We start from the raw sequence: 57451 nt of genomic DNA, 5'->3' as shown, positions 1-57451 counted from the left end.
GGGTTGGCTCATGGCTAAAAACTCCCGTCAGAGTTGACGCCCTGGGTGTAATCGCGCTCAGCAAAACCGACGTGCGGAGACGGTGTTGTGGTACCGCTCGGTTTTGGTTTTGGCTTCCCAGCGTTGAACGCCCGGAACCTTTGCCAGCTTTCGAGGAAAGCTTTTTCCCATCCGGCCTGGGTGCGAGCTTCCCCTGGGCGATCCAGCCAAAACCCCAGAAAATCCGCCAACGCTGGGCCAAAATCCGGGCTGCTTTCGCCGAGTCCGACGTGCTTGGCTATGCCCCAGAACGTGGCCGAAGGCTGCCATTGGGCCCCCAGCGGAAAGGCTCCATCGCGCACGCGCGCGCCAGGGTAAGGTAGGGTAGGGTTATTATTTCTGACTCCTGACTCCTGACTAAGGTTTTTTCTGGATTTTGTTTTTGGAACCTGCTGGGTTTCATTTCCAGTACCTACGGGGTTGGCCCTAGGTTCCGTTTTTGGTACCTGTTCGGTTTCCTTTTCAAAACCTGTTAGGTTTTTTCTGGGTTCCGTTTCTTGGCCGACATCCGAACCGCCCGGGTTCTTCCTGGGGCGACCGCCTTTTGCCCCATTCGCCCGGCTGGCGGCCCCGGCTTGGTGTTGGGCCTCAATCTCGCGAGATACCCGCCCATGAAGGTATCCTTCTTCGGTTTGGGTGAAGAAAGATCGAAGGATGGACCGGATCGCAGCCTGCTCCGCTTTTGTCATGGCGCGAGCCAGACGGTAGATGGCCTCAAGATCCGACGGCAGCACTCCCCCCGACAGATAGGTCTGATCTATAAGGAGCCGATATGCGCCATGCTCCAGGAGCGACAGATGGGACGTGTCCCTTTGGTAGTCCTGAATGAAAAACTTATACCAGAACATTTTGACGGCTGTCATTGTAGTGCCTCCGGGGCCGGATGGTGGGGAATTACGGTTCCTCCGAAGACGTACATAAAATACTCAATCTTCTGTTTAACCTCCGACGGCACGGGACACCGATCGGAAGACGCAGCGAGCGAGCGAATGGCAGCGCGCGCATCAGCGGCACTACGCCCAATAAGCGAGTGTTCCCATATTTCCAAAGCGAATTTTGAAAAGGGGGGCAGGCCAAATACCTCTCGCATGGCTTGCAATTCGGGAACAATGGCAGTCCAGAATTCGCTATCCTTCATGCGCTCGACTCTCCCTGGCTCAGCGAATAGGCGCCAGCGGTGACCAAGCGAGCCAAAGACTTGATCCGGGTGACCCCGTTGCTGGTATAGAAACTCATGGTTCTTGACCCCTGTGCCGAAGTCTCTGACACTGGCGATTTGGTCGGTCACTGACGCTTGAGGCCATACTCCTGCGCACGATGGCCGTTGACGTTCTTCCCTGCTCGCGTTCGCTCGGAAGATCCGTCAACGGAAGCGCGTTGAGCGCGGCCTGGCGAACAGAAGGTTTTGGGCTCTTCATGGGGACGATCTCCTGGGGTGTTCGGCGGACCACATGAGCAGGGAGATCTGATAACTTGGTATCAGGCGATCCGCAGGAGATGGAAAAAACGCAACCGAAGAGTCGATGGCCAGAAACCAAATGGGCATGGGTAAGGAGGGAGATGATCATGCTGCTCCCCCATCAAGATCACTATGGTCTGCGCGATCTGCGGAACTCGTGTTTGGTCCAAAGACCAACTGAGCGACGGAAAGTCTTGGATCAATCGCAGCCAGCCTCAGTGCAAAAGAAGGTGAGCATCTTCGCCCCTGAAAGCCGGTGGCCAGCTGATACAGATACTTGGACGACACGCTGGCCCGTTGGGCGAGCTTGCGTAGCCCCTGCATGCCTTCGGTCCGATAGATATCTGAGAGGTCCATGCCTTTATGGTAGCGAATCGCTACGTTTAGCGCAAGCAATAGAAGCGATCCGCTGGTTTTCGGGGGTGGTAGCACCCTGCTACCATTGAGATATGGACTATCGAGACTGCAGAAAGGCCAACCTCAGAATGCTCGTTGAAGAGCGTGGATCTATTCCTGCTTTACTCAAGGAGATGGAAACACGCCTTGCTCCCGACCGGCTGCCCAGCGGGAAGTACCTGCAACAACTGCTGGCCGGATACCAGGGAGGGCGGGACAAAAAACCGCGGGATGTGGGTGATAAACTGGCACGAGCAATAGAGGAGGGGCTTGGGCTCCCACCGTTTTGGATGGATAACAGTCACGCCCATTCTCTGACCCCCGCTGTAGAGCAGGTCGTTGAATATGCAATAGACGAGCCCCTGGCGGATGGAGAAGTGCCTGTCCCGGCAATGAATTTTAGGGTCGGGGCCGGTTCTAGGATTGTGGCTGAGCCAGTAAAACAAAAGCGAATATTCCGCTACAGCAAGGAGTGGCTTGACAAGTATGGGCTAAACGCCAAGCACCTTGTGAGATTTAAGGTGGCTGGCGAGAGCATGGAGCCGATCATAAAAGACGGGTCTTGGATTACGGTGGACCTTAGCAATACGCGAGTATGCGAAGGCAGTATGTACCTCATTCGAAGTGGGGAAGATATACAGGTAAAATTTCTGTTTCGACGACCTGATGGCGGATTCATCATTAGGTCTGGCAACCCCGCCTGGGCCGACGTGCAAGTACCAAGCAGCGAGCTTCAACACATAAGTATTGTTGGTAAAGTTGTAGAGAGCAGCACAACCTGGATCAAGCCTGTTCGCGGTTTGGGGTAGCCTACCGCTACCAAAGGAGTAGCGGTTTGCTGTTGACATCAATGGTAGCGACTCGCTACCATACATCCATGGAAGCCGCCCACCCGGCGCGGCACATGGAGATCTACCGCCATGCAACGGGCCAAAATCAATGGTGAGTCAGCCAGCATCTGGCCTGACCTCCGTAATGACAGGGTTGTCCGGGGGCTGACGCCTCACACATCCCCTCGCCACAATCCGTCAGCGGTCGTCGTTTCCTATCGGGACGGCGCCGTGCTGACCTTCCTCTTCGATCGCTCTACCACCATCACCGACCTGAACGCCATGATAGGCCGGGCCGGGCAGGTCCGTAAGGTCATCCTCTGGGAGGAGATGTCTGCCGATGGGTGGACCCAGTACAAGGCGGTGATGTGATGGCCATCATGTTACCTCGGCTGGCAGGCATTATCCGCCGCTCCGACGGCAAATCCCTTCCCGTGCTCGGCTGTTCGGATATCGCAGGGAAGACCATGTTGCACATTCAGGGAACCGGCGATTTTTGGGCGACGCCCCGAGAGCTCCACAGGAAGGGCTTTCGGCTGATGACTGCAAAGCCCTATGTCTGGGATGCGTGGGGTGTTGGGGGGGGCCTTTGCACACAACCGCTCATCAGAGTGGCGAACGCATGCCTGTCTATGACTTCGCCAGGCCCGAAGACCGTGCGCGATTCCTCTTATCGCTTCCCCGCGATTGGACAGACGTGCGCCGGGCTTGGCTGGAGCGCTGGGAGCAGCAGTACGGAGATCAGTCGGAGACCAAAAGGATGTTCCTGGATTGGTGGGATAGTTCGGGGCGGAAGCCGGTCGGAGCAGATCCCACTCCATAGTTGGGTTTGTTCGGTTAATGGGAAAGGAGAGTGTCATGTCGGGAGTCAACAAAGTCATTTTGATGGGCCATTTGGGCCGAGACCCGGAAATGCGGTATATGCCAGACGGAACAACCGTCGGAACCTTGAATCTCGCTACATCCGAGACCTTCAAGGACCGCGATGGCAACAAGCAGGAGCGCACGGAGTGGCATCGGGTGGTTTTCTGGGGCCGCGCCGCTGAGATCGCCGGAGAATACCTGCGCAAAGGCAGCATGGCCTACGTCGAGGGCCGGTTGCAGACGCGCAAGTGGGCCGACAAAGAGGGGCAGGAACGATACTCCACCGAGATTCGTGGGGATCGGCTCCAATTGATAGGGGGGCGCCGCGATGATGCACAGGGATCGCAAACCAGGCGCCAGGGCAGTGGCGGCGGCGGAGATATGCCATCCGATCCCACCGCGCCGGATTTTGACGACGAAATCCCCTTCATTACGATGGCAGAGCCAATGTGTCAGTCATCTCGCCAGCTCGCCCGCGTGCGCTTCTGAAGGTCGGGATTGCTACGCGCGGACGTTGCGATTCTGCTGATATTACAGCTATCTATAAAGAGCGGTAGCGGGGTTTGGTTTTGGCACTGCTGGGCTCGTAGCAGAGCCCATCAGTATTCTTTATGGATACTATCTGGTGAAAGTCACCAGTCTGAGCTAGACTTACATAATGAGCACTGTTACTTCAAAGTCAAAGCGCCCTCGAAGGGCGACCGTCCATTTCTCAGGGCATGAAACATTCCCCCTGCGTCAGATGTGGCTCAAGAAGGCATTCGACGAAGCGATTGATGGAGATCTGATTCTAAAGTCTACTTTCGCTGATGAGACTTCTATCGCCACTTTCGGCGTAGGTAGGAATATGGTCGCGTCGATTCGGCATTGGGCCTTGGCCTGCGGCGTGATGCGCGAGGTTGACCAGGAATTTCGAATCAGCGGACTCGCAAGAGAAATTCTGCAGGACGGGGGCTTAGATCCCTATGCTGAGCATCCCACGACCGCGTGGCTCGCCCATTGGCAACTCGCAGGTCGCTGCTACCGCTCAACCACATGGTATTGGCTATTTAATCATGTGACCGCCCCAACATTCACTCGCCAAGAACTCGAAGAGCCCTTGGCACTGTACGCCAGAGAACTCGACCCCAAGCACAGGCTATCCTCGTCGACGATCTCGCGCGACTTGGAGACTTGCCTACGTAGCTACGCGCCGCGGACAGGGGGTGGATCGCCAGAGGACTTCGCTGAGCCGCTGCTTGGCGAGTTAGGCATGCTCCAGGAAGTTCACAAAGGTCAGTACGCGTTCCGCCGCGGACCCAAGGCGTCGCTGCACGATGGTGTCTTTGCCTACGCGTTGATCGACTTTTGGAATCGGATGGCAGAAGGCCACAGTTCGCTAGCCTTTGAAACAGTCGCGTATGCTGAGGGCTCGCCGGGACGTGTCTTCAAGCTCGACGAAGAGTCGATTGCGCAGCGTCTGATCTTGCTTGCCGACTTCACAAGCGGAAAGCTCGCGTGGACCGAATCCGCGGGCTTGCGCCAAGTCCACAGGAAACTTCTCTCAAAAGAGGACCATAAAGAAATGGTCAGGCGCGCTTATGACTGAGAAAAACGATCCGATGCTCTCGGATATTGTCCGGATTTCACACCAATATCAGCGATCGATCCGGATCGATACCGACATCGGCCGGACCGACGCATTGGACGGCTACATCTTCCATGCAACCGCCTCCTCAGTGATCAATGGGGTCTGCAGGCAGATTGCGGAAACTAATCAGCGCAGCTTCACTTGGACCGGGCCCTTCGGTGGCGGAAAATCATCCTTGGCCGTGGCCTTGGCAAGCGCACTGCATCCGGACAAGGTGCTCCGCGAAAAGGCACGCGCCGCCATACAGGTCGACTCCAACCCATTATTCGACAAGGCTTTTCCTGTTTGCAAGGGCTGGCTTGTTGTCCCCGTGGTTGGACGGCGAGGCAGTGTTGTCTCCGACTTGGGCGCAGCCATCCGCAAAGCTCAAGGAAAGAATTTTAATGGCCGTAACAAACCCAATGCGCAAAGTATCATCACGGAACTGCTCGCCGAGGCAAAGGACCGTCCCAACGACGGTGTCCTTGTGTTTATCGATGAAATGGGCAAGTTCCTCGAAGCCTCTGCACTCGGTTCAGGGGACGATGTCTACTTCTTCCAAGAGTTGGCGGAAGCGTCGGCCCGCTCTGGCGGCCGTTTAGTCGTTATCGGAGTCCTACACCAATCTTTCGCACAGTATTCCGCTCGATTAGGCATCGACACCCGTGACGACTGGGCCAAAGTCCAAGGTCGTTATTTGGACCTCCCCTTCGTGGCCGCGAGCGATGAAATAGTCGAACTCATCGGACGCGCTATCGAAGCACAACAGTGCCCAGATTGGATGCTCAATGCGTCGAACATAGTCGCAGACGCTATCCGCTCGCGGCGGCCCGCCGTCGGAAAGACTTTCGCCACGGCTTTAGCGCGCTGCTGGCCGCTACACCCTGCGATGGCCGCTCTGCTCGGACCGATCTCAAAGAGGCAGTTCGGCCAAAATGAGCGCAGCACCTTCGGCTTCCTATCATCGGTCGAAGCACATGGTTTCCGCTCCTATCTCCAATCGACTCCGCTGAGCCAAGCGACTTGGTATCGACCGAGCGACTATTGGGACTACCTGCGGGCGAATCTGGAGCCAGCGATCTTGGCATCCCCTGACGGTCACCGGTGGTCGCAAGCGGTCGATGCCGTTGATCGTGCCGAGGCCAAGTCAGATGATCCGCTGCTTGTGACAATGATCAAGAACATCGCAATCATCGACTTGTTCCGAAATGGGTCCGGACTAGCAGCAGATCTGCAAGTGCTTTGCACGCTGTTCTTCAACGTTCCGCAAGATCAAATTAAAGAAGCTCTGCGCGAACTTACTTCGCTGAAGGTTGCTCTTTTTAAGAGTTATACTGGGGCTTGGTCGGTCTTTGAGGGCAGCGACTTCGACATTGATGCGGCTATCGTTCAAGCTTTAGCGGCATCACCTGGAATTGATTACTCGAAACTTTCGCAGCTCATGGGTATGCATCCGGTGGTAGCCAAACGGCATTACTACGAGACCGGTTCGATGCGGTGGATGGAACTCTCACTACGCAGCGTGGAGCAGGCCGAAAAGATCGCCCAAAACTACAAGCCCCAAAAAGGTGAATTTGGACAGCTTATTCTCGCCCTTCCAGGCCGAGATATGTCTTCTAGCGAGGCTCGGAGGCGTGCGCAAACATGCGCACGCCTAGAGCCGTGGCCAGTACTGATCGGCATCCCATCCAACCATGCCAGGATCGCAGATCTCTCTTCTGAACTGGTAGCGCTCGAACAAGTCAAAGAGCGTCATGAGCTGGGCGGCGATCCCGTTGCCCGACGAGAGGTCTTCGCCCGCCTCGCAGTCACCCGATCCGATCTGGAAGACCAGCTACAGACCGCTGTCTCCCTATCAAAGTGGTATGACGGCAGTGAGCAGATCGTTGAGCCAGGAGCCAAACTTTCACCAATCGCATCTGACTTGGCTGATCAGATCTATTGGTCCTGCCCGCGGGTTTGGAGCGAGCTAGTTAATCGCGATAGCTTGTCTAGCAGCAGTGTCAAAGCCCGGCGTGATTTGCTGCATGCGATGATCAATGCTGAAGGCCAAGAGCGGCTGGGGATTGAAGGTTTTCCAGCGGAGCGAGGCCTCTTTGACACGTTACTTGCTGCAACAGGCCTTTACCGGAAGGAAAGCGAGCTTTGGCAGTTTTCCCATCCTTCCGAGGCCTCGGGGGAAGACTTTGCAGAGCTTTGGAAAGCCACGAAAGAGCTATTCTCCGATGCCGGCGCCCGTGTGGGCGTGGATACGATTTACCATCTGTGGAGTTTGCCGCCATTCGGGATGAAGCAAGGCATCCTCCCTGTGTTTCTGACCGCGTTTCTGTTGGCTCATAAAGCCAACGTGGCCGTTTACAAAGAAGGCATGTTCATTCCGCGCTTGAGTGACGCTGACATCGACGAGTGTCTGCAAGATCCATCGCGATTCACACTGCGCTGGATCGCCATCGACGAAGACAAAAGCAAGATCCTCGAAGGAATTTCCAATCTGCTCGCAGAAGTCGGTGAGAAGTCTGGAGCTTCGGATCCCCTCGACGCAGCAAGAGGCCTTGTCGCCATGGTCTTCAACCTGCCTGAATGGTCACGTCGCACCCAACGAATGGGGGATACGGCAAAATCCATACGCGATATGTTACTCAAGGCCAGTGATCCACACAAAGTGCTGTTTGTCGATCTAGCTTCACTGTTGGGCGCCGCCGATGGCAAATCCTATGTGGAGGAGCTTCGCGCTCCATTGCAGGAGATCGCGACTGCCTATTCGAAGATGCTCGCGGAAGTCGAAGCCAAGATGCTTGAAGCCCTTGATGCAACCCTTGACGACCTTGAGTCGCTGCAAAACAGAGCCAAATCTGTGGCGGGGGTTGCAGGGAATTTCCGTCTGGATGCGTTCGCGACACGTCTTAGCTCCTATGATGGCTCCCGCGAGTCTTTGGAAGGCCTTCTGAGTCTGGCTGGTGACAAGCCTCCCCGTGATTGGGTCGATCGGCACATCGATGCAGCCGTGCTAGAGCTCTCCCTATTAGCGCGCCGGTTCCGTGAGGCGGAGGCCTTTGTATCAGTGCAAGGCCGCGAGGCTCATAGCGAAGCAATCGCCGTGGTCATCGGAGCTGGCGCAGACACAAAGACGATCTCCCACACCTTCGCCATTTCAGAGCGTCACTGGGCCACTGTCGACGGCAAGGCGGCAGAGCTAGTCTCGATGCTGCGAAGCCAAGGCTTGGGTACCGATGTATTGCTGGCCATCCTGGCCAAAACCGGCATGAAACTGGTGACGGGTAAGGAGAAACAAAATGGCTGAACGGCACGTCTTGGGTATCTCTGGAGGCAAAGACAGCGCTGCTTTGGCCGTGTGGATGCGCGACAAACATCCCGAGCTGGACATTGACTACTTCTTCACGGATACGGGTGAAGAGTTACCCGAGGTTTACGAGTTCTTGGGGCGCCTTGAAGGCTACCTTGGCAAGCCCATAGTGCGGCTAAACCCACGCCGAGACTTTCGCTTCTGGCTCCGAGAATACAACCATTTCCTACCCAGCCCACAGACCCGTTGGTGTACTCGCATGTTGAAGTTGAGGCCATTTGAAGATTGGATCAAGCCTTGGCTGGCGGCAGGAGATAAAGTCGTCTCGTATGTAGCCATCCGAGCCGATGAAGACTACCGCGAGGGCTATTCCGCAAAGGCTCCCAACCTAATAGTCAGGCTCCCTTTCCGCGAAGCCGGTGTGGATAAACCAGGCGTGGTTGACATTTTGGAATCATCAGGTGTCGGCTATCCAAAGTATTATGAGTGGCGCTCGCGTAGCGGCTGCACCTTCTGCTTTTTCCAGCAAAAGATCGAATGGGTGAGACTTAAAGAGCACCATCCCGAAGCCTACGAGAGGGCCAAGGAGCTAGAGAAAGACGCTTTGGAGCACGGATCGCCGTTCACTTGGTCTAAGGGCGAGTCCCTCTGGGACATGGAGAAGCCCAAGCGCATCGCTGAGATAAAAGCAGAATACGAAATCCGGCGAGCCCGTCTTCGTAGAAGCATTCCGATCAACCCGCTCCGCCCGGTCAAAGAGTGCCCAGAGGACCTCGATGATGTCTACGGCGAAGATGAGGGTGGTGGGGCTTGCGCAGTATGCCACAAGTAGATCACTGGTGGACAGGGAAAATGAGCTCAGATCAATCGAATCTCAGCACCCCTCCGCCCTGCTCCAGTTGCGCGGAGATATGGTGGATCCATTGGTCAAGACAAAAAGAGGGTCAGTTTAAGCTAGTACTGGCATCCTCATCATCCGATAGTGGGCTGTGCCCTTCTGGTCGATCTCTTTGAATAAGAGGAGGTGTCAGCGACGCCTCGGGATTTTGAGCGCCACTGCGGCAACTTCATCGGGTTCTTCGATCGATACATAGCTCAGCATTTCCTCAGTGCGAGCTATCGCAGCCAAGGGTCGAGCTTGTCGAAAACGCGCTGGCACAAGTGCTCGGAGCGCTTCGCGATGAAGGCCGAATCCCAGTGGAGGCCGCTCTGCCCTCTGAACGCCAGCGGTGCCAAGTGCGAGAGATAGCTCGAAGCCGCAACCAGTGTCGATAGAGCCGGCGGCACGCTGCCAATGCCAAGAGAGGCTGCCAAGGTGGCTCCTGTTGGCCCTGCTGCCGTCGCCTCTGGCGTGGTGAGGTTCCAGTAGTAGAAAACCTTGTCGGGCCACTCCGAATAGATCGACGAATTCACAGGGCCCGAGAGCAGCGTCAAGTTGCCGATCTTGTCAACGATTGAATAATTGCCCGGGTAAATCGTGGCGTCGAAATGGGAGGCGAACTTAATCGACGAAGGTTGGTCACGGGTGGCGACATGCTCGATGACCTCATAAGAACTCGAGTGCCAGACCCGGCAGTTGAGCAGGTCGGCCGAGTTGGCCATCCCGTCGGTGAAGAGGCCTTCGTTGCCCGCGGCGATGTCAGGCGCCGCGTCGTGGGCGGAGGCGAACAATGCGAAACGGCAAACCGCCTTGCGCGAGTACCAGGCATTTTCCTTTGCCATGCCCACCCAAATCTGGCGCGCTGCCGCTGCGTCTCCGGCATCGTAGATATTCTGATTTTCCAGTGCCTGCCGAAATGCAGATTTGACAAAGGCGGACGTCTGATTTGCTGCTCCGTTGGCAACCGAGATGTTTCCTGCCGCCGCTTGGAACAAGGCTCGATAGTCAGAGTCAGGGAAGCGGCCATGCTGCGCTCCCATGTAGAGTGTAAAGAATGCGGCGGTGGCCTCGCACACCGCCACAAATTCAGCCGCGGCTGCGGTCCTGCCAGCCGCGTTGGACTGGGAGCGAAGCAGTTTCGCGTAGAAAACGCTCAACACCGAATGCGCGAACTGATGCCCCGCATCCCTGAGATAGAACACGCACAGCCCAGCCCGGTCTGCCTGCTGTGGAGTGAGCCCCATGGTCGTCAAATGGTTGCATAAGCCAAAGGTTGCAGAATTTTTCGGCGATCTGCGCGGCTTGACGAAGGTCAGAAAGTATTCGGCCTGATCCGCGATCGTGGTTACGAAATCGATCGACTTTTGGGTGGGGGCCCCAGCCGACATCGAGCCTTCAAGTGTATCGGTCAGCCAATCTCGTTCTTCGCTGAATCGCCGGCTTCGCTCCAGTCCATTGAAGACCAAGGCCGATGACACGATGACCTTGTCCGTGAGTTCCTCCTTGTCCGACGAGTTGCTCTCGGTCTCAAAAACCCTCTCGATCCGATCGACCTGAGGCTTGATGACCGTCGAATAACCAGTGCTCCAAGCTTTTACAATCTGCGGCTTGAACACCTCAAACGCTGTCAAAGGCGTGCCGGTCGCATTCAGCGACTGAAACATGTCGAAGGCCAAGCCCAAGTCAAGGCATTCAATCACCACGAGGTGGCACGAGTTCTTTAAGAACGAACAAACTGCCAAGAGGAGCATGCCACCAAAGTAGACCAACTGCTCATCCGGCGCGAGCGCGGCGATGGTCGTCCATGTTGGCGGATAGGCCATGAAGTTTTGCAGGCTCCCGTCGGCGATGCCATTCGCCGACAGCAGCCCGCTGGCCAGATCAGCGTCGGCCGCTTGGATTTCCTCGCTGATCTTTTCCTGGAAGACCCTCAGTACAGAGCCTATGCGCTCATCGGTCGGTACCGCATTGATCGCGATGCCCGCGATGAACTTTGAGAGGAAGCTTGAAGTGTTGGAGCGATAGAAGCTATTGATGTCGCCACTGAGTGTCCACTGATCCGATACAGGGTTCGCCGACACGTCGCCCGCCCTGATGATCTTAGGCTTCAATGCCGGTTGAGCGCCGGTCTTGGTGATCTCAACCGAAAAGAACTTGCGGATGTTCGGCAGCTCATCGGTCAGCTCCCTCGCCAACGCATCGAACTCTGCCGCCGATCCGGCCAACGCCTTGAGCCTGGGCACCGTCTGGGAGATCTGCGCAGCAATCACGCAGGCCAAGATCGCGATGGAGGTGATGCGCTGCTGGCCATCGACGACGTTCGACACCTTGGTCAAAAGGTTTGGCGTGTCTGAGTGGACGTTTGTTTGGACGTTCTTCTCGTCGTGGAGGATGACCGTGCCTAGGAAGATGCTGTTCTCGGGCTTTGTCAGCGTGCGCTTGATGCTTGAGAAAATGTCCTCGATCAGCTTCGTGGCGTTCTCTTCATCCCACGAGTAGTTGCGCTGGTAGTATGGCACATAAAAGCCGCGCCCGCTCTGAGAAAAGAAGTCGAGCAGGCTGGCTGCATCGTGTTTGAATGGTTGCGCCACAAAGATCTCCCTGGATTACTGGATTGAGTTATCGGCCCGGATGGCGGCCACGGCCGCTTCGATGTCCTGGTCGGACAGGAATGGCGCCTGAGCGAAGACCAGTCCCTGCTCACCATTGAGCTTTGCGGCCAGATGCCCTCGGCCCAGAAGTAGCTCAGCCCCCGGTCGGTCGAGTGCGATCTTGGAGGTGGCCTCGCTGGACACTTTCAAGATCAAGCGGTTACCAAGGTTCTCGCGAAGTTGCATTGGCATGACATCCTTGTCGGGACGCTGCGCAGCGAAAATCAGGTGGATGCCGGCCGCGCGGGCTTTCACCCCAAGGTGCTGCACTGCAGCACCAACGGCCGCCTTATAGACGTCGTCAAGCATCCAATCGGCAAACTCGTCGTGGACCACGAAGAGCATGGGCAGTCGCTCTTCGGTAACGACCTTTGAGTTATAAGTTGGCAAATCGCGAGCCCTAGCCTTGGCAAAGGCACGATAGCGATCTTCCATCTCTTGGACCAGCGCTTCGAGAACCTCGGTAGCCTTGTCCTTGGTAGTGACGATCTCCTCCCGCATGTGTGGCAAGTCAGCCAATGGGGCGTAGTCGACTCCCATCTTCGGATCGATCAAGATGATCTGCGCTAGCTCCTTGCGATTAGTCGCCGCGATGTCCAACAACAATGCTTGGATCAGCACCGATTTGCCGCTTCCGGTTGCCCCGGCAACCAGTGAATGCGGATCGTGCGATGAGAGTCCGCCGAACTCGGATCCCAAGTTCAGATACAGCAAGGCCCCATTGATTTCTTGAAGTCCAAGCAGGAAGGACGTGTTGATACCTGCGGCATTCCTATTGAGCTCGCGGCGCGACCACAGTTCCCAAAGCGACACAACCTGTCTCTTCGCGCCTGCTACCGTCACCACGATCTCACCTGGCTTTGGCTGAACCGTTACCAAGTTGATTGCATGCGTGGTCAGCAGTTGCATCCTCTTGTTCTCGATATCTTCTACGCGCAGACGATCAGAGCCGGCAAGCTTGATCAGGCAGCCGTTCGGGGTCAGGCGCGTGCCCAAAATTGAAGCCTGGAGGCCGTAGCTGTTGAGTGCCGCCTTGAGCTTCTTGGTGACTTCCTGAGCCCATGCATCTCGCTCGACATCAGCCTGCGCTCCACCAGCGAATTTTCTGGAAATGAGTGCAGAGAGAGCTTTGCCAAGGTTGGGTGGGCTGACTGCGGGAGACGGCGCAGAAGTTGGAGCCGATGCCGAAGCTGGCGGCTTCGCGCCGGCTTTGGCAGGTTCTTGCGCCAGATCCGATGGCTCGGGCGCTGCATTTGGCTGGATCGATTCCCCGACAGATGCTTCGACGGCTTCCGCTTCCTGGACTCCGGCATCGCCGCTGGCGAGTTGCCCCATTGCGGCGAGCCAGGGCACACGAGGCGCCGGCTTTTTGAAGGCGTGGCCCTCCCATGGCTTGTGAGATCCAAGCCTCGCCCGAGCCTCGTAGATGCCCGAGCCCTTTGCATAGGCTTCGGCAAGCTTCCGAAGGTCGGGACGGTCGAAGACTTCCTGCCAGGCCTGGACGGCACTGGTTACTTCGAGCAGATCCTGGTCGGATGCGGAGGCTGAACCGGCGTCCGAGGTGTGGACGTAAACATGGGAATAGCCTCGCAGGGATATTTCCACATCACCCTCGCGAAGCTTCGATCGCGCCCGCTCCATGAGCCCGGTCATGCCAGGCGGAATCTCAGCGTCCATAAGCATGTCTGCCAGGCGAGCAAGCCATACGTCTCGATCGAGGCGACCAGGATCTCCAAAGAGCGCCTCGCGGAACATGCCCAATGTGGCCAGGAGCTGGTCCCTTGAATCGCGCCGAGCCTTGGCGAGCCCATCGGCCGATACATACTTCGACTCGACGATCGAGATGACGATGCGGACGGCTTCCTCCCGCTCTTCGACATTGAGCGCAAGGATGTCTGCGATTCGGCTTTCGTGCTGGGAGAGCCAGCTCGCGTAATCGTCCAGCAGGAAATACGCCGTCAAGATCTGCCCCCCGTTGGCAGCGGCTTTGAACTCCTCAGCCAACAGGCAGCGGCTGAGAACCAAGCCGATCATTTCGCCAGCCGAGACGCCTCTCTTTGCCGCGCGCAGGACAATGTCACCCGAAATCGAGAGTGCGTCGCGCTTGGCTTTTTCTGTGGTGGACCAGATCTCATCGGAGCCAAGCTGGAGATTCAATTCATTGAGCCGCCTGCGGACCAAAACACCCAACAGTCGGAGCTCTGAGGTCGAACTCACGATGATGTTGCGGCCATTTGTCGAGCCCCGGCGATAGCGCACCACTGTGATATTGTTGTGCTGAAGCTGACGTTTGTCCAAGAGCTCGTCGTAGGTGGCGACCCATTCTGCCAACTCATGAGCGTCTTTGATCATCCCGGCTAGCGCCGGGTTCTGCAAAGAAATTCTGCGAGCTGGAAGGAATCGCTGCTCTGGCGAATCATCGGTCTGTCGGCAGACCGCGCCGACAGCCGACACATAGGCCCAGCCAGAAGCCGTTTGCCATGGGCATGTCAGGAAGGTGGTCGATTTCAGTTCGTTCTCGCCCGACACGCTTCGATAAGACCATCGCGAAGGAGCGTGTTCCAAGTTCGGCCGATCGTTGGTCCATTGCACAGGGAGCCACTCAGACTGGGCGGCTCGCGCGACTACGTCATGCAGGAACGCGACATCGAAGGCCTTGAAGCCATGGGTGCTCTCAACAGGCGTGGAGGAAATCGGCGTCACCGAAATGCGCAACTTCGAGATGAAGTTGTCGCTGGTCTCGCTGACCATGGGAAGGTCTGGGTTGTCTCCAACCTTGTTGACCAACTCGCCGTAGACGCCGCGCAGCTTAGCTGGATCCGAATGGCGCACCGATACACTGCATTGGAGTTTCCCCTCTTCTTGGATCGATGAGAGCTCGCGCACTGTTGCCAACGGCAGCTCGGCCGCGTCGGCGTTGTAGAGCACTATGCTGAGGTTGCTTGTCTCGTGGGGCTGCAGTCCGACATAGCGCTCCAAGAGTTCGCGCGCTTGCTTGGCAGCCGATGTCGGATCGACATCGGTCATTGCCTCTTCGGCGCCGCGAGTCGGAGATTCCAACAGGCTGTAGCCATTGACAGTGCTGCTCTCGGATACCAGAGTCGGAACGCCTCCTCGATTAAGGACGGCAATTTCTGGATAGAAAGGGTGGGCGATCTCATCGGCGAGCTCGCGCATGAAAATCTCACGGTCTCCGTAGAGGATATTTCTGCTGGAGAGCAAGTGTGTCGCGAAGCCCGCGACGCGACGCGACTTGACTGCCAAGGCCTTCATCCGTTCCGGGTGCCACGGCGGAATGATCATGGCCGGGTTGCTACCAACGACGCAGACGGTTCCGACTGAAAGCACTTCGGAAACAAGTCGCGAGCGGCAGACATCACCACGGGCATGAGCCATGAGGGCCGAAAGCAGGGCGCCAAAGGATTCAGCCTGCCTCATGACGGCCTCGCCATGCAGACCAGTTGAGACAAAGTCCTGCATCGCCTTGATGTAGTCCTCTTCGAACTTGTCCCAAGAGGAGCGAATTTCGTCGCGTTGGTGTGCATTCAGGCGACCTTCAGCGGCGAGATCTTTGATCCGCCCCTTGATTTCATGGCGCAGGCTACGCAGCTTGTTTACTGCCGGAACCAGAGAGCCGGCATTGGTCGAGTAGGTCGCCTCCAATGTGCCCGTGTCTTGCAGAGAGACATTTTGGACGCCGCCCTTCTTGCTCACCAGGCGGCGGTAGACTTCGGTCGACCCTACCGCCCCCTTCTCTAAGAGCCGCCGCATATCGGCAACCATCGATAGGCCAATGGTGGTCGGCTTGTACGTCCAGAGCAATTGAGTCTTAGCCAGCACCGTCTCCTTGTCTTTGGAGACCTGGACAAGAGCAACGTCGAATTTGATCTGCAAAGCCGGACGTAGAGTGAGGAGTTGGGTTTGAGCTTATTCTTCTTGTCGCTTCGAAGTTCTTTTTCCTTAGCGAAGAATGCCTCGTATTCGAAGAGTGGATCAGGCAGGTTGGCATTGCCAAGCCGTTCAGCTTTCCACTCAGCCTTCAAACCCATGAGCTCCTTCAAGCCTCGATACATCGCGGAGAAGTAGCTGCCTGCGTCGTAGTTAAAGCGCTCGCGCCATTCCTTGCGGCCCTTGGCGACTGAAAATCGCAAGATCCGATCTCCCTGGGGATCGCGCAGGCCTGCATGCAAGCTGTTGACGACGCGGGCGAAACCATCGAAGAAGTCGTTGCATTCTATAGGCTTGCCATATAGGGCTTTCTCCCAACGAGAGCAAAGCTTGGCGTCTTGCTCCAAGAGCCTGCGCTGCTTGACGAAGAACTCCTCGTCCTCCTCGGTGAAATCGGACCGCCGCTCCCGGCCCTTCAAATCCTCCAATAGCTTGCGACCTTCAGCGTCGAGGGCAATCTCTTGGTCGCAGTCATGGTCGAAGAAGTGAATCGTCGACTCAGCCAATCCCAGTTGCTTTTCCTTAGGCTTATCAAAAGCGAGGTATACGCCATCGGCTTCCCACTCGAACTGTGCCAAGGCATCGGAGGTTTCAGCATCCCCCGCAGGAGCTGCCGCGAAGGCTTCGAGGGCCAGTCTCGCCGCATCAGCAATGTCAGCAGAGTTGGCTTCTATACGTTCGATAAGCTCTTCCGGATCCAAGGGTTGGCCGTTTTGGCGAAGCTTCTTGAGCAGAGGCGCCCTCTGCGTGAAAAGTTTAGCGAATGCTTTTTGCCATGGTTTTCGCGAAGCCGTGTACGTCTTAGTATTCGAGAAAAACGAACTATCTCTAGGGAGCCCTGAGCTAGGCAAAGCAAAGCCCACTGCATCGCGTATAGGCAGCCCATGTGTGGAAATGGCATCCACAATCGCGGAGCAAAATTCGCCGAGTTGGACTAGCGAAAGTTCAGAGGAAGTAAGTAGGCCTCCAAGGGCTGCAACGAAAACCGCTCTGTCGTCAGACACAGGCGAAATACCGCCGGCATGGAGAGCAGCCTCGACCCACGGCTCGGCCTCGGCTCGCATTTCCTTGGCACCGATCGCCATGACGTGCCCGAGAGTATCCGCAAGGTTATGCTCGCTGCCGTTGGCCGTCAGGATCGCCGCCTTGGCAGTGGCGGCGTTGTTGCGGACGTAGCCTGCGTTGTGCTGGATCAGGATTTCAGATGGCAAGCCCTGACCCTCCACCAAAGCCTCGGGGATCATCAGGTCCACTTGGGCGTGCAAATCCGAATTGGCAAGGATTGCTCGCGCCACCGCTGCCACTTGACTGGCAGAAAGTTTGTCGAGCCTGAAAAGGGCCGCTGAATCGACAGGTTGGCCAGGATTGGATATGCGCTTGGCGAGAATGTTCGCGCCGACGCGTCCGATAATTCGATCGGTTAGCATGCGACATTTCCCTTAAACGCAAATGGGTTTTCAACAAATGAGCAGGAATCCGAGAGCCTGCGAACCAGGCCGAGGCCAACAAGCCTGGTTTCAAGGTTGTCGCGGTTTTCGCTAAGCTCCTCCTGGTCGACCAACTTGGCATCCAGTAGGCTGGAGCCTTCGGCGTCGCCGATGATCAGGCCATATCGGCGCTTGGCCTCGGCAAGGAACTCATCGAATTGCATCCGATCGTCGACGGTCGACACCACGATCGACTTGAGCAGCCGATCATCGGGGGCATAGCGTGTGCGCCGCGATAGCCTGCGAGAGCTTAGACCGATAGCCCGCGACCATGCTGCATGGATCTTGCCAACATGCTGCCCATGCCGAGCCAAAGCCTTCTCAACCAAATTAGCGACCAAGTCGTCAGGACTCTTCCGAGAGTAATCGTCGTCATCACCGCCATCGACCGGCGGCCATTGGAAGCGCTCACGTATGAGCTCGATTTGCTCGGCCTCAGAAAACTCAGCCCCGGCAGCAGCGGCCCAGGCAGCGTCCAGCCGAATCGACTCAACATGTGCAAGCACAGCCTTGGATGACAAGGCTTGATTGAACTGGTAGCTATCACCGGAGAGAACTCGGACCTTGGTTCGCCCCTTAGATACAATTTCACAGACGATCTCGACGGGATCATCATTGCCAGCCACCCTCTTGGCCCTCTCCAGGAAGTAGAGGAGCATGTTGAGCCCAGAGATTACTATTAGGTGCTCCAACGCGTCGTAGATCGGCATATCCTTGTTAAGGATCGACAGCCAGTCCTCGCAAATTTGATCGAAGCGCGGGTTAGATGCCTCGGGCAGATAACCCGCAGAGCGCCGATCGTCTGCGAGCTGCGGCTCACCCTGCAAAACCCTTGCCAATCGGTTCATCGGAGAACCTCGATTGAACAGGCGTTTAGAGAGAATATCGCCAAGCTCCTCGCCTCGCTTGGCCCGCGCAAGCATGAGATAGAGCAGCTCGCCCGTCCGTGCAAAGAAGCGCCGGTCGTTGCTCATCTTGCCTCGCGAATCGATCTCCAAGTCCTCGTAGAGGGCGTCCGGGCCGAAGGGGAAGACGAACTTGGAGCTCCAGCGCTTATTACTGCGGGATTCGAAGGAAGATGAGCGCAGGAGCTCAATGGCCTTGGCAAAGTCGTCAAAGCTGGCGAACGAGCGGCGCAGATACGCCATGTCCGCATCGCCATTGCCTGTTGCCCCCTGAGCAAACCGCTCGAACCACTGCCTCCACTTCTCCTCGTCGGATGCAGCGCTATCGGCGATCAATTCGACGTAGGGATTATTGAACAGCAGGCCGCGCAGGCGGATTTGGCGCTGCGGTTTGAACATGACGGTACCACCGTGCTCCTCGCGCAGCTTCAGCGGCCGATCCAGATTCGAGCCAAGCACCCCCAGAAATTCGAGGACTGTCAAGTGCGGCAACTGCTCGTCATAGAGGCGGTGCCCCCAAATGTTTTCATCGACACAGAAGTCGACGCTCTTGATTTCCGGCCGTTTGATGATTGCACTCATTCCAGTGCCCTCACAATTACTGGGCGCGAGAAACCGCGGCCGCCTGGCTCGATATCGATGAAGTTGAGAGTCAATGCGGAAGTCTCGCCGCCAACCTCGTCGTCGTTAGCCATGCCGGCCTTCCTGACAATCTCAGCCTTGCGAAGGAGTTTCGCCTTGAAGGCCAACAAATCTTCGAGGCATTCGTTCGAGAAGCTTGCCGGCAGTGCTCCCTCGGCCACGCGCGAAAGGAACTCGTGTCGGATGGGCGTCAGGTCGAAGGCGACCGAGTTGCCGGCTCCCACCGCGAGTGACACGTCGAGTTGCGGCCTGCCAGTCTCTTCAACGAGCCGTATCGCCATGCCAACCCCGCCTTGCCTACGGGAGGGCGTCTCATGGTCGCAAAGGACACTCACCCGGCTTTGCGTGAAGCCGCCCGAGCTCGCGATGAAGATTCGATCGATGTTTTCGAGAAGGAGCCCCGTCAGCACCCGGTTAAGCCCCTTGGCAATGCGCTCGCGGACTGCCTCGCCGACTGGCCTCTTTGCCTTGAGGGCTCCGATGGTTTCAAGATAGTCGCCGGCAAAGCGGAAAGCGGTCATCGACCAGTGGGGATAGCCGGGCTCCCTATCAGGGAGCGTAAAAAAGAGCCGGCGACGCTGGTCTTCGAGCATTTCGAGGAATTCGGCAGAGCCGCCTTCCAGTCGAGCACCTTCATAGCCCTCCAAGTAAGCATCTTGGGCTGCGCGAAAAGCCGCTCCAGCCCCATAGATCGGGTCGTTGGACACTAGACGAGCAAAGTCGGCTTGGAGCCGAGGGTCGTCTTTGCCATAGACCAGCAGCCCATCAGCAGCATTGGTGGATTCTTCGCCCACGCCAAAGCTGGACATCGCCTTGAAGATGAGGCGCTCGGAAGCCCTGCGTTTGGGCAGATTTGCGCCAAAGGTATTTGCATAGATGCTTGCCTTGCCAACGCTGCCGCTCTCTTGAATCTTGGTGACATCGGAGCACGTCATCAGATTTTCTTTGGCCAGCCTTGCATCCGAGCAGCCCAAGACCATATTCGAGCAAAGTGCAAGCAGATCGCGCATGGGCAAATGCATTCCATTGAGCCTTGCGATTTCAACCAAGTCTCCAAGGCGCCGGAAGAGTTGTCCGCCATCGTATTCGCCCAGCAACCGGCGGCGATTTTCGTCGATGGGGCAGACCTTTCCATCGGCTTTAAGCGCACAACGCTTACAGTTTTCCCATTCAGGATGCCCAGCGACAGCCGTGGCCACCTCTTCTAAGGTCTTGCGGTTGGTTGTACGGCTGAGGTCGAAGACAGCGAGTCGATCAGGTGCGGGACCCGCTTGCAGAAAATGCTCTTGAAGCGGTTTACGAAGCGGATGAACTCGGCCCTGCCGCTTTCCCAGATCGCGTAGACGATCGAGAATTTGTCCATGATTAGCCGCTAGGATCACGATCTCCGAGTTATCGCCGCCAAGGACAGAGTTTTCGAGCCGCTGAAGGGAAAAGTCGCTCTCGTCGCCATTAAACTCGGAGAGGTCTTTGATAAAGACCGCCATACGTCCATCAGCCAGGCAATGCTCCTTCACGTTGCCCTTGCTCGCCCAGACCTTGGGGTCACCCCCGATCTGAGTCCACAGCGCCCGACAGTGATAGGTCTTGCCGTCGCCCGCAGTGCCTGCGATTAAGAGCGATCCCGGAGCACTGGATTCGATGTGTTGAACCATGTCATCGAGTAGTGGCGTCGAAATGCTGATCGGCTGGATCTTGGCTCGGCCTAGGGCTCCTGACACGTACTCGTCGAACATGGTCAGATTGTTCGACGTTGGGCCATAACTGCGAAGAAAACGGACCCACGCGCTGGCCGGTGGAGTTTCGCTATTGCTTTCGTATCGCTGCGGGGAACTCATCATATGTGTGTTACATATACCCTAAACAACTAGATGTCCGATTGACGTTGTCGGTCTCGGCGACCCGTTCGAGCTTATTGACACCAAGCGGGCCCTAGTATTTTTAACATCTGCATTCTGTTTCATGTCACACCATTAAGCTTACCTCAGACGTGCATTGTATACCATACGCCTTGCTGATCAGCAGTTGGCTGGCTGGCGTCGGGACCCATCATTTGCTCAGATATGGTAAAGAGAAACGCCGTGCTCGGCACGCCTTTTCGCGCGTCCATGCGCGAACGGCCTTGCGCTGGCGATTGGACGAATGGGCCCCGGCCGCCCTGGTCACCGGCGTACCGTCATGTGCCTCGATGGGCGCAGACGGCACACTCCCAAATGGCTGAACGGCCACCAAGCGGCACTGCACGCGCCTACACTCCCAGCTGTCGCGGTCGTTTCGGCGGATGCAGTACACCGCGTGGTCTATCGGGGACTACTCGCCCTCGCTTCGCTCTCCAGGCGAGTAGCATTTTCTAGCTCTCACTTTAAGCACGCTGAGTCAGCAGGATGGAACGCAGGATGGAACGCAAGATAAAGGGGGAATAGAGCGGCGGCTGTCGGTTTCTTGGAGCCGTGAAGCAGCCCTCGCTTCGCATCTGTCGGTTCGGCCCTCCCCGGCGTTGGGGTGCGTACCCGGTACGCACTGCCACCCCGACATTGGAGAGATGAGTTTCCACAACTCACCGGCTCTACTCTCCCTGCCTCTGTCGCTTCCGCCTGTCCCGGCGGGTTGAAGTCCGGGATTTCGCTTAGGCCTAGGATGGAATCCCGGATTCCACTTTGTTGCTCTTGGAGTGCGTACCCGATACGCACTCACCCGCTCCGCAGCGCGCTATACCCTCAAATTTCAGCGTTCAGCCGACGTCAGGCGGCATCCAGCACCCGTAGCTCTATGTGCAGCCCGGCTGCTGTCGCCATGTTCACCAGCATGTCCAGGCTAAACCGGTCGACCTTGCCGCGCACCAGATCGGAAACGCGCGGCTGTGTCACGCCAAAAAGCCGGGCTGCTTGGGCCTGATTCATCCCGGTTCGGACAATATGGTTCTTCAGGGACATCATCAACTGGGAGCGGAGCTTCATGTTCTCCGCTTCCTCTCGGGTATCCTCAATCGCATCCCACACGCTTGCATAACGTTCATTGCTCATGATGGCATTTCCTTCGATAGGTCCCGATACCGCTGCCCCGCTAAATCCAGATCCGCCTTGCGGGTTTTCTGGGCCTTCTTCGGAAAACAGTGCAGCACATAAATCGCGTCGGCAAATTTTGCCACATACAGAACCCGGTAAATCCCCATTGTATCCCGTATCCGAATCTCCTGAACTCCCGAACCCACGCTATTCATCGGCTTCCAGTCGTCCGGCTCCATTCCCCTCTGTACCTGATCCAACTGGTACCCCGCTTCACGCCTGGCCGACAGAGGAAAGGCTCTGAGGTCGTCCAAGGAAGACCCCAGAAAGACGATGGGTTTGAGAGCTGTCATCCAGCAATTATACAAAATCTTGTATAGACCAACAACGTCAACTTCATCAGCGCCCTCCCCAGCGTTGGAGTGCGTACCCGGTACGCACATCGTTATCTCCGCCCGTGTCGGTCTATACCCCGACATGAAGCAAGCAATCCATCTCCTGACCCCATTTCTGATCGGCGCGGCTATTGGCTGGCTCGCCTGGCCCCACGCCATTTGGTTTGCCTCGGCGGCTTTGGTGGCGGTTCCCATGGTTGCCTATCGTGGCTGGACGGGACCATTTCTGCTGATGCTCGGCTATCACCTGGCAACAACCTGGGGACTTATTCATGGGACGGCGGTGTTCTTTCCGTCTGCCGGTTTGCTCCTGGGATTGGCCTTCTGGGCAAGTTCGTCACTGATCTTCGCTCTCCCCTATGGCTTCTACGGGCCCATCTTCCACCGGGCCCGGTCGCTGATCGGCTCGCCGTGCGCTGGCGTGTTGACCACGGCTTTGCTGTCGGCCATCTCCACCATCCTTCCCCCACTGGGGATCATTGGATGGACCTCTCCCTGGCTGGGGGCCATCTCGGAGGGATGGACGGGCGTGATGCTGGTGTTGCTCGGTATCGCGTTGACGGCCTTAGGAAGAAAAGCGGTATTGACCAGTCTGGCGGTTGGTCTCGGCACGGCCGCCGCCTTGGGGGCGGGATCGCTTGTGCTGGCCGCGCGCCATCCTGCTCCCGCCGGTTGGGTTGGGGTGAATACCCGCCTGGGGCATCTCGATTCCCCGCTGTCCTACGTCGAGGCTTCGATGCGACTGGAGCGAAGCACCATGGCATTGCTGCACAAGGGTGTCCATATGGTTCTGCTGCCGGAGACCGTAGCTGGACCCTGGCTGCCGGGGACGGAGGATATCTGGGGGCCAGTGGTTCACTGGACCGCCGCCCACAAAAGCCAGACAGTTTTTGTCGGTGCCTTTGTCCCCCACGGTCGCGGCTACATCGACGCGCTCGTGCAGATCCACGATGGGCAGACCCAGATGCTCCCCGATCACATCCCCGTGCCCTTCTCCATGTGGCATCCCTGGAAACCTGTGGGAAGTTTTCGCATGGCTCCCTTTTCCCAGAAACCAGAAATGACCACGGTGGGGGCCCTGCGGGTAGGATATTTGATCTGCTACGAGCAACTGCTGATATGGCCGGCGCTGAATCTGGCGTTCTACCGCCCTGAGGTTCTGCTGGCTCCGGCGAACGACTGGTGGGCCAGGGGAACAGACATCCCGGCGATTCAGCGAGCTTCCGCCAAGGCCTGGGGGACTTTTCTCGGGGTTCCGGTGCTCTTCGCGGTGAACCAGTGATGGCTGCGCTATCTCGGGCCCACTCGGTCTATACCCTGTGCATGAAAGCAAAAGCCCTATTCCGAAAATGGGATGCTGCACTGATTCGGTACTTCGAGCGTCCCGCCCCCCGCAAGATGGCGGAGGGACTGCTCTGGGCCGCCAAGCATCTCGAAACCCTGTTTTTTCTCCCGTTCCGGCTGTTCTTTGTTCCCATGGTCTGGGTTCTGGATCGTCATGCCAAGAAGATGCGGGAAATTCGGGACCGGCTACGGGACAAGGGGAACTACTCATGAACCGAACCAAAACCAAGGCCAGAAGGGACGCTGTGCGCTGGCCCGGTGTTTCGGCCCATAGCCTCCGTCCCTGCAACCCACACTGGAGCAACCTGTGAAGCGCTGGTACGTCTGGGCAAAACGACTGCTTTGGTGGCTGTTCTGGGCGATCGTTGGTCTGCTGTGCCTGCTCGCTGGCGTGGGGATCTGGATGCAACGGGAGCATCTGGTCCTGAACCTGTCGACCTGCGAGCCGTTGGGTCTCTACCAACTCATCGGCAACCCCTATCCGCTGCACGATGGAGAGCTGGTGGAAGTCGAGCTTCCCGATCCCATCACCCATCCTGCGGTCGCCGAAGGCCTCCGGGACCACTGGTTTCCCGAGAATCAGCCTTGGATCAAGCAGGTCGGGGCACTACCCGGCCAGACGGTCACGCTCTCCCGTCAGGGGGTCTGGGTGGATGGCCGCTACCTGCCGAACTCGCACGTGGACCGGCGCACCCCAGGCGGGCGGGATGCGATCCTGCATTACCCGTTCGGCACCTACCACCTCAAAAACGGCCAGGTCTGGCTCTACGCACCGGGGAACTACGCCTTTGACTCCAGCTATTACGGGCCGGTGTCCCAGGGGCATATCCTGCAAGCGGCACATCCGTGCTGGATCCTCCCCGGTAGCCAATACTGGCTTCGGAAGGGGGATTGATGCGGCTTTCCCAAAACCAGCGGGGGCATCCGGCTGAGCAATCGGGCTTTGGCTCTACCCTCGGAACGTCAGCAACAATGGAGTCGGAGCCCATGCGTGTCTTGCAAGAAAGGGGCAGCCGATATGCCGAAGTCTCCACCCGCCTGCCCGTGAAGATGCACCTGTACACCAAGGCGCTGGCCTTCGCCCTGGGAAAGACGCTCAAGTCCATGTATCAGGACTGCGCGGAGCAGTTCCTCACCGAAGCGCCGTGGAAATACGGCCTGCGCTGGCGGCCTACCAAGGGCCTGACCACCCGGCTTTCGGAGGTGGGCAGCAAAACCGTCACCGGCTGGACGCAGGTCAACGTGCGCGTCCGGTACGAGACCGCCATACGGCTGGAGGCCTTGGCGGCGAAAGAGAAGATCAGCGTGTCGAGCCTCTACTACACGATGCTCTACTGGTGGGCCTGGTACCAGTACCCACCCGCCTACGAACGGGAACGGCGAGCGAAAGCTCTTGCGAACAAGGGGGATTCCTCATGAAGTTCATTACGGTAACGAACCAGAAGGGCGGAGTTGGGAAAACCGCCCTGTCCCTGCACATCGCCGAATACGCGGCGCGGGCCAAGGGCGCACGGACGCTGCTGGTCGATCTGGACGGCCAAAGAAACGCGACCTTTCTGGCTACCGGCAGAGCACGGTACGAAGCCGGTACGGTGCTTGATCTGTGGAATGACGAGTTGCCGGTTCCGAGGCCCATGGCGTCGCGCATGTCCTTTGACGTGCTGCCCGGCAACGAGTATGCCGCCGAGGTCGACAAGCAGCCCGTAGAAGAGACACAGAAAGCGCTGTACCGGCTGCACTCCCTCGATTACGACCTGGTGGTATTCGACACGCCGCCCGCCGTGGGCGCCCGACAGGTGGTTCCCATGCAACAGGGCGGATTGCTGGTGGTCCCTCTGGAGCCGGAGATTCAGGCGATCCAGGGACTCGCGGGGCTACTGCACATCTGGACGGACATTGCCCAGGAGATTCGTCTAGACCTGCGGCTGGTGGTCAACAAGCGCATCAAGAACTCCACGCATCAGGAAGCGATTCTCGACACGCTCCGCCGCTCTGCTGCGGCTGGACCGCATATGCTCCCGGAGGAACTGACCGCTCGCACCCTAGTGCCCAACGCGCTAAAAGACGGGAGGCCGGTCTGGGATTACGACCGGAGTGACCCGGCAGCGGCGGTGTGGGCAGGAGTCTGCAAGCAACTCACGGAGCAGGTTTTGGCGGTAGACGATGCCGAGACGCAGGAGGAAGCACATGGCTAAGGTCGATATCAGCAAGGCGATTCAGAACCACGTCACCCGGCGGGCATTCCAGGATTTGGAGGCCGCTGTCGCCAAAAAGCCTGCGGACACACCCCAATCGGCCTACCAATTTTTGCCGCTGGATGCCATCGAGCCGGACCCGGATCAACCCCGGCGCATCTCCGGTATGTCGGACGGTGATGACCCGCACGGGCTGGAAGAATTGGCGGGCAGCATCCAGGCACACGGCGTCATCCAGCCCATTACGGTGCGCTCTCTGGGCGGTGGCCGCTACCGCATCGTCACCGGCGAGCGGCGCTGGCGTGCCGCAAAAATCGCCCTGCAATCGGGAACACCTTGCGAACGTAAGGGGTATGACCTGACGCGGATTCCGGCTGTGCTGGTGGCTCCCGAGTCGGAACACGACCGGCTGGAAATGCAGATGGTGGAAAATCTGGCACGGGAAGATATGAGCCCGCTGGATACGGCCAGGGCCCTGCAAAAGCTCATGGAAGAGACGAAGATGTCCGGACGTGAGCTGGCTCGACGCTTGGGAAAATCCGAGGGTTGGATACGCCAAATTTTGAATGTTGCCAGCCCAGAGGCTCAGGAAGTATCCAATCGAATCGGTGTTCCTCTGGAGGAGATTGGTCAGGCCGACTTGATGCGCATGAAGTCGTGGCTTGCCGATGGGCGGCAAGCTATTTTGGAGGCGATGCGCGTGAGGATTGCCCAAGGCGAGCCCTACACGCGCGCCTTGCTGGACGAGGAGGCCAACCGCTATGACTTGGAAAGCACCCTACATCTCCGTGGGCGGGGACTATCCCTGGACGATCTGCGGATACTCCAGTCCTGGCAAGCCGATCCCGAAAAGGCGGCGGCACTGGCACGGGTGCAGAGCGGCATGAGCCTGGCCGATGCCCTGGCGAGCACCGCAGACCGTACCGACAGGAACGACCAGAAAGCGGAGCCCCGAGCGAAAACCGAAACTCCGACTAGTTCCCGGAGCCACGAGCAGAATGCGGTGGAAGATTCCGGCAACGCCGGAGGCTTTGAGGACGCTCCGGAGCACTGGAACCCGGAGACGGATCGGTTAGAGCCAGAGATCGATCAACCCAGATTTGAGCGGCAGGATGCTTCGGATCCCGTAGCCAGCCCGTACACGGCAGTGGAACAGGCCAGTCGCGGTCGGAGTGACTCCCTCACGATCGAGCTACCAGGCGAGCTGATCACCTTGATCTTTGAGAAAGCAGGCCTGGCCCGCCCTCTGGATCTGGATCGGGATACCCTGCTGGATGCCTTGGGCAGGGCCCTGTCGTGAGCAACCGCTGTGCAAATCGGGCTTCACGGGTCTGCGGGAAAGCAGGTGCCTTTCGAGCCGATTTGCACACAAATTGCACGGAAGTCGATTTGGATGGGTGGAAAACGGTTCTTAACTTTTTGTTTTTATTGGTGGCGCTTCAGGGACTCGAACCCCGGACACGCGGATTATGATTCCGCTGCTCTAACCGACTGAGCTAAAGCGCCGTTGCAGGCCCGCTATTTAAGCCGCTCGGGCAAATCCTGTCAATAGGAAGTCGCCCAGCCGAACGGGTCCGGGTATCAGCCCAAGTGCCCTACTTCGATCTTTTAGAGGCCGCATCCAGATAGGGAAGAGGAACCTTGTCGTGCGGAGAAATCAACGCAAAAGGCGCCGCCGCAACAGAACAGTGGCGAGGACATAGGCGCAGAGCGCGTAGGCCAGCAGGACGGCAAGATGCAGCTCCACCTGCGTGGGCGCGTGCCCGGTCAGGAGCGGACGCAAGAGCAGAACGGCATGGGTGAGGGGCAAGACTGCGGCGATGTTTTGCGCAAAGGCCGGCAGGGTATGCAGCGGATAGAAGACGCCACAAAAGAGGAACATGGGTGTCACCGCCAGGGTGAAGTAGTACATGAAAAAATCATAGCTACGCGACAGGGCAGTAAAGGCCAAGGCGATGGCACCAAAGCTCAAGCCCGTCAGCAGAATGACGGGCAGGGCGAGAAGGACCTGCCAGTGCCAGTCGATGGCACCGAAAAAGCTCGCCACGATGATGATCGCCAGGGCACTGATGGCCCCCTTCAGCGCACACCAAAGCAGCTCGCCGGTGACAATGTCGCCCATCTGCAGGGGTGTCGCCAGAATCGAGAGATAGGTATTCTGCACCGCCATGCGCGTGTAAGCTGAGTACAGCCCCTCGAAGGTTGCGGTGTTCATCGCCGAGCTGGCGACGATCCCCGAGGCAATGAAGGTAATGTAGGGCATGCCTTCCATCCGCCCGACGAAGTGACCCAATCCGTAGCCAAGCGCCAGTAGATAGAGCAGCGGGTCGACAAAATTGCCGAGCAGGCTGGGCAGGAGCAACTTGCGCCAGACCAAAAAATTCCGCCGCAGTACCGCCAGGGCGCCCCAACTGGGCAGAAACCAGGCCATCAGCCTTCTTCCTCCCGCAGTTCGCGCCCGGTCAGACGCAGAAAGACATCCTCCAGGGTCGCCGGGCGCTGCAATAGCTGGTACTGCGGATCAGCAGCAAAGTGGGCGCGGGCTGCATCGAGCCGGGCATCGAAGAGCAGCAGGGTATCGCCGGCGCGTTCGGCGGCCGCCACCCGCCCCTGGTGCCAGTTTTCCGGATCGGGCAGGCCACCATCGCGGCGGCGCAGCTCCAGCACCTCCCCGGGAATCTGCGCCCGGATCAGGCTCTCGGGGGAATCTTCCGCGCGGATGCGCCCGCCATCGAGGATCCCCACGCGATCCGCCAGACGTTCCGCCTCGTCCAGGTAATGGGTGGTGAGCAGCAGGGTAACGCCGCTGCGCTGTAGCTCCCGTAGTCGCTGCCAGAGCAGATGGCGGGCCTGCGGATCGAGGCCGGTGGTCGGCTCGTCGAGAAGCAAAAGCTGCGGCTCGTGCATCAGGGCGCGGGCCACGGAAAGACGGCGACGCATCCCACCGGAAAGGGCCTGGATGGGACGGCGGGCAAAATCTTCAAGAGCCAGAAAAGCCAGCAACTCTTTGCTGCGGCGATGGATCTCGGCGGCCGGCAGGCGAAAGTAGCGTCCGTAGATCCAGAGGTTTTCTTCGACGGTGAAATCGGGATCGAGCTGATCGCTCTGCGGCACCACTCCAATCCGCCCGTGCCCCCCTGCCGGCCACTGCGTCAGCGGACGGCCATCGAGGCGGATCTGGCCAGCATCAAAGGGCGTCAGGCCCTGAATGCAACGTACCGAAGTGCTCTTGCCGGCACCGTTGGGGCCGAGCAGGGCGTAGCACTCGCCAACGCCCACGGCAAAAGATAGACCCCGCAGCACGGGACGCCCGCCGTAGGCCTTGGCGACGGCGTCGAGCTCAAGCCGAGGAGAAGGCACGGCAGGGCTTGGCGTTGGGTGTTTCTTCTCCCAGCTGCAACTGGAAGCGGTCGAGCAAGGCGTTCTGCAGTAGATTCAGCTTGCCGTGGAAAAAATGATCGGCGGGTAGGACGATCCGCTCCGGTTGGACCGCGAGTCTCGCCAACCAAGTGCTAACATCCTTGGCCGGTACCAGCTCGTCATTCTGCCCCTGTACCACGGTCCAGGGACAGCGGGGGACGGGAGCTACCGAAAAATCGAAGAGATTGACTGGCGGCGCCACCGTCAAGAGGCGCTCGACGCGGGTATCGCGGCTGGCGGCCTGATAGGCGACGAAGGCACCAAAGGAGAAACCTGCGAGCCAGATGGGAAAGCTGGGACGTCGCTCTGCCACCCAGTCGAGAACCGCCAGGCAATCCTCCACCTCGCCACGTCCGGCATCATAGTGCCCAGCGCTCTTGCCCACCCCACGAAAATTGAAACGCAGGGAGGGAATGCCGAGGAGGTTGCAGGTGCGGCTCAGATAATGCACCACCTTGTTATTGAGGGTGCCCCCATAGAGGGGATGCGGGTGGAGAATCACCGCAACGATCCCCCGCGTTTCTTTCTCCGGACACGCGGTCAGGCCTTCCAGCATCCCGACAGGACCGGGGATCTCCACCGCCTCGCCGACGCACTCGAGGGCGAGTTCCTGGCCGTCATAGAGGTGACTGCGATCGATGGGCAGCATCAGATGCGCAGCCGCTCCACCGGCTTACCGTCGCGCAGGTGCGATTCGACGATCTCTTTCACATCCTCGGCGTCGACGTAGGTGTACCAGACCGCGTCCGGATAGACGACGGCCACCGGGCCTTCGCTGCAACGACCCAGACAACCGGCACGGTTGACGCGCACCTGCCCGTCGCCGTGAATGCCCAGCTTCTTGGCGTATTTTTTGGCCTGATGAAAGACCTCTTCTGCCAAGCCGCCGTTGTTACAGGCCTGCTCGCCATTTTCGCGCTGGTTCAGACAGAGGAACAGATGGCGCTGATAAAAACTCATGTTTGACCCTCCACTGGCATGGCGCCATGATAACCCGAAATGGCAGCGCGGGTCAGATAGCTTATGGATTTCCTCGATCAGGCAATACTCTCTGTCGATAATGCCTTGCGCACCCTCAGCGGGCAAAGCCGTGGTAGCGGCCGGGCCAATCCCGCCGCCGGGTCGCCGGACAGGCTCTTGCGCCCCTGGGAGCGTCGCCGTGCTGGGCGCATGATGCGCGTCAACCATGCTGGCGAGATCATGGCCCAGGCACTCTATACTGGCCAGGAAGCCGGCAGCAGCGACCCGGAATTGCGCGCCGTGCTGCGCAAAGCGCGCAGCGAGGAAGAAGATCATCTGCGTTGGTGCGAGGAGCGCCTGCGCGAACTCCACAGTCGCCCCAGCCTGCTCGGGCCGCTCTGGTACGCCACCGCTTGGGGCATGGGCTATGCCGCCGCGCGCCGCGGTCGCGGAGCCAACCTGGGCCTGGTCGTGGCCGTGGAAAATCTGGTCGAGGAACATCTCAAGGAGCATCTACAGGATCTACCCCCGGAAGACGAACGCAGTCGCCGCATCCTGGAACAGATGGAGCGCGACGAAGTGGGGCACGCCGAGAAGGCCGAAGAACTGGGCGCTGCGGATTTGCCCCGCCCCCTACGCATGGCCATGCAGGGCCTGTCTCGGGTGATGACCCGCGGCGCTCTCTGGGTTTAGGGGAATCCGGGCGAAGCTAGGCGGAGGCCTTGACCCGCAACGTGCTGCCGCCAGGCAGATGGATGCGATACTTGCCCGCACGCACAGCCTCCGCCATGCTGCCGATGGTCTGCTGGCTGAGCAGTTCGATGACCTCGGCCTTGAGAGGCTTCCAAGCATAGTGTACCGGGCAGGCGGTGGCGTCTTCGCACTTTTTCAGACCCAACACGCAGCCTTGCCCCAGGGGCTTGCGCTCGACGATTTCCACCACATCAAGAATGTTCTTGTCTTCCGCACCCGGCGCCAGCACAAAACCACCGCCGCGGCCCTTGCGCGATTCGAGAATGCCGGCCTTGCTGAGATCCTGCAGGATCTTTGCCAGATATTGGCGCGGTGGCACGCGCGGGTCATCCGGATCCTTGAGGTACTCCCAGATTTCGCCGCTCAGCACCAACTCTCCCGGCGGCTGGGTTGCCAGATAAATCAGAGCCTGCAGGGCATATTCGCTAGTTTTGCTGAGTAACATTCAGTCTACCGCCGTAAGGGTATAGTCGTGGGTGATTTTGGCCGTCTTGGCCAGCATGATGCTCACCGAGCAGTATTTGTCTGCGGAGAGCTGAATGGCGTGGGCAACGCGGCGCGGATCCAGGTCTTTGCCGGTCACGAAGAACTGGAGATGGATATCGGTAAAGACCTTGGGGTCTTGCTCGGCGCGTTCGGCGCTGATCTCGACACGGCAGGAGCGAACGTCCTGGCGCGACTTCTGCAGAATCATCAGCACATCGATGCTGGAGCAACCGCCCAGACCCATGAGAACCATTTCCATGGGCCGCGCGCCCAGATTGTGCCCACCGATATCGGGCGAGCCATCCATCACCACGCCATGGCCGCTGTCGGCATGGGCTACAAAGGCCATTCCTCCCGAACCCGTCCATTCTACCGTCGCCTGCATAGATTTCTCTCCGTATACCGCTTTCTGTGATTACACTACCGCCGCGGGAAAGATGCAATCGCAGAATCTGCAAGAAGCGCGCGCCAAGGGCCAACGCCTGCTGCAGTCGGCCGCCGACATTACGCCGTAGGCTTCGTGTTCCGAGAGAAGGACCAGGTTAATCGCCTGCAAAAAGCTCCTGCAGTGCCTGGCCCGGGTTCGGTGCGCGCATCAGTCCCTCGCCCACGAGGAAGGCATGAATACCTGCGCGGCGCAGGGTTTGCACGTCCGCCGGCTGGCGGATACCGCTTTCGCTGATCAGCAGTCGCCCCGCCGGAATTTGCGGCAAGAGTTCGATGCTGCGCTGGATATCGGTAACGAAAGTCCGCAAGTCGCGATTGTTGATCCCCATCAGGGGGGTCCGCAGGCACAAGGCGCGGTCCAGCTCTGCGGCATCGTGCGACTCGACCAATACGCTCATCCCGAGCTCCAGGGCACAGGCCTCCAGCTCCGCCATCTGCGCATCGGATAGCGCCGCCACGATGAGCAGGATCGCATCCGCACCGATGGCCCGCGCCTCCCAGACCTGATAGGGATCGATGAGAAAATCCTTGCGCAGCAGTGGCAGCGCACAGGCCTCGCGCGCCGCCGTCAGATAGCTGTCGCTGCCCTGGAAGAAGGACTCATCGGTGAGCACCGAGAGGCAAGTGGCACCATGCGCAGCGTAGTCGCGGGCGATTTCCACCGGGTTGAAGTCCTCGCGAATGACCCCTGCCGAGGGCGAGGCCTTCTTGATCTCGGCAATGACCGCGGCCTTGCCCGTCCCTGCCCGGTCCAACAAAGCCTGCGCAAAGGGCCGTGGCGGCGAGGCCAGACGCGCCGCCGACTCGAGATCGGCGAGCGGCAGACGCTTTTGCCGCCGCGCCAGCTCGTGGCGTTTTTCCGCCAGGATTTTTTGCAGTATGTCTTCCATATTTCCTCAGATTTTGCGGCTCCTCAAAGCTCGCGAGCGCATTGCAGTAGGGCCTCCCATTTCGCCCAGGCGGCGCCATTATCCATCGCCGCGCGCGCGCGCTGGACACCCGTTGCCAGATCGGGAACCACATCGGCCGCGTAGAGGGCCGCCCCGGCATTGAGGAGGACGATGTCGCGGCGCGGCCCGGGCTCGTTGCGCAAAACCGCCAGGAATACCTGCGCCGCCTCCTTCACATCGGCGATCTGCAGCGCCGCCAGCGGCGCCGGCTGCAGTCCGAATTCCGACGGTTGCAGACGGTAGCGATGTACCTCACCGGCGCGCAACTCCGCCACTTCCGTGGGGCCGGAGAGGCTGATTTCGTCAAGCCCGTCGTGGCCATGTACCACCAGCACGTGGCGCGCGCCCAACTCCCGCGCCGCTTCGGCCAGGGGGGTCAGCCAAGCCTCGCTATACACCCCGAGGACCTGATGCGAGGCACCAGCCGGGTTGCTCAGCGGACCCATGAGATTGAAGAGGGAGCGAATGCCCAGCTCTTTGCGTGGACCGACCGCGTGACGCATGGCACCATGATGGGCGGGGGCGAACAAGAAACCGATGCCAACACTAGCGATACAGGCCGCTACCTGCGCGGGGCGCAGATCCAGGTTGAGACCAACGGCCTCCAGCACATCGGCGCTGCCACTGCGCCCCGATACCGCGCGGTTGCCATGTTTGGCCACCCGCGCCCCGGCCGCAGCGGCCACCACCGCGGCGGCCGTGGAGATATTGAAGGTGCCGCAGGCATCGCCGCCGGTGCCGCAGGTATCCACCAGGTGACTGCCATCGACCTCGACACGGGTCATGAAGGCGCGCAGTGCACGCGTCGCGCCCACCAGCTCCTCCACCCGCTGCCCCTTCATGCGCAGACCCATGAGCAGGGCCCCCAACTGCGCCGGGGTCCACTCACCGCGCATGATGGCCGCGAAGGCCTCTTCTGCCTCCCGCGCCGAAAGGTCCTGTCCCGCAATGATCCCCTGCAGGATTTCCCGGATCGCTCTCATCGTCCCTTCTCCAGGAAATTGCGCAGAAGCTCCTTGCCGTGGCTGCTGAGGATGGATTCGGGATGGAACTGCACCCCTTCCACTGGCAGCTCGCGATGGCGCAGGCCCATGATCTCACCCTCGGCGGTCCACGCCGTCACCTCCAGACAGTCGGGCAAGGTGTTTCTGGCAACGATCAGGGAATGGTAGCGGGTTGCCGTAAACGGATCGGGCAAGCCGGCAAAAACGCCCTGCCCGCGATGGTGGATGGGAGAGGTCTTGCCGTGCATCACCTGCTGCGCGCGCACGACCTCGCCACCAAAGGCCTGGCCGATTGCCTGGTGACCCAGACAGACCCCGAGGATGGGAACCTTGCCGGCAAATTCGCGGATGGCAGCGAGAGACACGCCCGCCTCGTTGGGCGTGCACGGCCCCGGTGAGATACAGATGCGCTCGGGTGCCAGAGCGGCGATGGCCGCCAAGTCGATGGCATCATTGCGTTCCACCCGCACCTCGGCGCCAAGCTCGCCGAAATACTGCACCAGGTTGTAGGTAAAGCTGTCGTAATTATCGATCATGAGCAGCATCGGCTTATCTCCCCTCGGGATCGAGGCCGTTCTCGGCCATATCCACGGCGCGAAACATGGCACGGCGCTTGTTCAGGGTCTCTTCCCACTCGGCGGCAGGCTCGGAATCGGCCACGATCCCGCCACCGGCCTGGATGTGTAGCTGCCCGTCCTGTACCACTGCCGTGCGGATAGCAATGCAGGTATCCATATTGCCATTCCAGCCCCAGTACCCGACGGCGCCGGCATAGACCCCACGTGCCACCGGCTCCAGCTCGCGGATGATCTCCATGGCACGGATCTTGGGGGCACCGGATACCGTCCCGGCCGGAAAGGTAGCGCGCAGGGCATCCATGGCATCGAGTCCGGGGCGCAGACGACCGGTGACCTGCGAGACGATGTGCATGACATGGGAGTAGCGTTCGATGGCAAAAGAATCAGTCAGCTGCACAGTGCCGGTACTGGCAATCCGGCCCACGTCGTTACGGGCGAGATCGATGAGCATCAGGTGCTCGGCACGCTCCTTGGGATCCGCCAGCAGTTCTTCTTCCAGGGTCTGGTCGGCTTTTGCCGTCTTGCCGCGCGGGCGCGTGCCGGCAATGGGCCGCACGGTGACCTCGCCATCCTCCACGCGCACCAGGATTTCCGGCGAGGAACCCACCAGCTGCGTGCGCCCCAAATCCACATAGAACAGATAGGGCGAGGGATTGATGCGGCGCAGGGCGCGGTAGAGATCCAGCGGCGGTGCGGTGAAGGGGATCGACAGGCGCTGCGAGGGCACGACCTGCATCACATCGCCGGCGCCAATGTATTCGCGAATCCGCTCCACGGCGGCCATGTAGCCCGCGCGGCTGAAGCTTGCCTCGAAGTCTTCTTCGTCCACTCGCCCACGCCGCTGCGTCTGGCTCGCTGCTGGCAGCGGACCACGCAGTCGTTCCTCCAGCTCGGCGAGGCGAGCCTGCCCCGCGCTATAGGCATCGGGACGTTGCGGATCGAGTTGCAGCAGAAGTCGCAGGGTACCGCGCAGATTGTCGAAGAGCAGGATCTCGTCAGCCACCAGCAGCTGGATCTCGGGGAGGTCGAGGGGATCGGGCAGGGGTTCCACCCGCGCCAAGCGCGGTTCGATATAGCGGACGATGTCGTAGCCAAAATAGCCCACCAGACCGCCGGTAAAGCGGTCGGCGAGATCGTCCGCAGGCGCCGCGCGGAAGCGCTGCCGGAACTCGCTGACCCAGACGAGGGGATCTGGATGACGGCATTCTTCCTGCAAGACCCCGTCGACGAAGCGCTGGACTCGCTGTCCGCGGATCTCGATACGTTCCCGCGCGGGCAAGCCAATGATGGAATAGCGCCCCCATTTTTCGCCGCCCTGCACCGACTCGAAAAGGTAGGCATAGGGTCCATCGACGACTTTGAGAAACGCGGAGAGGGGAGTATCGAGATCGGCAGGGATCTCGCGACTCAGGGGAATACGGTTGTAGCCCTCACGGGTCAGGGACTGAAAACGCTCGGCACTCAGCACGGGTCACCTCGAAATTTGGCAATGAAAATCACAGACCGCCTGCAATCAGCAGCCGCGCCATCGCCAAACTTTCGTCGCGTACCCGAGAGGTTTCATAGCACCAGAAATTCCAAACCGTTGCTACCGCAATAGGGGGAGCAGTTGCGGCAGTGTATCGATAACGGCATCGGCTGCCAAGTCTGCCAGCGGCATATCGCCGCGGTAGCCATAACTGACCGCCACGACCGGCATCCCGGCGGCACGGGCGGCCTGGGTGTCGTTGATCGAGTCCCCAACCAGCAGGCCACTGTCCGGCCCCACGCCAAAATGCTCCGCCGCGTGCAGAAGGGGCAGGGGGTCCGGCTTTTTACGCGGCAGGCTGTCACCCGACAGAACCAGGTCAAAATAGTCGCGCAACCCCAGACGCTCGAGCAACGGAGCGGTAAACTGCCCCGCCTTGTTGGTGATGCAAACCAGTTTGCGCTGCTGTTCCCGCAGGGTCCGAAGAGCATCCTCTACCCCCGGGTACACGACACTATGGGTAGTCAGGTGCGCGCCATAATACGCAGAAAACTCCCGCATGGCGGCGTCGAGCTCGGCCTCACTGGGCTCCACCTGAATGGCCAGGGCCCGCCGCATCAGCTCCCGCACACCATTGCCAATAAATCCGCGGATGACGGGCATGGCTGCCGGCTCCCGCCCCAAGCTGTGCAGGACGTGATTGACCGCCCCGGCAAGATCCGGGGCCGTATCGATGAGGGTGCCATCGAGATCGATCAGCACGATATCTGCGGCGAAGTTTGCCTGGCGCATCCGCAAGCCCTCAGCCTGCCAGCGCCGCCCGGAAGGCAGCGATGGTGGCCTTGTAATCCGGGGTATTGTAGATGGCACTGCCAGCGACAAAGACATCGGCACCAGCGTCGGCCACCTGTCGCACGTTGTTCACCTTCACGCCACCATCAACTTCCAGCTCGATGGCCTTGCCGGTAGCGTCGATCCGTTTGCGGATGGCTTCGATCTTGCGCAGGCTGTAGTCGATGAAGCTCTGCCCGCCAAATCCTGGGTTGACGCTCATCACCAGCACCAAGTCGATGCTTTCGAGCACGTAATCGAGCAGTTCCAGGGGCGTTGCCGGGTTCAGCGAGACACCGGCCTTGCACCCGACACTGTGGATGAGCTGGATGGTGCGATCTAGGTGGATGGTCCCCTCCGGATGCACGGTGATGATGTCCGCACCGGCCTTGGCAAACTCCGGAATGATGGCGTCCACCGGCGAAATCATCAGATGGACATCGAGCGGCTTCTGGGTATGCGGCTTGATCGCCGCCGCCACCAGCGGTCCGATGGTCAGGTTGGGAACAAAGTGGTTGTCCATCACATCGACGTGGATGTAATCGGCGCCAGCCTCGTCCACCGCGCGCACTTCCTCACCCAGACAGGCGAAGTCGGCTGACAGGATCGAGGGGGAAATCTTGTACTGAGGCATAATACGGCTCCTTGCAAAACGGCTGGAGCGCCCGGAGGCGCCCCAACATAGCATGCCACCCGCAGGCGGCAGAGGGACGAAAAGGCTTAGACGCCCTTGACCCGCGGATCGAGATCACCCGCCTTGTACTTCTTAACCATGGTATCCATAGGGATCGCCTTGATCTTGCTGGCCTGACCGGCAGAACCAAAGGCCTCGTAGCGCGCTTTGCAGATGTCGCGCATGGCGTCCAGAGAGGCGCTGAGGAACTTGCGCGGATCGAAGTTCTTGGGGTTCTTGTACAGGCTCTGGCGCACCGCACCGGTCGCGGCCAGACGCAGATCGGTATCGATGTTGACCTTGCGCACGCCATACTTGATGCCTTCCTGAATCTCTTCCACGGGCACGCCATAGGTCTCACCGATGTCGCCACCAAACTCATGAATGATCTTCAGCCAGTCCTGCGGCACCGAGCTGGAGCCGTGCATCACCAGGTGGGTGTCGGGAATACGCTCGTGGATCTCCTTGATGCGGTCGATGCGCAGGATCTTACCGGTCGGTGGCTGGGTGAACTTGTAGGCGCCGTGACTGGTACCGATGGCGATGGCCAGGGCATCCAGTTTGGTCGATTTGACGAACTGCGCAGCCTCTTCCGGATCGGTGAGGAGCTGGTCATGGCTCAGGCAACCCTCGGCGCCGACGCCATCCTCTTCACCGGCCATACCGGTTTCCAGGGAGCCCAGACAACCCAGCTCGCCTTCGACGGTCACACCCACGGCATGCGCCATTTCCACCACTTTGGCGGTCACCGCGACATTGTAGTCATAGCTGGCTGGGGTCTTGGCGTCTTCCAGCAGGGAGCCGTCCATCATGACGCTGGTGAAGCCAGAACGGATGGCCTGGATGCAGACGGCGGGGCTGGCGCCGTGGTCCTGATGCAGCACCACAGGAATGTCCGGATACTCCTCGACTGCCGCCAGGATCAGATGCCGCAGGAAGGGCTCACCCGCATATTTACGGGCACCTGCCGAGGCCTGCAGGATGACCGGCGCGTCGACGGCAGCCGCCGCTTCCATGATCGCGCGCACCTGCTCCAAGTTGTTGACGTTAAAGGCAGGAATGCCATATCCGTGCTCGGCGGCGTGATCGAGCAGTTGCCGCATAGATACCATTGCCATCGCTGTTACCTCACTAGCAGTAGAAAAAACAATTGCGGTTCAAATCTGGCTGGCCGCGCCCACGCGCACCAGCTTCAGGGTATTCGTCCCACCCGGCGCACCAATCGGCTCACCGATGGTAATCAGGATCAAATCGCCATCCCGCACGACCCCGCGGCGGCGCAACTCATCTTCCGCCGAGCGCATGACCTGCAAGGGATCATCGTGACGACTCTGCGGGAAATTGACCGGATGTACCCCACGATACAGGGTCACCTTGCGCCGCGTATACACTTGCGGTGTGAGCGCATAGATCGGCACCCGCGAGTCCGCGCGCGACAGCCACAATGCCGTCGAGCCGCTCTCAGTGAAGGCGGCAATGGCCGCAATTGGCGCGCGTTGGGTGGCGAGGATAGCGGCGGCAGCAATGGTCTCGTCCACCCGCTCCAGGGTACGATCGAAGAACGGTTCATCGACATCACAGGGCATCTGCCGCTCGACTTCGAGGCAGGTCCGTGCCATGGCCGCCACCGCCTCCACAGGATACTGACCGGAGGCCGTCTCGGCAGAGAGCATAACCGCGTCCGTACCATCGAGGACGGCATTGGCAACATCGGATACTTCTGCCCGCGTCGGAATCGGCTGATGGATCATCGACTCCATCATCTGCGTTGCGGTGATGGTGATGCGATGATAGCGATGTGCCATGGCGATGATGCGCTTCTGCACTGGCGGCACCGCGGCATCCCCGATTTCGACGCCGAGGTCTCCACGGGCGACCATCACCGCCTCGGAAGCCTTCAGAATGTCCTCGATGGCCTCCACCGCCTCGGCGCGTTCGATCTTGGCCACCAGGGCGCCATGACCACCGGCTTCCCGAAATAGCCGCCGCGCCTCGTCCATGTCGGCGCCACTGCGCGGAAAGGAGACCGCAAGATAATCCGCCTCCAGCTGCGCCGCGGTAATGATGTCCTGCCGATCCTTGTCGGTGAGGGCGGGAGCGGTCAGCCCACCGCCCGCCCGGTTGATGCCCTTGTTGTTGGAGAGCTCGCCACCCTGCACCACGCGAGTGTGGATTTCGTTGCCCTGCACCTTGTCCACCCAGAGCACGATCATGCCGTCGTTGAGCAGCAAGGTCGCGCCGCGCTCGACATCCTTGACGAGCTGCGGATAAGTCACTCCCACCCGAGTCTGATCACCAAGTTCGCAGTGGACATCGAGGATGAACGGGTCCCCCTCGCGTAACTGGATCTTGCCCTCGGCAAACTTGCCGATGCGGATCTTCGGTCCCTGCAGATCAGCGAGAACACCGATGGCACGGCCATGGGCCCGTGCCCGTTCCCGCACCAGCTCCGCCGTGCGCTGGTGCCCCTCAGCCGTGCCGTGGGAGAAATTGAGGCGCACGACATCCAGGCCCGCCTCGATCAATCGGTCGATGACCTCGGCGGAGCTGCTCGCCGGTCCTAACGTCGCAACAATCTTGGTGCGGCGAATCATATGGGCCTACCCCCGGGCACGAGCCTCTAAAATCTCGAAAGCCGGCAGGGTCTTCCCCTCAAGCACTTCAAGGAATGCGCCACCACCGGTAGAGATGTAACCGACGCGATCGGCAATGTCATACTTGGCAATTGCGGCCAAGGTATCGCCACCACCGGCGATGGAGAAACCATCGCTAGCCGCAATGGCCTCGGCAATGGCCTTGGTACCGCTGGCGAAAGCATCGAACTCAAACACGCCCACCGGGCCATTCCACACGATCGTACCGGCCTTCATGAGCTGATCGGCAAGCTGAGCAGCCGTCTTCGGCCCAATGTCCAAAATCATGTCGTCAGCGCCGACGTCCGTAGCGGCCTTGACCGTAGCCTTGGCATCAGCGGCAAAGCGATCTGCAACCACCACGTCGACAGGGATCGGCACTTCCGCACCGCGCGCCTTCATCTTGGCGATGACCTTTTTGGCCTCGTCGATGAGATCGGGCTCCGCCAGGCTCTTGCCAATGGGCAAACCGGCGGCAAGCAGGAAGGTATTGGCAATACCCCCGCCCACAATCAGGCCATCGACTTTGTCCGCGAGGCTCTGCAAGATGGTGAGCTTGGTCGAGACCTTGGAACCGGCAACGATGGCCACCAAAGGCCGCTTGGGATTGGCAAGGGCACGGTTGATGGCCTCGATTTCCGCCGCCAGGAGGGGACCAGCACAGGCAATCGGTGCGTACTTGGCGATACCGTAGGTGCTGGCTTCCGCGCGATGGGCGGTGCCAAAGGCGTCGTGAACGAAGATGTCGCAGAGCTTGGCATATTTCTGTGCCAAGGCATCGTCGTTCTTCTTCTCGCCCTTGTTCAGGCGGCAATTCTCCAGCATGACGACGTCACCCGGATGCAGAGCAAAGCCACCATCCACCCAGTTCTGTTCCAGACGTACCGGCTTGCCGAGCAACTCGGACAGGCGTTTCGCCACCGGCGCCAGGGAGTCCCGTGCATGGAATTCGCCTTCCGTCGGCCGCCCGAGGTGCGAAGTGATCATCACTGCCGCACCTGCGTCCAGCGCCATTTGCACCGCCGGTACCGAGGCCCGTACCCGGGTATCCTCGGTGATTTCCCCAGCATCGTTGAGCGGGACGTTGAGGTCGGCACGAATGAAGACGCGCTTCCCCTGCGCGTCACCGCGCTTGCATACTTCCGCAAAGGTCAGGATCTGCATGGGCTACCTCCGCCTCAGTGGCTTGCCACGTGATTGACGAAGCGCAGCATATTGCAGGTGTAGCCGTACTCGTTGTCATACCAGGACACCACCTTGACGAAGGTCGGATCCAACTGAATGCCGGCCTTGGCGTCGAAGATGGAAGGAGCGGAGAAGCCGCGGAAGTCCGTCGACACCACAGCATCTTCGGTGTAAGCCAGAACGCCCTTCAGGGCGCCCTCACTGGCGGCCTTCATGGCCTTGCAGACCTCCTCGTAGCTCGCCTCTTTGTTCAGCTCGGCGGTGAGATCGACCACCGAAACATCAGAGGTAGGCACCCGGAAAGCCATGCCGGTGAGCTTTTTGTTGAGCTCGGGGATCACCTTACCCACCGCTTTGGCGGCACCCGTGGAGGAAGGGATGATGTTTTCGAGGATGCCGCGGCCACCACGCCAGTCTTTGTGCGAGGGACCGTCAACGGTCTTTTGCGTAGCGGTGGCCGCATGCACGGTACTCATCAGTCCGCGCTTGATACCAAAATTGTCGTTCAGCACCTTGGCTACCGGGGCCAGACAGTTGGTGGTGCAAGAGGCTGCAGAGACGATCTTTTCGCCAGCATATTTGGCGTGGTTGACGCCGTAGACGAACATGGGGGTATCGTCCTTGGAAGGCGCCGACTGCACCACCTTTTTGGCACCAGCATCGATATGCTTCTGGCAGGTCTCCGTCGTCAGGAAGAAGCCCGTGGATTCGATGACGACATCCACGTCGACCTCTCCCCACTTGAGCTCCGCCGGGTCCTTCTCTGCTGTCAGGCGGATGGTCTTGCCCTTGACGATCAGGCTATTCCCCTCAACGCGTACGTCACCAGCGAAGCGGCCATTCACAGAATCATACTGCAACATATACGCAAGGTAGTCAGGGGGTAGGAGGTCGTTGATGGCAACAACCTCCAGATGCTGGAACTCTGCCTCTTTGGCGATCGCTCGGAAGGCCATGCGGCCGATACGCCCAAACCCATTGATACCAACACGAATGCTCATGGCAAACTCCTCAGATTATTAAAATAAAAGTCTTATAGAGCCTTGAACCGTGCGACGACGTTGTCCACGGTAAAGCCAAATTTCTCGAAGAGGATCGCGGCCGGGGCCGAGGCACCGAAGTGATCGATCCCGACCACCGCGCCCTGCAGGCCCACGTACTTGTACCATAGACTCGTGGTGCCGGCCTCAACCGCCAAGCGCTTGCTCAGGGCAGCGGGGAGCACGCTTTCGCGGTAGGCCGCGTCCTGCGCATCGAAGAGCTCCAGGCAGGGCATGGACACCACGCGCACCTCGACGCCCTGCTCGGCCAGTTTGCCCTGCGCCGCCAACGCCAGCTCCACTTCGGAGCCGCTGGCAATCAGGATACCGGCAGGCTTGCCACTGGCGGCGTCCTTGAGAACATACCCGCCGCGACGGGCGCCATCGACTGTGGCATCCGTATGCGCCAGGGCAGGCAAATTCTGCCGACTCAGGGCCAGCAAACTGGGAGTTTTCTCCTGTCGCACCGAGGATTCCCAGGCAATCGCAGTCTCAACTGCATCGGCGGGACGCCAGACATGCAGGTTGGGGATCAAGCGCAGGCTGTTGACTTGCTCGATGGGCTGGTGGGTCGGACCGTCTTCACCCAGACCAATGGAGTCGTGGGTCATGACGTAGACGACGCGCAATCCCATAAGGGCCGACATGCGGATGGCATTGCGGCTGTAATCCGAGAAGATCAGGAAGGTGCCACCAAAAGGCAGGAGACCGCCATAAAGGGCCATTCCGTTCATGATGGCCGACATGCCGAACTCGCGGACACCATAATGGATGTAGTTGCCCATCAAACGGTGCTTGCCAATATCCAGGGCCTCTTTCCAGCGGGTATTGTTGGAAGGGGTGAGGTCGGCAGAGCCACCGACGAATTCGGGAACCACCGGGGCGAGGGCCTGGATGCACTTGCCCGAGGCCACACGGGTCGCAATTTTGGGCGCTTCCTTGCGGAAGTCCTCGACGAGCTTGGCCACCGTCGCGCTAAAATCAGCGCTGGGCTTACCCGCCAGCCGGCGCTGGAACTCGGCGGCATCCTGGGGGTAGAGAGATTTGTACTTGGCAAACTGCTCCTTCCACGCCGCTTCGGCATTCTCGCCCTTGGCCCGGGCATCAAAGCCCCGGTAGATAGCCTCTGGCACCTCGAAGTCGCCACCGGTCCAGCCCAGATTCTTGCGCGTCAGCGCGACCTCTTCAGCACCCAGGGCCGCACCGTGGACATCATGGGTTCCCGCCTTGTTGGGGGAGCCATGGCCGATGACGGTCTTGCAACAGATCAGAGTCGGCTTGCTGGTTTGCGCCCGCGCCTCCTCGATCGCCTTTTTGATGGCCACGGGATCATGACCATCGATCTTGCGGATCACGTGCCAGCCATAGGCTTCGAAGCGCGCCGGGGTGTCATCGCCAAACCAGTCATCGACATGACCGTCGATGGAGATATTGTTGTCGTCATAGAAAGCAATGAGCTTGTTCAGGCCCCAGACGCCGGCGAGAGAGCAGGCCTCATGGGAGACCCCCTCCATCAGACAACCATCGCCCAAAAACACGTAGGTGTAGTGATTGATGAGTTCATGGTCCGGGTGATTGAACTGCCGCCCCAACAACTGCTCCGCCAGGGCCATGCCCACTGCATTGGCCAGTCCCTGCCCGAGAGGACCAGTGGTCGTCTCGACGCCGGGTGTATCCCGGTACTCCGGGTGCCCCGGGGTCTTGCTGTGCCATTGCCGGAACTGCTTGAGATCCTCGATGCTGACGTCGTAGCCGCTCAGATGGAGCAGCGCATACTGGAGCATGGATCCGTGGCCATTGGAGAGAATGAAGCGATCCCGGTTGGGCCAATGGGGATTGGCCGGATTGTGAACCAGAAAATCATTCCACAGCACTTCGGCAATATCTGCCATTCCCATGGGCATCCCTGGGTGGCCGCTATTGGCCTTCTGGACCGCGTCCATGGTCAGGACGCGAATGGCGTTGGCGAGGTCACTACGAGTCACGGTCATAAATACTCCTTGGCTGGACGCACCTATGGGCACGCCGGTGGCAATCGAAAATCAGTCATCGGCCCGCTGGTGGGTGCGCACCCGGCGCAGGATACCATCATGGCCAGAGATCACGAGACTTTCGCTCTCGATGAAAAAATGCGAGCGGGACACACCATCCAGGATATCGCCGCTGGTCAGGCCGGTCGCGACAAAGAGAACATCATCGCTGGCCACCAGCTCATCGCGGCCAATCCACTGACCCACCTTGAGCCCGGCCTCGGCGATGGCTTCTGCCTCACCCGGCTTCTGCGGCGCCAGCGCACCAAACATATCGGCGCCCATGGCGCGCGCGGCACAGGCGGTGATGACGCCCTCGGGGGTGCCACCAATACCCATCATCGCATCCACTTTGGTGCCGAGGGCAGCCATGATGCCACCACTCACGTCGCCATCCGTCTGCAGGCGCACCGTGGCGCCGGCGGCCTGAATTTCCTTGATCATGCCATCATGACGCGGCTTTTTCAGCAAAAAGATGCGCAGCTCCTTGACATCCTTGCCCAGCGCCTTGGCCAGCGCATGTAACTTGTCCTTCATGGGAGCCGCCGGATCAATCTTGCCACGCGCCGGCGCCGGCACTACCAGCTTGTCCATATAGAAGGCCGGGCCAGGGCGGAACATGCTGCCCTTGGGAGCGGCAGCCAGCACGCAGATGGAACCCGGCATGCCATACGACATGAAGGTGGTCCCTTCTACCGGATCAACGGCGATATCGACTTCGGGACCCGAGCCGGAGCCAACGGTCTCGCCGTTGTAAAGCATCGGGGCTTCATCTTTCTCGCCTTCACCGATGACCACCGTACCGCGCATGTGCACTTGCGCGAGAGCCGCGCGCATGGCGTCCACCGCGGCACCATCCCCCTGCTCCTTTTCGCCTCGACCAATCCAGCTGCTGGCAGCGCGCGCTGCGGTTTCGGTGACAGGGAGGAGGCTAAGAGCCAGATTGCGGATGGTGGCCATAGGGGACGTCCTTCAGGTGGTGATAGAAATAGGCCCAAGGATAAATCAAGCGAGGCTTTTTGGGAACTCGACTGTTTGACAAACAATCAGGGGCAATGGACTCAAATGTACTCATACCGTCACCGCGATGCAGTTTGACGGGGTAACGGCGGAGTTTACGCATCTCGAGGAAAACCTCTCAGCGCCACCTACTCCACAGAATGATGAGAGATCGACTCCGTACTGACGTTGGCAAGATATTCCCGCCAAGCGGCGTGTAACTGCGGGTCCAGGGTAGCCAGCACCGAGGCCTTCTGTAGATCCCGCAGTGGCAGGGCTACGCCGTCCAGGGTGCTCATCTGGCCGCCCGCTTCCTGCAGAATCAGCGACCCTGCCGCGCGGTCCCAAAGCTGCTGTGCTCCGTGCAGGTAGAAGTGATAGTACCCGGCCGCCAACCAGCTCCACTCCAGCACGCAGCTACCAAAATTGCGCTGGCTGTGAAACGGTTGCTGGGTCAGCAGACGCAGCGCCAGCTCTCGGGTCAGACGTTTGTAGTCCACCACGCCCACCGTGGCCCGCAGGTTCGGGGCCTGGCGCGTGTGCAGAGGCGTACCATTCACGAAGGCCCCGCCACCGCGCCGGGCAGTAAACAGGGTTTCGCGCGTGGGATCGTAAATCCAGGCCTGTAATGGCCCAGCGTTGTCCAGAAGCGCCAGGCTGATGCCAAAGACCGGCACTCCGGCAGCAAAATTACTGGTCCCATCCAGGGGATCGAGACACCAGAGAAGTTCTGCGCTGCGCAGCAGTTCGGCCTGTTCTGCAGCGCTCATTTCTTCCCCCAGCAAGGGGATCTCGGGGTAGCGACGTAACAGGGCATCCTGCAGGAAGTTCTGGCTGTCGATGTCGGCGCTGGTGACGATGCTGCCGTCTGGCTTGCGCGAACTGGCCACCCGTTGGTAGCCGGGTAGGATGATGGTCTCGGCACAGCGGCGGAGCTGTTGTCCGATCCAGTCACCATCGATTTGCAGCAAGTCTTTCATGTCGCAAGGATAGATCAGTGTGCTGTCGCGGTCATCCCGATCTTTGCGAGAAAGGACAGATCGCCCACAATACGGCCATGCCTCGCATCCATCTCTACAGCGAAGTCACGCCCCAGCTGGGCGAATTTGCCCTGGCCGAAGCACCCAGCCATCACCTGCTGCGCGTGCTGCGCGCCCGTCGCGGACAGGAGCTCACCCTGTTCACCGGCGATGGACGGGAGTATGCCGCGACACTGACCGGGGTGACAGGGAAGGCCGCGCTCTTGGCGGTGGAAGAGGTGAGCCTGCGCGACACTGCCAGCCCCCTCGCGGTGACCTTGGCGGTGCCCGTGTTGCGTGGCGAGCGCTGGGATTGGTTGCTGCAAAAGGCTACCGAACTCGGCGCGGCGCGAATCCAACCGCTGCACAGCCGCTACTGCCAGGTTCCGCTGGCGGAGGCCCAAAGCGGAAAAAGGCAAAAGCGTTGGCAGGAGATCCTCATCGCCGCGGCCGAACAAAGTCAGGCCACCCGCCTGCCTACCCTCGCGCCAGCACTGTCCCTGGCTGACTATCTGCAACAGCCACATGCGCCCAGCTGCCTGGTCTTTGATAGCGCCGCAGAAGAAGGGCTGAACGCAATGCTCCGTCCGCAGGTGACCCAGGTGGAGCTGTTGACGGGTCCGGAGGGGGGGCTGGCCCCGGAGGAACTCCAGGCAGCCGCAAGCAGGGGGTTTTTGCTGCGGCGCTGCGGGCCACGCATCCTGCGTGCGGAAACCGCTCCCATCGCTGCGCTGGCGATTTTGCAGGCCCGCTGGGGCGATCTTGGTTGACAGCGCGGCCGTTGCGCCGGACCATGCAGAAAATTGTCTGGAGCCGAACTCGATGGATATCCTCTTAGCCAATCCGCGCGGCTTTTGTGCCGGTGTCAATCGTGCCATCCAAATCGTCGATCGCGCACTGGAGCTCTTTGGTGCCCCGATCTACGTGCGTCACGAGGTGGTACACAACCGCCATGTAGTGGATGACCTGCGCAATCGCGGGGCGGTTTTCGTCGAAGAGCTCGACGAGATTCCCGATGGCGCCACAGTCATCTTCAGTGCTCACGGTGTCCCCTTGGCCGTGCGGCAGCGGGCCGAGGAGCGCGGCTTGACAGTTTTCGATGCCACCTGCCCGCTAGTGACCAAAGTGCACATGGAGGTCAAGAAATACAGCCGGGAGGGCATGGAGATGGTATTGATCGGCCACGCCGGCCATCCGGAGGTGGAAGGCACCATGGGCCAGGTTGAATCCGGCATGATGTACCTGGTCTCGGATGTGGCCGATGTACAGCGTCTGCAGCCACGCGACCCCGAGCGCCTGGCGTACATCACCCAGACGACCCTGAGCATGGATGATACCGCGGAAGTGATCCAGGCACTGCGGGATCGCTTTCCCGCGATTCAGGGCCCCAAAAAAGATGACATCTGCTATGCCACCCAGAATCGTCAGGATGCGGTTAAAAAACTCGTACCCAAGGTCGATATTCTGCTGGTGGTCGGGGCACCGAACAGTTCCAACTCCAGTCGCCTTGCCGAACTGGGGCAACGCCTTGGCACCGCCACGCATCTGATTGAAGATGCCAGTCAGCTGCGGCAGGAATGGTTTACCGGTAACCCGAGCATTGGTATCAGTGCCGGAGCCTCGGCGCCCGAATCCTTGGTGCAGGAGATCATCAACACGCTGGCCTCCTGGGGCGCACAGCAACCGCAGGAACTGCCTGGCGTCGAAGAAAAGGTAACCTTTAGTCTTCCCCTGGCCCTGGCGCAGGCGACCCATCGCGCCTAGAACCGGTCGGCTCAATATCCTGCGTTTGCAGCTCGCGTAGCTGCAATTCGCGAACCTGTGAGTCTATGGGCTCCGGTGGTGGAATCTCCCGCTCGCCTCCCGTGGCACCCAAGTCAGGAAATCTTCGCGCTGAAACCAATACCCGGGTCTCCAGCGATGCCGAGGCCTTATTGTAGGACTGCACCGCACTTTGCAATTGCTTCCCCACCTTCCCCCAATGATCTGCCAGGGTGATCAAACGATCATGCAGTTCACGGCCCAAGGCACTGATGGCCTGGGCATTGGCCGCCACGGTCTCCTGCCGCCAGCCATAGGCGGCCGCCCGCAGCAGAGCGATCAAGGTGGTCGGCGTGGCGACCAGGACCTTCTGTTCTACCCCATATTCGATGAGCGCTGGGTCCACCTGCAAGGCGGCACTGAAGAAATCCTCCCCCGGCAGGAAGAGCACCACGAACTCCGGGCTGGATAACTCCTCCCAATAGGATTTTCGTCCCAATTGTTGAGATGAGTACGCAACTCACTCGCGTGCTTACGCAGAAACTGCTGCCGCTCCTCCTCGGACTCTGCCTCGACGGCCTGCAGATAGCCATTCAGGGGTGCCTTGGCATCGACCACGATCTCTTTGCCGCCCGGCAAATGGACCAATAAATCGGGGCGCTGCTGTCCCTGCTCGGTCTGCATGCTGGCCTGTTCGACGAAATCACAGTGATCGAGCATCCCGGCCATTTCCACCACCCGCCGCAGTTGCAGCTCGCCCCATCGGCCACGCGCAGCAGGTTGACGCAACGCCTTGACCAAAGCTGCCGTTTCGCGGTGTAAACGCGGCAGATGATCTTGTACCAGGCCACGCAACTGCTCGCTCAGAGCACTGTAAGCTGCCGTGCGTACCTGTTCGAGGCCATCTAGGCGCTCGTTCATTTTTCCCAGAGACTCGCGCAGCGGCGCAACAAACTGACCGAAAGCAGTTTGCCGTCCCTCCCAATCCTGCCGGGCTTGCTCTTGGAAGCGAGCGAGGTTCTCCTGGGCCAAGCGCAGGAAATCTTCATTGTTGCGGCGCAGGGCAGCGCCGGAAAGGACAGCAAAGGACTCGCGCAGGCGCTCCTCGGCCTGGCTGAGCAATTGCTGTTTTTCCTCGGCTTGCCGACGTTCCTGGAGCAGGCGCTCCTGTAATTCGGCCAGGCGCGCGTTTTGCCGGGTGAGCTCCTCCTGCAGGCGCGCTTGCTCCTCGCGCAATGGCTCTAGCTGCGCAAGACTCGCCTCAGCAGAAGCCAAGGCAATCCGGCTTTCCTGTAGCTGATTGGAGAGCGTTCGGACTTCTTCGCGCGTCTGTCGCAGCGATTCTTCCGCCTGCAACACCTCACTAAGCTTAGACTGACAGAGCCGCTTCTCGCCCCGCCACCAAAGCCAAAGCGCAAACGCGCCCAGCAGGGCCCCGGCAACAAAGGCAGCAACGATCCATACTGGAGCAGACACGGGCTACAGATCCCCTCAGGAGCTCAACTGCGAGGTACAGTTGGGGCAACGGCTGGCCGCCAAGGGTATGGCGGTTGCACAAAATGGGCAGTCTTTGGTCGTGACTGGCGCGGCTGGTTTCGGATAGAGGCGATTGATGGTGTGCACCAAGAGGAAAATCACGAAAGCGATGATCAGGAAGCTGATGATGGACATGATGAACAGGCCATAGTTCCAGGTCACCGCACCAGCCTTCTCGGCGGCCGCCAGAGTGAGATAGGGCCCTGGGATCTTGCCCTCGTGGAGCACGAGAAAGAGGTTGCTGAAGTCCACTTTTCCCAGCACCAGGCCAATGGGCGGCATGATAATATTTTTCACCATTGAAGTGACAATGGCGGAAAAGGCGCCACCGACGACAAAGGCGACGGCAAGATCGATGACATTGCCGCGCTGCAAGAAGATTTTGAAATCCTTAAAAAACTGACGCATGTTTCCTCCCTTGGATTATTTTTCAATGCAACGCGAAAGTAGCAAGAGAGCAGCGGGAAAACAACGACAAAGATCTTTTCTTTGTCCTAGTCGTGGGAGCCAGATTGTGCCGCGCAAAATTGGTTGACCGCGGCTTTTTGCGCCTGCATCGACGATTGATTGGCCTCCTGCAGACAAGCCTGGATATTGCCACGGCAATTCTGAGCCCAGGTCTGGGCTTGTTGAAAGAAACTCCCCGCTGCCTGGGCCGGCTCGGCGTAGGGGTGTCCGGCGAACAGACGTTGCAGCGCGGCATAGTATTCGCTCTTTGCCCCCGCCCAGTTGGCAACGGCATCCCAACAGGCCCCTTGCTGTTCCGGCCTTGCATGCACACAGCCGATGGCGTCGCGCCGCACCAGATCAAGGGAAGCTTTCCAGGATGAACAAAAGTGCCTCTCCGCTGCTCTTCGCTGCGTCGCCACCGCTGCGAGCCTCTCCTGGGCCAACTGCGCTGCCTGCTCGGCCTGCGACGCACGCGACTGCGCCAACGCTGTGTAGTTGGGCCCGGGTGGCGGGATTTGTGCGCAGGCACCCAGCAGGCCTGTAGCAAGAAGAAATAGCGGTACTTGTAATTTGCGCATGAAAGTTCCTCATCCTTTCGTTGGCGCCGTATTTATAGCATAGTTTTTATGAACTTGCGTCCTCCGCCGGCGAAGCACTGCGATGTCGCGCGAAACGCCGCGAAAATCGCTCCTTGAGCCCCTCGAAAAAGACATAGAACGCTGGCGTCACGAAGAGGGTAAGGAACTGGGACACAATGATGCCACCCGCTACTGCCACTCCCAGCGGTACTCGCGATTCCGCCCCGGCACCAATGCCGATGGCGATCGGCAGGATTCCCAGCACTGCCGCCAGATTGGTCATCATGATCGGGCGGAAGCGGGTAACGCAGGCATCGACCATTGCGTCCACCGCCGAGGCCCCTTGGCGGCGCCGATGGATGGCAAAATCCACCATAATAATGCCGTTCTTTTTCACCAGCCCCACCAGCATGATGATCCCCACAAAACTGAACAGATCGAGTTCCTGATGAAAAATCCACAGCGCCAGCAAGGCGCCAAAGCCTGCCAGTGGTAGTGCGGTCAGTATGGTCAGCGGATGAATAAAGTCCTCGTAGAGGATAGCGAGGATGGCGTAGATCAAAGCTATGGTGGCCAACAGCAAGAGCGGCAAGGAAGAACTGGACTGCTGGAAGGCCTGTGCCGACCCACCGAAATCGCCCTGTACTCCCGCCGGCAAAATTTGGGCGGCCACCTTCTGCACCGTCTGCGTCGCCTGCCCAATGGAGGTTCCCTGCGCCAGGTTGAAAGAGACCGTCACGCTGGGAATACCGTCATAGTGGCTGATACTCAAGGGGCCGACACCGTAACCAAAGCTCGCCACCGCCGAGAGCGGCACCAGACCGGCGGTACCCGGTAAGGTGATCGCTCCCAGGGCACCGATGTTCTGCTGAAAACGCCTCTCCAGATCGAGAATGACCTCATACTGATTGGTTGACGCATAGATCGTCCCGACCTGGGTTCCGCCGAAGGCAAAATTGAGCGCCTGCTCGATGGCTTGCGGCGTTACGCCCAAGGCCTGGGCCCGACGATGCAGCACATGGACGTCAATCTGCGGATTGGCTATTTGCAAGTCGCTGTTGACGGCCTGTAGGCCAGGAACCTTACGTAGGGCCGCCACCAGTTTCGGGACGGCCGCATCGAGCGTGTCCTGATCTTCGCTCTGCAAGGTGTACTGGTAGCTGGACTGGGAAGAAACGGGTCCCATCTGGATCGCGGGAGGAAGCATGAAACTGGCATCCACTCCCGGAAAATGTTGTACCGTGCGCCGCAACTGGGCAATGACGGTCTCACCGCCGGGCCTCTCCCCCAAGGGCTTGAGACGAATGATGAGACGCCCGGTATTGGACGAGCCGAAGGCGCCCGCTCCTTGGCCGGCACTGGACATCACCGATTCAATGGCGGGATTCCGTCCGACCGCTGCCGCCACGCGCTTCTGTTCGGCCTCCAGTTGGCTGAAGGAAATCCCTTGTGGATATTGCAGGTTACCCATGATCATCCCGCTGTCCTCGCGGGGAATAAAACCTTTGGGAAGCAGAAAGAAAAGTCCGATCATGGCCAGCAGGCTCAAACCCGCGCCCAAATAAATCCAGCCGCGATGCTCCAGACTCGTCCGCAGGTTGCGTCCGTACCAGGCACGCAGCCGCGCAAACCAGCGTTCAAAGCCCGATGGCGCAGCATGTTTTACCCGCAGATAGCGGGCACAAAGCATGGGAGTGAGGGTGAGGGAGACCAGACCAGAGAGCAGGATCACCACCGCGATGGTGACGCCAAACTCCCGAAACAGACGGCCAATGATGCCGCCCATGACGAGAAATGGTAAAAACACCACCGCCAGGGAAATCGTCATCGACAGTACCGTGAAACCGATCTCGGAACTGCCGGCGTAGGCCGCCTGCTCTGGCTCTTCCCCTTGCTCCTCATGGCGGGCGATGTTTTCCAGCATGACTACCGCGTCGTCAACCACAAAGCCGACGGACAAGGTCAGGGCCAGCAGGGTCAGGGTGTTGAGGGAGTAGCCCAAATACGAGATGACGGCAAAGGTACCAAAGATAGAGGTAGGAATCGCCAGGGCACCAATCAGGGTGGGGCTGCCACGGCGCAAGAAGAGCCACAACACCCCCGCCACCAGGAGCGATGCCAAAAGCAGGGTGTACTCCACCTCCTGCACGGCGGCGCGGATATAGTCGGCCTTGTCGTAGATGATTTGCAGCTTGGCGCCACCCGGCAAGCCGGAAGTAAAACTGGGCAGGCGCTTCTGGATGGCGTCGGAGATGGCCACCGTGTCGGCATTGGGCTGGCGCACCACGGCGAGGATCAAGGCCCGCTGGCCACCCAGCCAACTGGCAATCTGGTCGTTGTCGACACCATTTTTGACGGTAGCAACGTCGGCCAGGGGCACCACCGCGTCGCCGTTCTGCTGCACGGGCATCTGCCTGAAGGCCTCGGCATCATGCAGTTGGCCGTGCACATTGACGGCATAGTTGCGTGCCGTACCCAGCAGAGTGCCCTGGGGCAGATTGACATTGTGGCTGGTAATCGCCGAACTCAGGGCCTGCAGCGATAAACCATGGGCCTGCAGAGAAAAGGGATTGGCGTGGATGCGTACGGCATAGTTCTGTTCGCCAAAGATCTCCACCTGCGCCACTCCGGGAATCCCGGAAATTGCCGGCACCACTTTGTCGACCGCGTAGGCATTGAGCTTGTAGATCGGCATATCCGGCGCGGTCAATGCAATGAACTCGACGGGTGCGGCCGATGGATTCATCTGCTTCACAAAAGGCAGGCTGGGCATGCCCGGCGGGAGAAGATGCTGCGCCTGGGTAACGGCGTTTTCCACATTCTGGGTGGCGACGTCGATATTCTGGCTGAGATCGAATTGTAGGATGATGCGTGTCGAACCGAGGCTACTGGTCGAGCTCATCGAAGACAAACCCGGAATACTGGAAAACTGCTTCTCCAGCGGCGTTGCCACACTGCTGGCCATGGTCTGCGGACTGGCACCCGGTAGACTGGCGGAGACCAGCACCGTGGGAAAATCCACGCTGGGAAGCAGGGCCACGGGCAGGCTCTGAAAGGCGAAGATGCCGTAGATGACCAAGGCAAGACTGAGAATGACGGTCATCACCCGTCGGCGGATGAACAGCGCCGAAATGTTCATGCGCCACCCCAGGCATGATGGTGACCATGCCCCGTATGCCCCGCAACCTTTTGGTCAGGAAGCAAAACGTGAACACCAGCATAGACCCGGGCCGGCACTGGATCGATGATCTGGGCATTCGCTGGCAGACCAGAAATCACGGCTGTCTGATCATCTTCCCAGAGCACCTGCACCGGCGTTGCCTCGACTATGCCCTTGGGTGCCTGGTAGACGAAATTCCCGCTGCTTCCCTGCTGCACCGCCGCCACCGGCAGGGTCATGGCCTGCGCTACCCGCTGTACGGGCAGACGGACCTCCACATATTCGCCGGGCCAGAGAACTGCATTGGCATTGTCCGCCTGCGCCTGCACACTTACCGTCGCCGAGGTCGCGGCTACACTGTTGTCGATGACCTGCAGCGTGGCGGCAGCCAGGGTCTTGCCTTGCTTTTCATCCTGGATGAGCAGTTTCCAGGCCTGATCCTTGGCCTGGCGCGCCGCGCGCAGCAGACTCTGGGGAATCTGGAAATTGATGCCGATGGGGCTGATCTGGTTGATGCTGGCCAGTTGCGTCTGATTCGCCACCACCAGATTGCCCGGCTTGACCAATGCCATGCCGATGCGCCCGCTGATCGGCGCGGTGATGCGCGTATACCCGAGGGTGATCGCTTCCTGCTGCACGGCCGCCGCATCGGCGGCCACCTGCGCCTGACTCGCCTGCGCCTGGGACACCGCCTGCGCGAAGCTTTGCTTGGTAATGAAATCCTTTTCCACCAAGGGGCGATCCTGTTCTACCAAAGTCTGGTTGTAGCGCGCCGTGGCCTGGGCCGCGGCGAGATTGGCCCGTGCCTGGGCCAGGGCGGCGGCCGCCTGGGCTGGGTCGATGGTGAAAAGCGTCTGGCCCTGCTGAACCATCCCTCCCTGGGTAAAGGACAGGCTGGCGAGCTGGCCCGAGGTCTGCGGGATGATCGTTACCGTCTGCAGGGGCGTTACCGTGCCCAGAAAACTCTCGTAATGGACCATATCCTGCAGCTTGGGCTGGACTAGTGTCACCTGCACGGGCGGCGGCGCGCCCCGCTCGGCCTTCTGGCAGCCAGTCAGGATCACTGGCAAGAACAGGATCAGGGCGGTAGCGACCCAGCGATGTGCTTTCACGGTTGTGTTGCTCCTACGGGCATGCCCACGGCCTGACTCAACTGTGCCAACGCCACGTAGCTGTTGACGAGATTGGCGATGAGGGTATAGCGGGACTGGGCGAGGGTGGATTCGGCCTGCAGCACATCCTGGATGGTCGCCTGCCCCACCTTGTACTGCGCTTGGACCACTTCGAGGGCCTTGCGGGCGTTGGCAAGGCTGCTGGACGCACCCGGGTAGGCCGCCAGATCGCCTTGAAAGCCATGGTAGTCCTGCCAGATGCTGGCCATGGTACTGTTGCGTGTCGCCGCCAGGGTATCCGCATCCTGCCGCGCCGTAGCCTCGGCTTCGCGCACGGCATAGTGGTTGTTGAAGCCGGTGAAGAGCGGGACGGTCAGGGTCAGGCCCACGCTCCAGGTGTCGCCCGGCGGAAAACCACTCTGAAACTGATAGCCGTAGGAACCTGTCACCCCAAGGCTAGGCAAGCCCTGGGCCTGGGCCGAACGCACATTGGCCCGGGCGACGGCGACCTGGGCGCGCGCCTGCTGCAAAGCGGGATTTGCCGTTTCCGCGGCGTGCATCAGGGTCTCGACGCCGCTGCGCAGAGCGCTTGGCGGCGGACTATCCGGGCTGAGAGGGCTGATGTGAATGACGCTACTGGCCGGTAAGCCCAGACTAGTGGCCAGGGTACCCTCCGCACTGCGCACGGTCTGCTCCTGCGCCGCGTACGTAGACTGAGCGCTAGCCAGGGATGCGCGTGCCTGATAGAGGTCGCCAATGGTGGCCTGCCCCGCCTGATGCAATACCTCGGCGGCCTCCAGGGCTTTTTGATTTTCTGCTACTGTTTTGGCATCTGCCGCTAGCAGAGCCTGGTCCCCCAGAAGCTGGTAATAGGCCTGGGTCACCGTAAAGATCACCGTCTGCAGGGTCTGATTCTGCGTGTACCCCGCCACCCACTCCTGCGCACGGGCGGCATCGGTCTTGGCCGCGCGCAGACCGAAGTCCCAAAGGGTATAGCTCAGACTCAAACTGGGCGTAGCGGAATTACGGGCCGGCACGCTGAAACCGGCGGTGGATACCGCCTGGCGACGTGAAGCACTGGTACTGAGAGTGACAGTGGGCAGCCAGGCACTCTCCGCCATCCCCAGGGCGGCCGCCTGGGCGCGCAGTGCTTCCCAGGCAGAGGCGGTTTGCGGATTGTGGGCCAGAGCCCAGGCGGTCAGCTCAGGGAGGGTCCAGGTCCGGTTCGCCAGCGCCGCTGGCCAGTCTTGGGAGCTTGGCAGGGCTGGGAGCGGCTGCGCCACCCCTTTCCACGCCTGTCCCGGGTGCTGCGGCAAGCCACTGTCGGTGTAGAGAGGATCGTCAAAGACCACGCCAATTCCGGCCTGCGCAGCCGCACTCAGCAAGAAGAGGCCGGAGAATATCCACTGCCAACGCATCGCCATGTCATCTCTAGCTGAAAATTTGCCGTAGTATCGACGATATTGGCTGGCAACGCAGCTATCCTGCCCCGCGTAAATTGTGTACGTCTGTAACGATGCACGTTGATTTTTGTAAGAATTTTTCACTAGCTTAGAGAGCGGCTGCGCGCGTAGGCTGTTTACCGAGCGATAGAGCTCGTTTTTCGGAGGTGCCCAATTATGCGCAAGACCCTATTTTCCCTTTTCACCCTGTCGGCTTTGGCGTTGGCCCCGATGGCCAGTATGGCGGCAGACATGCCACCGCCAGACCATGCGCCCATGCAGCGCCCGATGCACGGGGGCCCTCGCGCCGAGTGGATGAAAAATGCCCCAGTCCCCATGCTCATGCCTATCGTCTGGCGTCACGCCATCGAACTCAAACTCACCCCGCAGCAGGAATCGCAATTGGAGACCTGGCGCAAGGACCAGAAGGCGCAGTGGGAAACGCAACGGCAAGCCATGGAGAGTCATAACCATGCCCTGCAGACCGCCCTCCTGCGCGGCGAGACGGGCAGCGCCCTGAAGCCACTGGAAGACGCCGTGCTGGCCGATCATCAGGCCATGCTACAACGCGCAATCGCCCAGGTCGCCTTTGTCCATAAGTTGCTGAACGCAGAACAATGGCAGAAAGTAACGGCAATCTATGCGAAGATGGAAAAAGGACCAAAGTGGGGAGGATGGCACAAACCGTGAGTAGTAATGCCCGCATCTTGTTGGTGGATGACGACGCCAAGCTGCGCGCCATTCTGACGCGATATCTAGAGTCGCAGGGCTACACGGTACATGGCGCCGCTTCGGCGGCGCAGATGGACCGTTTGCTGGAGCGGGAGCGCTACGATCTCCTGCTCCTCGATGTGATGATGCCCGGCGAGGACGGCTTTCAGATTTGTGAGCGTTTACGTCAGCAGGAATCTATCTTACCGATCATCATGCTCACCGCCCGGGGCGATCTCGATGATCGCATCCAAGGCCTGTCCATCGGCGCC

51 protein-coding genes, 1 tRNA gene and 1 pseudogene (2 of these 53 only partly in view) are annotated in these 57451 nt (G+C 59.7%); 17 read left to right on the top strand and 36 right to left on the bottom strand.

What is annotated here, in order from left to right; translation table 11 throughout:
* The 3 genes in view from AC2VNM_RS04435 to AC2VNM_RS04425 are tightly spaced (at most 2 nt apart) and all read right to left on the bottom strand, a layout consistent with a single transcriptional unit that may run on beyond the window.
* A protein-coding gene (locus tag AC2VNM_RS04435) for an ATP-binding protein (protein WP_226823344.1) crosses the window boundary here: on the bottom strand, nt 1-12 show its start. It extends 768 nt beyond the left edge of the window; only the first 12 of its 780 coding nucleotides appear in the window; its start codon is at nt 10-12; its stop codon lies beyond the left edge, outside the window.
* 2 nt (nt 13-14) lie between these two features.
* Nucleotides 15-902 carry a DUF1376 domain-containing protein gene (locus AC2VNM_RS04430; protein WP_215851286.1) on the bottom strand — a complete coding sequence of 296 codons (888 nt, stop codon included), beginning with the start codon at nt 900-902 and terminating at the stop codon, nt 15-17.
* On the bottom strand, nt 899-1177 hold the full coding sequence (locus AC2VNM_RS04425) for a hypothetical protein (RefSeq protein ID WP_215874494.1): 279 nt from the start codon (nt 1175-1177) through the stop codon (nt 899-901). Before AC2VNM_RS04425 ends, AC2VNM_RS04430 begins: the two co-directional genes overlap by 4 nt.
* Before the next feature lie 806 nt (nt 1178-1983).
* On the opposite strand from AC2VNM_RS04425, the gene AC2VNM_RS04420 reads away from it, so the two are divergent.
* The 6 genes from AC2VNM_RS04420 (at nt 1984) to AC2VNM_RS04395 (ending at nt 9333) form a co-directional block, all read left to right on the top strand.
* Nucleotides 1984-2703 (top strand): S24 family peptidase, encoded by a 720-nt coding sequence (locus tag AC2VNM_RS04420; protein ID WP_486912926.1) that lies wholly within the window; start codon nt 1984-1986, stop codon nt 2701-2703.
* Nucleotides 2704-2955: 252 nt separating this feature from the next.
* Nucleotides 2956-3096, top strand: a complete 141-nt coding sequence (locus AC2VNM_RS04415) for a hypothetical protein (protein ID WP_226823376.1) — start codon at nt 2956-2958, stop codon at nt 3094-3096.
* Between the two features lie 486 nt (nt 3097-3582).
* The gene (locus AC2VNM_RS04410) at nt 3583-4077 is read left to right on the top strand and encodes a single-stranded DNA-binding protein (protein WP_215851364.1); all 495 of its coding nucleotides are present in this window, start codon (nt 3583-3585) and stop codon (nt 4075-4077) included.
* 169 nt (nt 4078-4246) lie between these two features.
* Complete coding sequence (locus AC2VNM_RS04405; RefSeq protein WP_226823377.1) at nt 4247-5176, top strand: DUF4007 family protein; 930 nt, start codon at nt 4247-4249, stop codon at nt 5174-5176.
* Nucleotides 5169-8498, top strand: coding sequence for a hypothetical protein (locus AC2VNM_RS04400; RefSeq protein ID WP_215851366.1), 3330 nt, complete (start codon nt 5169-5171; stop codon nt 8496-8498). Before AC2VNM_RS04405 ends, AC2VNM_RS04400 begins: the two co-directional genes overlap by 8 nt.
* The gene (locus AC2VNM_RS04395) at nt 8491-9333 is read left to right on the top strand and encodes a phosphoadenosine phosphosulfate reductase domain-containing protein (RefSeq protein ID WP_215851367.1); all 843 of its coding nucleotides are present in this window, start codon (nt 8491-8493) and stop codon (nt 9331-9333) included. Before AC2VNM_RS04400 ends, AC2VNM_RS04395 begins: the two co-directional genes overlap by 8 nt.
* Nucleotides 9334-9617: 284 nt before the next feature.
* On the opposite strand, the gene AC2VNM_RS04390 is transcribed toward AC2VNM_RS04395, so the two are convergent.
* From AC2VNM_RS04390 to AC2VNM_RS04360, 7 genes are all read right to left on the bottom strand, one after another.
* Nucleotides 9618-11972 carry a GmrSD restriction endonuclease domain-containing protein gene (locus tag AC2VNM_RS04390; protein WP_486912925.1) on the bottom strand — a complete coding sequence of 785 codons (2355 nt, stop codon included), beginning with the start codon at nt 11970-11972 and terminating at the stop codon, nt 9618-9620.
* Nucleotides 11973-11987: 15 nt separating this feature from the next.
* The gene (locus AC2VNM_RS04385; RefSeq protein WP_486912924.1) at nt 11988-15872 is read right to left on the bottom strand and encodes an FtsK/SpoIIIE domain-containing protein; all 3885 of its coding nucleotides are present in this window, start codon (nt 15870-15872) and stop codon (nt 11988-11990) included.
* Entirely contained in the window at nt 15788-17407 is a 1620-nt protein-coding gene (locus tag AC2VNM_RS04380; RefSeq protein ID WP_486912923.1) for a hypothetical protein, read from the bottom strand. The genes AC2VNM_RS04385 and AC2VNM_RS04380 overlap by 85 nt, the downstream gene beginning before the upstream one ends.
* Nucleotides 17401-18954, bottom strand: a complete 1554-nt coding sequence (locus tag AC2VNM_RS04375) for a hypothetical protein (protein ID WP_215850962.1) — start codon at nt 18952-18954, stop codon at nt 17401-17403. The genes AC2VNM_RS04380 and AC2VNM_RS04375 overlap by 7 nt, the downstream gene beginning before the upstream one ends.
* On the bottom strand, nt 18951-20855 hold the full coding sequence (locus AC2VNM_RS04370) for a hypothetical protein (protein WP_486880836.1): 1905 nt from the start codon (nt 20853-20855) through the stop codon (nt 18951-18953). Before AC2VNM_RS04370 ends, AC2VNM_RS04375 begins: the two co-directional genes overlap by 4 nt.
* Nucleotides 20856-21755: 900 nt before the next feature.
* Complete coding sequence (locus AC2VNM_RS04365) at nt 21756-22037, bottom strand: helix-turn-helix domain-containing protein (protein WP_065974901.1); 282 nt, start codon at nt 22035-22037, stop codon at nt 21756-21758.
* Nucleotides 22034-22333, bottom strand: a complete 300-nt coding sequence (locus AC2VNM_RS04360; protein WP_486912922.1) for a type II toxin-antitoxin system RelE/ParE family toxin — start codon at nt 22331-22333, stop codon at nt 22034-22036. Before AC2VNM_RS04360 ends, AC2VNM_RS04365 begins: the two co-directional genes overlap by 4 nt.
* A gap of 163 nt (nt 22334-22496) precedes the next feature.
* On the opposite strand from AC2VNM_RS04360, the gene AC2VNM_RS04355 reads away from it, so the two are divergent.
* From AC2VNM_RS04355 to AC2VNM_RS04330, 6 genes are all read left to right on the top strand, one after another.
* Nucleotides 22497-23696 carry a nitrilase-related carbon-nitrogen hydrolase gene (locus tag AC2VNM_RS04355; protein ID WP_215850965.1) on the top strand — a complete coding sequence of 400 codons (1200 nt, stop codon included), beginning with the start codon at nt 22497-22499 and terminating at the stop codon, nt 23694-23696.
* Nucleotides 23696-23971: a hypothetical protein gene (locus AC2VNM_RS04350; RefSeq protein ID WP_215850972.1), complete on the top strand. Its 276-nt coding sequence runs from the start codon at nt 23696-23698 to the stop codon at nt 23969-23971. Before AC2VNM_RS04355 ends, AC2VNM_RS04350 begins: the two co-directional genes overlap by 1 nt.
* Nucleotides 23972-24065: 94 nt before the next feature.
* A complete protein-coding gene (locus AC2VNM_RS04345; RefSeq protein WP_319025679.1) occupies nt 24066-24653 on the top strand; it encodes a S26 family signal peptidase in 588 nt (195 codons plus the stop codon).
* Between the two features lie 92 nt (nt 24654-24745).
* A complete protein-coding gene (locus tag AC2VNM_RS04340; protein ID WP_226823068.1) occupies nt 24746-25177 on the top strand; it encodes a hypothetical protein in 432 nt (143 codons plus the stop codon).
* On the top strand, nt 25174-25953 hold the full coding sequence (locus AC2VNM_RS04335; RefSeq protein WP_215850967.1) for a ParA family protein: 780 nt from the start codon (nt 25174-25176) through the stop codon (nt 25951-25953). Before AC2VNM_RS04340 ends, AC2VNM_RS04335 begins: the two co-directional genes overlap by 4 nt.
* The gene (locus AC2VNM_RS04330) at nt 25946-27253 is read left to right on the top strand and encodes a ParB/RepB/Spo0J family partition protein (RefSeq protein ID WP_215850968.1); all 1308 of its coding nucleotides are present in this window, start codon (nt 25946-25948) and stop codon (nt 27251-27253) included. The genes AC2VNM_RS04335 and AC2VNM_RS04330 overlap by 8 nt, the downstream gene beginning before the upstream one ends.
* 129 nt (nt 27254-27382) lie before the next feature.
* Here AC2VNM_RS04330 and AC2VNM_RS04325 read toward each other — a convergent pair.
* The 5 genes from AC2VNM_RS04325 to AC2VNM_RS04305 all read right to left on the bottom strand — a co-directional run bounded on the left by AC2VNM_RS04325 (nt 27383) and on the right by AC2VNM_RS04305 (nt 30333).
* A tRNA-Met gene (locus AC2VNM_RS04325) sits at nt 27383-27459 on the bottom strand.
* A gap of 151 nt (nt 27460-27610) precedes the next feature.
* The gene (locus tag AC2VNM_RS04320) at nt 27611-28384 is read right to left on the bottom strand and encodes an ABC transporter permease (protein WP_483189953.1); all 774 of its coding nucleotides are present in this window, start codon (nt 28382-28384) and stop codon (nt 27611-27613) included.
* A complete protein-coding gene (locus tag AC2VNM_RS04315) occupies nt 28384-29313 on the bottom strand; it encodes an ABC transporter ATP-binding protein (RefSeq protein ID WP_483166215.1) in 930 nt (309 codons plus the stop codon). Before AC2VNM_RS04315 ends, AC2VNM_RS04320 begins: the two co-directional genes overlap by 1 nt.
* Entirely contained in the window at nt 29294-30022 is a 729-nt protein-coding gene (locus tag AC2VNM_RS04310; protein ID WP_483189952.1) for an alpha/beta hydrolase, read from the bottom strand. The genes AC2VNM_RS04315 and AC2VNM_RS04310 overlap by 20 nt, the downstream gene beginning before the upstream one ends.
* Nucleotides 30022-30333 (bottom strand): (2Fe-2S) ferredoxin domain-containing protein, encoded by a 312-nt coding sequence (locus AC2VNM_RS04305; RefSeq protein ID WP_483166217.1) that lies wholly within the window; start codon nt 30331-30333, stop codon nt 30022-30024. The genes AC2VNM_RS04310 and AC2VNM_RS04305 overlap by 1 nt, the downstream gene beginning before the upstream one ends.
* Before the next feature lie 63 nt (nt 30334-30396).
* Between AC2VNM_RS04305 and coq7 the strand changes: the two genes are divergently transcribed.
* On the top strand, nt 30397-31026 hold the full coding sequence (gene coq7 / locus AC2VNM_RS04300) for a 2-polyprenyl-3-methyl-6-methoxy-1,4-benzoquinone monooxygenase (protein WP_483166218.1): 630 nt from the start codon (nt 30397-30399) through the stop codon (nt 31024-31026).
* Between the two features lie 16 nt (nt 31027-31042).
* On the opposite strand, the gene AC2VNM_RS04295 is transcribed toward coq7, so the two are convergent.
* The 15 genes from AC2VNM_RS04295 to AC2VNM_RS04225 all read right to left on the bottom strand — a co-directional run bounded on the left by AC2VNM_RS04295 (nt 31043) and on the right by AC2VNM_RS04225 (nt 46390).
* Complete coding sequence (locus tag AC2VNM_RS04295; RefSeq protein ID WP_215871379.1) at nt 31043-31531, bottom strand: RrF2 family transcriptional regulator; 489 nt, start codon at nt 31529-31531, stop codon at nt 31043-31045.
* Nucleotides 31532-31957 (bottom strand): OsmC family protein, encoded by a 426-nt coding sequence (locus AC2VNM_RS04290; protein ID WP_483189951.1) that lies wholly within the window; start codon nt 31955-31957, stop codon nt 31532-31534.
* A gap of 157 nt (nt 31958-32114) precedes the next feature.
* Nucleotides 32115-32909 (bottom strand): indole-3-glycerol phosphate synthase TrpC, encoded by a 795-nt coding sequence (trpC, locus tag AC2VNM_RS04285; RefSeq protein WP_483189950.1) that lies wholly within the window; start codon nt 32907-32909, stop codon nt 32115-32117.
* 23 nt (nt 32910-32932) lie between these two features.
* A complete protein-coding gene (gene trpD, locus AC2VNM_RS04280; RefSeq protein ID WP_483189949.1) occupies nt 32933-33952 on the bottom strand; it encodes an anthranilate phosphoribosyltransferase in 1020 nt (339 codons plus the stop codon).
* A complete protein-coding gene (gene pabA, locus AC2VNM_RS04275) occupies nt 33949-34518 on the bottom strand; it encodes an aminodeoxychorismate/anthranilate synthase component II (protein ID WP_483166222.1) in 570 nt (189 codons plus the stop codon). Before pabA ends, trpD begins: the two co-directional genes overlap by 4 nt.
* A 4-nt stretch (nt 34519-34522) precedes the next feature.
* Nucleotides 34523-36019, bottom strand: a complete 1497-nt coding sequence (gene trpE / locus AC2VNM_RS04270) for an anthranilate synthase component I (RefSeq protein ID WP_483166223.1) — start codon at nt 36017-36019, stop codon at nt 34523-34525.
* 120 nt (nt 36020-36139) lie between these two features.
* The gene (locus AC2VNM_RS04265) at nt 36140-36811 is read right to left on the bottom strand and encodes a phosphoglycolate phosphatase (RefSeq protein WP_483166224.1); all 672 of its coding nucleotides are present in this window, start codon (nt 36809-36811) and stop codon (nt 36140-36142) included.
* Nucleotides 36812-36821: 10 nt separating this feature from the next.
* Nucleotides 36822-37484: a ribulose-phosphate 3-epimerase gene (gene rpe / locus AC2VNM_RS04260; RefSeq protein WP_483189939.1), complete on the bottom strand. Its 663-nt coding sequence runs from the start codon at nt 37482-37484 to the stop codon at nt 36822-36824.
* A gap of 86 nt (nt 37485-37570) precedes the next feature.
* Nucleotides 37571-38641 (bottom strand): class II fructose-bisphosphate aldolase, encoded by a 1071-nt coding sequence (gene fba / locus AC2VNM_RS04255; protein WP_483167303.1) that lies wholly within the window; start codon nt 38639-38641, stop codon nt 37571-37573.
* A 39-nt stretch (nt 38642-38680) separates the two neighbouring features.
* Complete coding sequence (pyk, locus tag AC2VNM_RS04250) at nt 38681-40117, bottom strand: pyruvate kinase (protein ID WP_483167066.1); 1437 nt, start codon at nt 40115-40117, stop codon at nt 38681-38683.
* Between the two features lie 6 nt (nt 40118-40123).
* Nucleotides 40124-41320 carry a phosphoglycerate kinase gene (locus AC2VNM_RS04245; RefSeq protein WP_483189938.1) on the bottom strand — a complete coding sequence of 399 codons (1197 nt, stop codon included), beginning with the start codon at nt 41318-41320 and terminating at the stop codon, nt 40124-40126.
* Nucleotides 41321-41334: 14 nt separating this feature from the next.
* Nucleotides 41335-42342: a type I glyceraldehyde-3-phosphate dehydrogenase gene (gene gap / locus AC2VNM_RS04240; RefSeq protein WP_483167068.1), complete on the bottom strand. Its 1008-nt coding sequence runs from the start codon at nt 42340-42342 to the stop codon at nt 41335-41337.
* Between the two features lie 32 nt (nt 42343-42374).
* Complete coding sequence (gene tkt / locus AC2VNM_RS04235; RefSeq protein ID WP_483189937.1) at nt 42375-44372, bottom strand: transketolase; 1998 nt, start codon at nt 44370-44372, stop codon at nt 42375-42377.
* Nucleotides 44373-44423: 51 nt separating this feature from the next.
* Nucleotides 44424-45371 (bottom strand): class II fructose-bisphosphatase, encoded by a 948-nt coding sequence (gene glpX / locus AC2VNM_RS04230; protein WP_483167070.1) that lies wholly within the window; start codon nt 45369-45371, stop codon nt 44424-44426.
* Nucleotides 45372-45559: 188 nt separating this feature from the next.
* A complete protein-coding gene (locus AC2VNM_RS04225; RefSeq protein ID WP_483189936.1) occupies nt 45560-46390 on the bottom strand; it encodes an inositol monophosphatase family protein in 831 nt (276 codons plus the stop codon).
* A 17-nt stretch (nt 46391-46407) separates the two neighbouring features.
* On the opposite strand from AC2VNM_RS04225, the gene AC2VNM_RS04220 reads away from it, so the two are divergent.
* Both AC2VNM_RS04220 and ispH read left to right on the top strand, forming a co-directional pair.
* The gene (locus AC2VNM_RS04220; RefSeq protein ID WP_483189935.1) at nt 46408-47199 is read left to right on the top strand and encodes a 16S rRNA (uracil(1498)-N(3))-methyltransferase; all 792 of its coding nucleotides are present in this window, start codon (nt 46408-46410) and stop codon (nt 47197-47199) included.
* A gap of 52 nt (nt 47200-47251) precedes the next feature.
* Entirely contained in the window at nt 47252-48193 is a 942-nt protein-coding gene (ispH, locus tag AC2VNM_RS04215) for a 4-hydroxy-3-methylbut-2-enyl diphosphate reductase (protein ID WP_483166946.1), read from the top strand.
* Here the strand turns inward: ispH and AC2VNM_RS04210 are convergent.
* The 6 genes and pseudogenes from AC2VNM_RS04210 to AC2VNM_RS04185 form a co-directional block, all read right to left on the bottom strand.
* Nucleotides 48150-49111, bottom strand: a pseudogene (locus AC2VNM_RS04210) (DNA recombination protein RmuC). The gene ispH and the pseudogene AC2VNM_RS04210 overlap by 44 nt on opposite strands.
* 570 nt (nt 49112-49681) lie before the next feature.
* Nucleotides 49682-50134 carry a large conductance mechanosensitive channel protein MscL gene (gene mscL, locus AC2VNM_RS04205; RefSeq protein WP_483189933.1) on the bottom strand — a complete coding sequence of 151 codons (453 nt, stop codon included), beginning with the start codon at nt 50132-50134 and terminating at the stop codon, nt 49682-49684.
* Nucleotides 50135-50220: 86 nt separating this feature from the next.
* Complete coding sequence (locus AC2VNM_RS04200; RefSeq protein WP_483166933.1) at nt 50221-50754, bottom strand: hypothetical protein; 534 nt, start codon at nt 50752-50754, stop codon at nt 50221-50223.
* 46 nt (nt 50755-50800) lie between these two features.
* A complete protein-coding gene (locus tag AC2VNM_RS04195) occupies nt 50801-53893 on the bottom strand; it encodes an efflux RND transporter permease subunit (RefSeq protein ID WP_483166934.1) in 3093 nt (1030 codons plus the stop codon).
* The gene (locus tag AC2VNM_RS04190; protein ID WP_483166935.1) at nt 53890-55026 is read right to left on the bottom strand and encodes an efflux RND transporter periplasmic adaptor subunit; all 1137 of its coding nucleotides are present in this window, start codon (nt 55024-55026) and stop codon (nt 53890-53892) included. The genes AC2VNM_RS04195 and AC2VNM_RS04190 overlap by 4 nt, the downstream gene beginning before the upstream one ends.
* Nucleotides 55023-56450 carry a TolC family protein gene (locus AC2VNM_RS04185; protein ID WP_483166936.1) on the bottom strand — a complete coding sequence of 476 codons (1428 nt, stop codon included), beginning with the start codon at nt 56448-56450 and terminating at the stop codon, nt 55023-55025. Before AC2VNM_RS04185 ends, AC2VNM_RS04190 begins: the two co-directional genes overlap by 4 nt.
* A 195-nt stretch (nt 56451-56645) precedes the next feature.
* Here AC2VNM_RS04185 and AC2VNM_RS04180 point away from each other — a divergent pair, with 195 nt between their 5' ends.
* The gene (locus tag AC2VNM_RS04180) at nt 56646-57158 is read left to right on the top strand and encodes a Spy/CpxP family protein refolding chaperone (protein ID WP_483166937.1); all 513 of its coding nucleotides are present in this window, start codon (nt 56646-56648) and stop codon (nt 57156-57158) included.
* A protein-coding gene (locus tag AC2VNM_RS04175; protein WP_255789921.1) for a response regulator crosses the window boundary here: on the top strand, nt 57155-57451 show its beginning. The gene runs 432 nt beyond the window's last position; only the first 297 of its 729 coding nucleotides appear in the window; it begins with the start codon at nt 57155-57157; its stop codon lies off the right edge, out of view. The genes AC2VNM_RS04180 and AC2VNM_RS04175 overlap by 4 nt, the downstream gene beginning before the upstream one ends.

Source organism: Acidithiobacillus sp. TH-A67, from assembly GCF_057473545.1.
This window is presented reverse-complemented; position numbering and strand designations above follow the sequence as displayed.

Excerpts from the sequence above, each read along its gene's own strand:
- glpX (WP_483167070.1), bottom strand. The coding sequence starts at position 45,371 with ATGGCCACCATCCGCAATCTGGCTCTTAGCCTCCTCCCTGTCACCGAA.
- trpC (WP_483189950.1), bottom strand. The coding sequence starts at position 32,909 with ATGGAAGACATACTGCAAAAAATCCTGGCGGAAAAACGCCACGAGCTG.
- pabA (WP_483166222.1), bottom strand. The coding sequence starts at position 34,518 with ATGCTGCTCATGATCGATAATTACGACAGCTTTACCTACAACCTGGTG.
- AC2VNM_RS04265 (WP_483166224.1), bottom strand. The coding sequence starts at position 36,811 with ATGCGCCAGGCAAACTTCGCCGCAGATATCGTGCTGATCGATCTCGAT.
- AC2VNM_RS04355 (WP_215850965.1), top strand. The coding sequence starts at position 22,497 with ATGAAGCAAGCAATCCATCTCCTGACCCCATTTCTGATCGGCGCGGCT.
- AC2VNM_RS04245 (WP_483189938.1), bottom strand. The coding sequence starts at position 41,320 with ATGCAGATCCTGACCTTTGCGGAAGTATGCAAGCGCGGTGACGCGCAG.
- rpe (WP_483189939.1), bottom strand. The coding sequence starts at position 37,484 with ATGCCTCAGTACAAGATTTCCCCCTCGATCCTGTCAGCCGACTTCGCC.
- gap (WP_483167068.1), bottom strand. The coding sequence starts at position 42,342 with ATGAGCATTCGTGTTGGTATCAATGGGTTTGGGCGTATCGGCCGCATG.
- trpD (WP_483189949.1), bottom strand. The coding sequence starts at position 33,952 with ATGAGAGCGATCCGGGAAATCCTGCAGGGGATCATTGCGGGACAGGAC.
- fba (WP_483167303.1), bottom strand. The coding sequence starts at position 38,641 with ATGGCAATGGTATCTATGCGGCAACTGCTCGATCACGCCGCCGAGCAC.
- AC2VNM_RS04290 (WP_483189951.1), bottom strand. The coding sequence starts at position 31,957 with ATGCAGGCGACGGTAGAATGGACGGGTTCGGGAGGAATGGCCTTTGTA.
- AC2VNM_RS04335 (WP_215850967.1), top strand. The coding sequence starts at position 25,174 with ATGAAGTTCATTACGGTAACGAACCAGAAGGGCGGAGTTGGGAAAACC.
- AC2VNM_RS04320 (WP_483189953.1), bottom strand. The coding sequence starts at position 28,384 with ATGGCCTGGTTTCTGCCCAGTTGGGGCGCCCTGGCGGTACTGCGGCGG.
- AC2VNM_RS04305 (WP_483166217.1), bottom strand. The coding sequence starts at position 30,333 with ATGAGTTTTTATCAGCGCCATCTGTTCCTCTGTCTGAACCAGCGCGAA.
- AC2VNM_RS04395 (WP_215851367.1), top strand. The coding sequence starts at position 8,491 with ATGGCTGAACGGCACGTCTTGGGTATCTCTGGAGGCAAAGACAGCGCT.
- AC2VNM_RS04185 (WP_483166936.1), bottom strand. The coding sequence starts at position 56,450 with ATGGCGATGCGTTGGCAGTGGATATTCTCCGGCCTCTTCTTGCTGAGT.
- AC2VNM_RS04430 (WP_215851286.1), bottom strand. The coding sequence starts at position 902 with ATGACAGCCGTCAAAATGTTCTGGTATAAGTTTTTCATTCAGGACTAC.
- AC2VNM_RS04195 (WP_483166934.1), bottom strand. The coding sequence starts at position 53,893 with ATGAACATTTCGGCGCTGTTCATCCGCCGACGGGTGATGACCGTCATT.
- AC2VNM_RS04370 (WP_486880836.1), bottom strand. The coding sequence starts at position 20,855 with ATGATGAGTTCCCCGCAGCGATACGAAAGCAATAGCGAAACTCCACCG.
- AC2VNM_RS04380 (WP_486912923.1), bottom strand. The coding sequence starts at position 17,407 with ATGCTAACCGATCGAATTATCGGACGCGTCGGCGCGAACATTCTCGCC.
- AC2VNM_RS04350 (WP_215850972.1), top strand. The coding sequence starts at position 23,696 with ATGGCTGCGCTATCTCGGGCCCACTCGGTCTATACCCTGTGCATGAAA.
- AC2VNM_RS04365 (WP_065974901.1), bottom strand. The coding sequence starts at position 22,037 with ATGAGCAATGAACGTTATGCAAGCGTGTGGGATGCGATTGAGGATACC.
- AC2VNM_RS04410 (WP_215851364.1), top strand. The coding sequence starts at position 3,583 with ATGTCGGGAGTCAACAAAGTCATTTTGATGGGCCATTTGGGCCGAGAC.
- AC2VNM_RS04200 (WP_483166933.1), bottom strand. The coding sequence starts at position 50,754 with ATGCGCAAATTACAAGTACCGCTATTTCTTCTTGCTACAGGCCTGCTG.
- AC2VNM_RS04340 (WP_226823068.1), top strand. The coding sequence starts at position 24,746 with ATGCGTGTCTTGCAAGAAAGGGGCAGCCGATATGCCGAAGTCTCCACC.
- AC2VNM_RS04405 (WP_226823377.1), top strand. The coding sequence starts at position 4,247 with ATGAGCACTGTTACTTCAAAGTCAAAGCGCCCTCGAAGGGCGACCGTC.
- coq7 (WP_483166218.1), top strand. The coding sequence starts at position 30,397 with ATGGATTTCCTCGATCAGGCAATACTCTCTGTCGATAATGCCTTGCGC.
- AC2VNM_RS04295 (WP_215871379.1), bottom strand. The coding sequence starts at position 31,531 with ATGTTACTCAGCAAAACTAGCGAATATGCCCTGCAGGCTCTGATTTAT.
- AC2VNM_RS04330 (WP_215850968.1), top strand. The coding sequence starts at position 25,946 with ATGGCTAAGGTCGATATCAGCAAGGCGATTCAGAACCACGTCACCCGG.
- AC2VNM_RS04310 (WP_483189952.1), bottom strand. The coding sequence starts at position 30,022 with ATGCTGCCCATCGATCGCAGTCACCTCTATGACGGCCAGGAACTCGCC.
- mscL (WP_483189933.1), bottom strand. The coding sequence starts at position 50,134 with ATGCGTCAGTTTTTTAAGGATTTCAAAATCTTCTTGCAGCGCGGCAAT.
- AC2VNM_RS04420 (WP_486912926.1), top strand. The coding sequence starts at position 1,984 with ATGCTCGTTGAAGAGCGTGGATCTATTCCTGCTTTACTCAAGGAGATG.
- tkt (WP_483189937.1), bottom strand. The coding sequence starts at position 44,372 with ATGACCGTGACTCGTAGTGACCTCGCCAACGCCATTCGCGTCCTGACC.
- pyk (WP_483167066.1), bottom strand. The coding sequence starts at position 40,117 with ATGATTCGCCGCACCAAGATTGTTGCGACGTTAGGACCGGCGAGCAGC.
- ispH (WP_483166946.1), top strand. The coding sequence starts at position 47,252 with ATGGATATCCTCTTAGCCAATCCGCGCGGCTTTTGTGCCGGTGTCAAT.
- AC2VNM_RS04180 (WP_483166937.1), top strand. The coding sequence starts at position 56,646 with ATGCGCAAGACCCTATTTTCCCTTTTCACCCTGTCGGCTTTGGCGTTG.
- AC2VNM_RS04225 (WP_483189936.1), bottom strand. The coding sequence starts at position 46,390 with ATGAAAGACTTGCTGCAAATCGATGGTGACTGGATCGGACAACAGCTC.
- AC2VNM_RS04425 (WP_215874494.1), bottom strand. The coding sequence starts at position 1,177 with ATGAAGGATAGCGAATTCTGGACTGCCATTGTTCCCGAATTGCAAGCC.
- AC2VNM_RS04400 (WP_215851366.1), top strand. The coding sequence starts at position 5,169 with ATGACTGAGAAAAACGATCCGATGCTCTCGGATATTGTCCGGATTTCA.
- AC2VNM_RS04375 (WP_215850962.1), bottom strand. The coding sequence starts at position 18,954 with ATGAGTGCAATCATCAAACGGCCGGAAATCAAGAGCGTCGACTTCTGT.